We start from the raw sequence: 57254 nt of genomic DNA, 5'->3' as shown, positions 1-57254 counted from the left end.
TCTTAAAGGTGTATGTGACGACTACAACTGGGCAGATGCAATCAGCCAACTACGTCAAGGTCGTGTTGTGATCTTCTCTGCTGGTACTGGTAACCCATTCTTTACTACAGACTCTGCTGCATGTTTACGCGGTATCGAAATCGAAGCTGACGTAGTTCTAAAAGCAACAAAAGTAGATGGTGTATTTACTGCTGACCCAGTAGCAAACCCAGACGCAGAGTTGTATGATACGTTGTCTTACAACACCATTCTTGAAAAAGAATTGAAAGTAATGGACTTGGCCGCATTTACGCTAGCACGTGACCACAAAATGCCAATCCGTGTATTTAACATGAATAAGCCAGGCGCACTACGTCGCGTGGTTATGGGTGAAACTGAAGGTACATTAATCAGCGACGCTGACTAATTTTTCGGGCTTACTGAAGTATAATGCTTCGGTAAGCTTATCCTTATCACTCCAAATAAAAAGCTTTCTTGAAGAAAGAACATAATCAAGGTGAAATTGTGATTAACGAAATCAAAAAAGACGCTCAAGAGCGCATGGTAAAAAGTGTTGATGCACTAAAAAACAGCCTACAAAAAATCCGTACAGGCCGTGCTCACCCGAGCCTACTTTCTGGTCTTACTGTTGAGTACTACGGTGCACCAACACCTTTGACTCAAGTAGCTAACGTTATTGCTGAAGACGCACGTACACTAGCAATTACAGTGTTTGATAAAACACTGACTCCTCTTGTTGAAAAAGCAATCATGACTTCTGACCTAGGCTTAAACCCTATGTCTGCAGGTACGGTTATTCGCGTTCCACTTCCACCGCTTACGGAAGAACGTCGTAAAGACCTAGTTAAAATCGTTCGTGGCGAGGCTGAAGGTGGCCGTGTTGCTATTCGTAACATCCGTCGTGACGCGAATGGCGATCTAAAAGCACTTCTTAAAGACAAAGAAATTTCAGAAGACGAAGATCGTAAAGCACAAGACGAAATTCAAAAGCTAACTGACGCTGCGGTTAAGAACGTAGACGAAGTTCTAGCAGTTAAAGAAAAAGAGTTGATGGAAGTTTAATTTTCCATATTCTTTTCTTTCAGGAAAAACGCTGTACTCACGGTGCAGCGTTTTTTTATGCTATTCTGTTCGACTATTAGAATTTGATTCACTCTTTTATGCATAATTCTCAAGCGTTCACAGACTCTCTTCCTAAACACATTGCTATCATTATGGATGGTAATGGTCGCTGGGCAAAAGCTCAGGGTAAGCCTCGTGTCTTTGGTCATAAAAATGGCGTTCAAGCTGTTCGAAAAACCATATCTTCAGCAGCCAGACTTGGCATTAAAGCCGTAACTCTTTTTGCTTTTAGTAGTGAAAATTGGCGTCGTCCTGAAGAAGAAGTGGGTCTCTTGATGGAACTGTTTATTTCAGTGCTATCGAGTGAAGTAAAAAAGCTTCATAAAAATAATCTACAACTTCGTGTTATTGGTGATAAAAGTCGTTTTAATGAGCGACTACAAAAGAAAATAGAAGAAGCGGAAGCTTTGACTAGCACCAATACGGGTATGGTTATTAATATTGCGGCTAACTACGGCGGTAAGTGGGATATCCAGCAAGCGATGACTTCGATTGCTCAACAGGTTAAGTCTGGCGATATTAATGTAGAAGACATTGATGAAGCTATGATTACACAACACCTGACGATGGCAGATATTCCAGAAGTCGATCTACTTATCCGCACCAGTGGCGAGTGCCGCATTAGTAACTTTATGCTTTGGCAATTAGCTTACGCCGAAATGTATTTCACTGAACAATTCTGGCCAGACTTTAATGAAGACAGCTTAGTAGAAGCTGTGACTTGGTTTGTAAACCGCGAGCGTCGTTTTGGATGCACCGGTGAGCAAATTAAAGCTCTGATGGACAGTTAATAAGGATTTTTTTGGTTTGAAACAACGAATTATTACGGCGTTGATTTTAGCTCCCCTAGTTATTCTAGGTATTTTCGAGTTATCACTTCCCACGTTTATTCTTTCACTAGCAGTAATCTCGCTATTGGGTCTTTGGGAGTGGACTCAGTTTGTTGAAAGCAAATCACGTTATTTAGCGTTGATTCCAACAGTTGTGGTAAGTGCTGCAAGTTTTGCTTTTATACCTTTTGATGCATTTAGCCTTAATAACTTATCGGGTGCTCACTACGCCATTCTAACGATTGGTTCAATTTGGTGGGTAATCGCGAGTGGTATGGCAGTGACTTATCCTAAGTCTATGCCAGCATGGAAAGACTCATCCATTCTTCGTCACGCATTTGGCGTGCTGACTTTGCTACCATTCTTCTGGAGTGTGGTTATCCTGCGTGCTAACGGTATTGATGTTGATCCTTACCACGGCGCAAAATTGGTGATGTTCGTTTGCTTGCTTGTTTGGGCTGCGGACAGTGGTGCTTACTTTTCAGGAAAGAGCTTTGGCAAGCGCAAAATGGCCCCTGCGGTGAGTCCTAATAAAACGATTGAAGGTCTTATTGGTGGCATCATTACAGCAGTGATCGTGGCCTGGATCTTTGCTGACTTGTTTGATATCCAATTCACAAGCCCTCTCCACATGATTGTTATTACTCTTGTGACCGTCGTTATTTCTGTTCTTGGTGATCTTGTTGAAAGCATGTTTAAACGTGTTTCTGGGGTGAAAGACAGCAGTAATCTGATTCCTGGTCATGGTGGTATACTTGATAGAATAGATAGCTTAACGGCTGCGTTCCCTGTCTTTGCTCTGCTTTATTTAGCATTCTAATAAAAAAGGGCAGTGATTCTGCCCTTTATTACATTTCTACGGTCATATGTGATGCGAAATCTAACTATCCTTGGCGCTACCGGCTCAATTGGTGCAAGTACACTAAAAGTCGTTGAACAAAACCCAGAACTCTATTCGGTTGTAGCAATGGCTGCAGGCTCGAATGTTGAAAAGATGCTGGCGTTAGTTGAAAAGTGGCAACCAAGCTATGTTGCTATGGCTTGCCCTGATGCAGCATCTAAGCTGACTGAAGTGTTGTCTACAAATCACCCAAACATCAAAGTTCTTTCTGGTTCTGAAGGCATGTGTCAGGTCGCTTCTCTAGATGAAGTGGACACGGTAATGGCTGCTATTGTGGGTGCGGCAGGTTTGCTTCCTACGATGTCTGCGGTTAAGGCTGGTAAGCGCATCTTGCTGGCTAACAAAGAAGCGTTGGTGATGTCTGGCCAGTTGTTTATCGACGCCGTAGAGAAGTACGGCGCTGAACTGCTTCCTGTCGACAGCGAGCATAATGCTATCTTTCAGTGTTTACCTCAGAATGTGCAAACCAAACTAGGCCGTTGTGACCTTGAAGAAAATGGTATCAACCATATTCTTTTGACTGGTTCGGGTGGCCCTTTTCGCTATACGGATGTTGCAGAGTTAGATTCGGTCACACCTGAGAGAGCGATTGCACACCCTAACTGGTCAATGGGCCCTAAGATCTCTGTTGATTCAGCTACGATGATGAATAAAGGCTTAGAGTACATTGAGGCGAAATGGCTATTTAATGCCTCTCAAGAGCAACTCAAAGTTATTATTCACCCTCAGTCTGTGATTCATTCTATGGTTCAGTACAAAGATGGCTCAGTATTGGCTCAAATGGGTGAACCTGATATGGCGACGCCAATTGCTTTGACCATGTCTTATCCTGATCGTACTGAAGCGGGTGTTAAGCCTCTGGATTTCACCAAAGTGGGCGAGCTTACCTTCTTAGAGCCCGATTTAACTCGTTACCCATGTTTGAGATTAGCCATTGAGGCGTGCTATTTGGGGCAGCATGCAACAACAGCAATTAATGCGGCAAACGAAATTGCAGTCGATGCTTTCTTGAACAATCAAGTGAAGTTTACCGATATTGCTATCATTAACGAGCATGTTATGAACAAAGTATGTGAACAACATAACTCTGAAGGCTTAGATAGCTTGGAAAGCCTTCTCGAGCTCGATAATATGTCTCGTCAAATAGCCATTCAATTTATAAAAGAGCAGCTAGCATGAGTGGAATTCTGTGGAACTTCGCATCCTTTATTGTAGCGCTTGGTATTCTGGTCGCTGTTCATGAATTTGGACACTTCTGGGTTGCTCGTCGCTGCGGTGTGAAAGTAGAAAAATTCTCGATTGGTTTTGGTAAATCGATCTGGAGTAAAGTTGGCCGCGATGGAACGGAATATAGCTTGTCAGTCATTCCATTGGGTGGCTACGTTAAGATGCTTGATGGTCGTGTTGATGACCTTTCTGAAGACGAACAGCAATACGCTTTTGATAAGAAACCGTTGTGGAAACGAACAGCGATTGTGGGTGCAGGTCCAGCATTCAACTTTATCTTTGCCGTGTTCGCATATTGGCTGGTATTTTTGATTGGCGTGCCTGCGGTTAAACCGGTGATCGGTGAGGTCACCCCGCAATCTATTGTTGCACGAGCCGGAATTGAAACTGGAATGGAACTTAAATCTATTTCAGGAATCAAAACCGCAGATTGGGAATCAGTAAACTTGGGTTTGATATCACATATTGGTGATGAGTCCATGACTGTAACGGTTTCTTCTCAAGACGACATCGGCTTTGAACAACAGATAACATTGGATATTTCTGACTGGTCGTTCAACTCAGAAACTGAGTCAGCAATGACAACGCTTGGTTTTAGACCCTATTCTCCAGAGATATCGACAGTGCTCGCTCAAGTTATTGATGACGGTGCTGCCTATTCTGCAGGGCTAGAATCTGGCGATAAAATTGTCGAAATTAATGGTCAGCCTATTGAACAGTGGAAGTCGGTTGTTGAATTAATCCGTTCACACCCAATGATGCCCTTGGACCTTGTCGTATTACGAAATGGTGTTGAGCGGTCATTGGTTATGACGCCCAATAGTCGCGAATTTTCTGATGGTTCTACAATCGGCTATGCGGGTATTGCTCCCGAAGTCGCAGAATGGCCAGAAGATTATCGCTTTGAGTTACAATTTGGTGTAATTGAGTCTGTAGGAAAAGCATTTAATAAAACAGGTCAAATCATAGGTTTGACACTGACAATGCTTAAGAAGCTTATCGTTGGTGATGTTGGCTTAAATAACTTGAGTGGCCCAATTTCAATTGCTAAAGGCGCAGGGGCAACCGCCGATTACGGTTTAGTTTACTTCTTAGGTTTTTTAGCTCTGATTAGTGTTAACTTGGGTATTATTAATTTAGTTCCGCTGCCTATGCTTGATGGCGGACATTTGCTCTTTTTCGCTATTGAGGCCGTTACTCGTAAACCTGTACCTGAAAAAGTTCAAGAAATGGGATATAGAGTGGGAGGCGCAATCCTCTTCTCTTTGATGGCTCTGGCAATATTTAATGATTTTACTCGTCTGTGAATGGTTTCTCACAGGCATTGGTAGTAGCAAGGAATAATTAGAATAAGTATGGCGATTAAGCAAATTCTGTTCGCAAGTCTATTGGCCACTAGTGTGGCTGCGAACGGAGCACAAAACTTTGTAGTTCAAGATATCAAGATCGAAGGTTTACAGCGTGTTGCACTTGGTGCAGCTCTACTGAAAATGCCAGTACGTATTGGCGATGAAGTGGATGACGGCGATGTGTCTGAGATCATTCGTGCACTGTATGCTTCAGGCAACTTTGAGGACGTTAAAGTTCTTCGCGATGATGATGTTTTAGTTGTTCAAGTCAAAGAACGACCGACCATCGCAAGTATCTCATTCTCAGGTAACAAGGCGATCAAAGAAGAACAACTTCAGCAGAACCTAGATGCATCTGGTGTTCGTGAAGGTGAAGCCCTTGACCGTACTACACTGAGTAACATTGAGAAGGGCCTTGAAGATTTCTACTACAGTGTTGGTAAATACAACGCGACAGTAAAAGCTGTAGTGACGCCTCTGCCTCGTAACCGTTCTGACCTTAAGTTTGTATTTACTGAGGGCGTGTCCGCTAAGATTCAGCAAATTAACTTTATCGGTAACGAAGTTTTCTCTGACGCTGATCTACTTAGTCGTTTCAACTTGAACGTTGATGTTGCATGGTGGAATTTCCTTGCGGATGAAAAATACCAGAAGCAAGTACTGGCTGGTGATATCGAAGCGTTGAAATCTTACTACCTTGACCGTGGTTACCTTAAATTTAAGGTGGATTCGACTCAGGTTGCGATCTCTCCTGATAAGAAAGGTGTTTACATCACGCTAGGCCTAGATGAAGGCGAAGCTTATACCGTTAAAGATGTCTCTTTCCGTGGTGAGCTTATCGGCCGCGAGGCTGACTTCGAAGCGTTAGTGCCATTCGAAGATGGCGATACATATAACGGTTCTTCTGTAACGTCTTTAGAAGAGGGCGTGAAACGAATTCTAGGCGAATCTGGCTATGCGTACCCACAAGTTCGTACGATTCCTGAATTTGACGATGAGACCAAAGAAGTGTCGTTGGTTATCAATGTAGAAGCGGGCAGCCGTATCTACGTTCGTGATATTCGATTCACGGGTAACAACTCAACGAAAGATGAAGTACTGCGTCGTGAAATGCGTCAAATGGAAGGCAGCTGGCTGAACTCCAAGTCGATTGATACAGGTAAGAACCGTCTTAACCGTTTAGGCTTTTTTGAAACGGTCGATGTGCAAACGGTACGTGTTCCTGGCAGTGAAGACCAAGTGGATCTGGTTTACAACGTTAAGGAAGCGAACTCGGGTAGCGTCAACTTCGGTGTTGGCTACGGTACTGAATCGGGTGTCAGCTTCCAGGTTGGTTTACAGCAAGATAACTTTGCAGGTTCTGGTAACCGTGTTGGCGTAAGCGCCATGATGAACGATTACCAAAAGAATGTGAGCTTAGACTACCGCGACCCATACTGGAACCTTGATGGCGTGAGTATGGGAGGGAAAATCTTCTACAACGAATTTGAAGCCTCTGAAGCGGGTATTGTCGATTATACCAACCAAAGTTATGGTACGAGCTTAACATGGGGTTTCCCTATGGATGAGCTGAACCGTCTCGAGTTTGGTTTTGGTTATACGCACAACAAAATCGGTAACGTTCCTACCTATATTCAAGTTGAACAGTTTGCGAGAAGTATTGACCAATACGGTGATGAGCATATCTTAACCGATGACTTCGATATCAATATCTCTTGGACGCGCAACAACCTTAACCGTGGCTTCTTCCCTACTGAAGGTAACCACCAACGTGCTTTCGCGAAAATAACCGTACCAGGCTCGGATGCGAAATACTTCAAAGCGCAATACGATGTAAAACATTACATTCCGTTGACTAAAAAGCATGAGTTCACACTATTGATGCGTGGTCGATTAGGCTATGGTAACGGTTATGGTCAAACGGATGGTAATGATAACTTGTTCCCATTCTACGAAAACTACTACGCGGGTGGTTTTACAACACTACGTGGTTTTGGTTCGAACTCAGCTGGTCCAAAAGCTGTTTACGGAAATAGCACGGGCAACAACCCGACGTACAATTCTGCAACCGATGATTCGGTTGGTGGTAATGCGGTTGCTTTGGCTAGCGTAGAGTTAATCGTACCAACACCGTTTGCTTCTGATGAAGCGCGCAGTCAGATTCGAACTAGCGTGTTCTTCGATATGGCAAGTGTATGGGATACCGAATTCGTAGACCGTGGCGTACCTAATAGCGGTCAACAGTACTACTACGATTACTCTGACCCAACAAATTACCGTTCATCTTATGGTGCCGCTCTTCAGTGGATGTCACCGATGGGACCATTGGTTTTCTCTCTAGCGAAACCAATTAAAATCTACGAAGGCGATGACGAAGAATTCTTCACATTCACCATTGGTAGAACTTTCTAATCTTTAAAGGACAATATTTTGAAAAATATGATTAAAGCAGCAGGTTTAGGCCTTGTAGTTCTTAGCTCTTCTTTCTTTGCAACAGCGGCTGAAGCTGCGCAAAAAGTGGGCTATGTAAATACTGCACAAGTATTCCAGGCTCTACCTCAGCGTGAAGTTGTTCTTCAAAAAATGCAGGAAGAGTTCAAAGATAAAGCTGCTGAGCTTCAAAGTATCCAAGCTGAAGCTAAGACTAAGATTGAAAAGCTTAAGCGTGATGGTGAGCTATTAGGGCCTGATGAAGTAGAGAAACTTCGTATTGAAGTCGGCCAACTAGACAGCAAATACAAAATCAAAGCTCAAGCATTAGAAAAAGCAAGCCAACGTCGTGAAGCACAAGAGAAGCAGAAGCTATTCAAAGTAATTCAAGATGCTGTAACTAAAGTTGCAGAGAAAGAAGGCTACGACATGATCGTTGATATTCAAGCTCTGCAGTACGGTAAGCCAGAATACAACATCTCTGAAAAAGTAATTAAATCACTGAAATAAGTTTTATGAAGAATCTGACCTTAGCCGAATTGGCAACGATTACCGGTGGAGAGCTACACGGAGACGGTGCAGTTACCGTTTCAGCAGTCGCTCCTATGGATAAAGCGCAAGAAGGAAATATTACGTTCCTTTCGAACGTGAAGTACAGCAAGCACCTTGGCGACTGTAAAGCATCCGCTATTATGGTTAAAGAGAGCGAGCGTGAACTGTGTAAGACCAACGTTATTGTGGTCAGCGACCCTTATGTTGCTTTTGCTAAGGTTGCTCAAGCGCTTGATACCACGCCAGCGCCAGCTGCTGGTATTGCTGATTCTGCTTCAATTTTAGGCGACGCGACCATTGGACAAAATGTGTCTATTGGTGCCAATGCTGTGATTGAAACTGGCGTAGTGCTTGGTGATGACGTCGTTATCGGTGCTGGTTGCTTTATTGGTCAAAATGCAAAAATTGGCGCAGGTACTAAGCTTTGGGCTAACGTAAGTGTTTACCATGAAGTGGTGATTGGCGAAGCATGTTTGATTCAATCTAGTACAGTGATTGGATCCGATGGTTTTGGTTATGCGAATGAGAAAGGCGAGTGGGTTAAGATCCCGCAAGTCGGTTCAGTTCGTGTTGGTAACCGCGTAGAAATCGGCGCGTGTACTACCGTTGACCGTGGCGCATTAGATGACACTATTATTGAAGATAACGTTATCTTAGATAACCAACTTCAGATAGCTCATAATGTTCACATCGGATATGGTTCTGCTATTGCAGGTGGTACTATCATTGCCGGCAGCACAACGATAGGTAAGTACTGTATTATTGGTGGCGGTTGTGTGATTAATGGTCATATAGAAATCGTTGACGGCGTTACAATCACCGGTATGGGGATGGTAATGCGCAGTATCACCGAAAAAGGCATGTACTCTTCAGGTATTCCTTTACAGCCAAATAAAGATTGGCGTAAAACAGCAACGCGAGTTCATCGTATTGATGAAATGAACAAGCGTTTGAAAACCGTTGAAAAACTTATCGAGAACAGCGCGGAATCATAATTCCAGCATTTCTAATAAAAGGCTCGCGTACAGCGAGTCTTTTTCGTTTATAATCCTTCTCATTAAATAAAGAATATACATAGGAATACGACTTTGACTACTGAACAGACAACGATGAACATTACTGAAATTCAGGAACTATTACCTCATCGCTACCCATTCTTAATGGTTGATCGTGTGACTAGCTTTGAAAAAGAAAAGACACTGACTGCGATTAAGAATGTTTCTGTTAACGAACCTCAGTTCACAGGCCACTTCCCACAACTTCCTGTATTCCCAGGTGTGTTGATCTTAGAAGCAATGGCGCAAGCAACAGGTCTTCTAGCATTTAAATCTTTTGGTGCTCCTTCTGGTAATGAGCTTTACTACTTTGCTAGCGTAGATAAAGCGAAGTTCCGCAAGCCAGTAGTGCCAGGTGACCAATTGGTTATCGAAGTTGAGTTCTTAAAAGAACGTCGTGGCATTGCATCGTTCAACGGTGTAGCGAAAGTTGACGGCGTAGTTGTATGTTCAGCTGAACTTAAATGTGCTCGTAGAGAGTTTTAATATGATTCATGAAACAGCGAAAATTCACCCGGCAGCAGTAATCGAAGGTGATGTAACTATCGGTGCTAACGTGACGGTTGGTCCTTTCACTTACATTGCTGGTAACGTGACAATTGGTGATGACACTGAAGTGATGTCGCATGTTGTGATCAAAGGTCACACGACAATTGGTAAGCAAAACCGAATCTTCCCACACGCAGTGATTGGAGAAGAAAACCAAGATAAGAAATACGGTGGTGAAGACACGACTGTTGTGATCGGTGACCGTAATGTGATTCGTGAAGCAGTTCAGATCCACCGTGGTACAACTCAAGACAAAGCTACCACTGTGATTGGCGATGACAACTTACTTTGTGTAAATGCTCACGTAGCGCATGATGTTATTGTTGGTAACCATACTCACATTGGTAACAATGCTATTCTTGGTGGCCACGTAACCGTTGGCGATTATGCGGGTGTTATGGCGCTTTCTGCTATTCACCCATTTTGTTCTATTGGTGCTTATGCGTACATTGGCGGCTGTTCTGCGGTTGTTCAAGATGTACTGCCGTACGTGCTTGCACAGGGTAATCATGCCGCTCCATTCGGCCTCAACCTAGTGGGCTTGAAGCGTAACGGATTTGAGAAACCAGAAATTCGAGCATTACAGAAAGCGTACAAAGAGTTATACCGTTCAGGCAAAACACTTGAAGAAGCGAAAGCCGCTTTAGTTGAAATGGCGAAAGAGTTTGCTTCGGTAACTCCTATGTTAGAAATGCTAGAGAGCTCTGAGCGCGGTATTATTCGTTAATACTTGATGTGGTTATGTACCAATCAATATGAGTATGACAATAGTTACCTCGTTAGATTGGTATAACAAAAAGATCGCTACTCGTTAGGCGATCTTTTTTGTTTTAGGCAAGAAGGGAATTAGAAAACTATGGCACAGCAAGAAGCAGCAACCAATAGCTTGGACTTTGTTTCGAATGAACCTCTGCGTGTAGGTATCGTTGTCGGAGAACTCTCTGGTGACACGCTTGGCGAAGGCTTTATTAAAGCGATCAAATCACAATATCCGAATGCTGAATTCGTGGGTATTGGCGGACCAAAAATGAAGGCGCTTGGTTGTGAGTCTCTTTTCGAAATGGAAGAGCTTGCCGTGATGGGGCTTGTAGAAGTGCTTGGTCGTTTACCTCGCTTGCTAAAAGTGAAAGCGGAGCTAGTTAAGTACTTTACTCAAAACCCGCCAGATGTCTTCGTCGGTATCGATGCGCCAGACTTTAATCTAAGACTTGAATTAGATCTTAAGAACGCGGGCATTAAGACTGTTCATTATGTCAGCCCTTCAGTCTGGGCATGGCGTCCAAAGCGTATCTTTAAAATCGACAAAGCAACCGATTTGGTACTGGCTTTCTTACCATTCGAAAAAGTGTTTTATGATAAATATAACGTTGCTTGTGAATTCGTTGGCCACACGTTGGCTGATACCATTCCACTGGAGCCGAATAAGAAAGAGGCTCGCGATCTTTTAGGTTTAGATCAAGATAAGCCGTGGTTAGCGGTATTGCCAGGTAGCCGTGGTGGTGAAATGAGTTTGATTGCTCAACCATTTATCGAAACTTGTCAGCGCATTAAGCAAAAGTACCCTGATATCAATTTTGTTGTTGCATTGGTTAATGAACAGCGCAAGAAACAGTTTACAGAGATCTGGCAATCGACGGCACCTGAACTTGAATTTACCTTGGTAGAAGATACGGCTACCAATGTGATTACTGCTGCTGATTCTGTTTTGTTAGCTTCTGGTACTGTTGCTCTTGAGTGTATGTTGCTGAAACGACCGATGGTCGTTGGCTACAAGGTCAACAAGCTCACTGGCTATATCGTTAAGAAATTGTCGATCACAGAATTTGTCTCGTTACCGAATATCCTAGCGGGTGAAGAAATCGTAAAAGAACACATTCTTGAGGAGTGTCACCCAGATTACCTTTTCCCATCGGTCGATAAGATGCTTTCAACTGACAACGCGCCACTTATTGAACGCTTTACTGAAATGCATCACTGGATTCGTAAAGATGCTGACAAACAGGCAGCTAACGCAGTTCTGAAATTGATCGGTCGAGAGTTTGTTGAATCATAAAGTGCTTCTTTCAAAAGCATTTGCTTAAAAGTTACAAAGAGAATTGTCATGGCAGTAAAAGAGAAAAAAGAATTTCCTCCTTTTGAGTATCCTCAAGGCTACCAGTTATTCGCTGGTGTTGATGAAGTGGGGCGTGGGCCGTTAGTTGGTGATGTAGTTACCGCCGCGGTTATCCTCGATCCGAATAACCCAATCGAAGGCTTGAACGATTCAAAAAAACTGTCTGAGAAAAAGCGCCTTGCTCTGCTTCCTGAAATTAAAGAGAAAGCCTTGGCATGGTCTGTGGGGCGTTGTTCCCCACAAGAAATTGATGAGTTGAATATCTTACAAGCGACTATGGTAGCTATGCAGCGTGCTATTGCCGGGCTGAGTGTTCAACCTGATATAGCGCTAATAGATGGAAACCGAGTCCCTGAGCTACCGATGGCCGGTCTGGCTATTGTGAAAGGGGATTTACGGGTGGCTGAAATCAGCGCAGCGTCTATCATCGCTAAAGTGGTTCGTGACCAAGAGATGGAAGAACTTGATAAGCTTCATCCAGAGTTTGGTTTTGCTAAACATAAAGGTTACCCGACAAAAGCGCATTTTGAAGCGATTGAAAAACATGGCGTAACCGAGCATTACCGCAAAAGCTTTAAGCCAGTAAAACGTATTCTTGGCATAGATTAGAGCGAATTGAATAAGCTCTATATAGATTAGAGCTTTACGTAAACTAGAGCTTAGCATCGAATAAAGTTGCTTAGTGACGCTAGAAAAAAATAGAATACACACAGTTGTAATCCTAGGCTCAAACCTAGAACTCAGGAAAAATAATGTCAGATCCAAAATTTGTTCACCTACGCGTACACAGTGACTTTTCGATGGTGGATGGCCTATCCAAGGTGCCACCATTAGTTAAAAAAGTCGCTGAAATGGGTATGCCTGCTCTAGCATTGACCGACTTTACCAACCTGTGCGGTTTGGTGAAATTCTACGGTACTGCTCATGGGTGTGGGGTTAAACCAATTATTGGTGCTGACTTCTTGATGCAGTCTCCTGATTTTGGCGATGAATTGACAAAACTCACCGTTATTGCAACGAGTAATAAAGGCTACAATAACCTAACGTTATTAATATCAAAAGCTTACCTTCGTGGCCATGTGCAGCATCAGCCTGTTATTGATAAAGAGTGGCTGATTGAACATGCGGAAGGCCTGATTCTTTTATCGGGTGCAAAAGAAGGTGAGATTGGTAAAGCGTTGCTGAAAGGCAATAGAGAGTTGGTTGCAAGCAGCGTTGAGTTTTACAAAACACATTTCGCAGACCGTTTTTATCTGGAGCTCATTCGAACTGGACGTACGGACGAAGAGTCTTATCTGCACTTTGCGCTGGAATTGGCTGAGCAAGAAGACCTGCCAGTTGTTGCGACCAACGAAGTGGTATTCATTTCTGAAGACTTGTTTGACGCTCATGAAATCCGTGTGGCGATTCACGACGGCTTTACCATGGTTGATCCACGTCGACCGAAAAACTACAGTCCACAACAGTACCTCCGTAGCGAAGAAGAGATGTGTGAGTTGTTCTCAGATATCCCTGAAGCATTAGAGAACAGTGTTGAGATCGCTAAGCGTTGTAATGTCACCGTTCGATTGGGCGAATACTTCTTGCCGAACTTCCCGACGGAAGGTTTGGCGATTGAAGACTTCTTGATCAAAAAATCAGAAGAAGGTCTTGAACGACGTTTAGCATTCCTATTTCCTGACGAAAAAGTCAGAGCTGAACGCAGGCCTGAATACGATGAGCGACTTAAAATCGAGCTAGAAGTAGTTAATAACATGGGTTTCCCAGGTTACTTCTTGATCGTAATGGAGTTCATCCAGTGGTCAAAAGATAACGATGTACCAGTAGGCCCGGGTCGTGGTTCTGGTGCTGGTTCTTTGGTGGCTTACGCGCTTGATATCACGGATCTTGATCCACTTGAATATGACTTGCTGTTCGAACGTTTCTTGAACCCAGAACGTGTATCCATGCCCGATTTCGATATCGACTTCTGTATGGATAAGCGTGACCAAGTTATTGATCACGTGGCTGAAATGTACGGCCGTGATGCCGTTTCTCAGATCATCACCTTCGGTACTATGGCGGCAAAAGCGGTAATCCGTGACGTTGGCCGTGTATTAGGCCACCCATTTGGTTTTGTTGACCGAATTTCTAAGCTGGTTCCGCCTGATCCGGGCATGACGCTAGAGAAAGCATTCCTCGCAGAGCCTGCATTGCCTGAACTTTATGATGGTGATGAAGAAGTTCGTGAGCTGATTGATAAATGTCGAATTCTAGAAGGTTGTACGCGAAACGCAGGTAAGCACGCGGGTGGTGTTGTAATCTCACCGACCACGATTACTGACTTTGCACCTATCTATGCCGATGCGGAAGGTAACTTCCCAGTAACGCAATTCGATAAGAATGACGTAGAAACTGCTGGCTTGGTTAAGTTTGACTTCTTGGGGCTGCGTACACTGACGATCATTGACTGGGCATTAGGCCTAGTAAACCCTCGCTTAGCGAAAGAGGGGAAAGATCCGGTTCGTATCGAGTCGATTCCTCTGGATGATCAAGCGTCATTTAACCTATTACAAAATTCTGAAACCACCGCGGTATTCCAACTGGAATCGCGTGGTATGAAAGATCTGATCAAGCGTCTGCAACCCGACTGTTTTGAAGATATCATCGCATTGGTGGCCTTGTTCCGTCCTGGCCCTCTGCAATCAGGCATGGTAGATAACTTCATCGACCGTAAACACGGACGAGAGGCGGTCTCTTACCCTGATGAAACGTGGCAACACGAATCGCTTAAAGAGACACTAGAACCTACGTACGGCATCATCCTGTATCAAGAACAGGTAATGCAAATCGCTCAGATTCTTGCGGGTTATACGCTTGGTGGAGCCGATATGCTGCGTCGTGCGATGGGTAAGAAAAAGCCTGAAGAGATGGCAAAACAGCGCGGTACCTTCAAAGAAGGTGCTGAAGCCAATGGTGTTGATGGCGAACTGTCCATGAAGATCTTTGACTTGGTAGAGAAGTTTGCGGGCTACGGCTTTAACAAATCTCACTCGGCTGCATACGCACTGGTTTCTTATCAAACACTGTGGTTGAAAACACACTACCCTGCGGAATTCATGGCGGCAGTAATGACCGCGGATATGGATAACACCGAGAAGGTTATTGGCCTTGTCGATGAGTGTTTCCGTATGAAGCTCAAGCTCCTTCCACCTGACATCAACTCGGGCCTATACCGCTTTAATGTGGATGAAGATGGCGCAATTGTTTATGGCATCGGTGCGATTAAAGGGGTGGGTGAAGGCCCAATTGAAGCCATCATCGAAGCGCGTAACAAAGGTGGTTACTTTAAAGACTTATTCGACTTCTGTGCACGTCTTGATCTGAAGAAGGTCAACAAACGTGTTATCGAAAAGTTGATTCTATCCGGAGCCTTAGATAGATTAGGTCCTCACCGAGCGGCGATGATGGCATCTTTGAAAGATGCGGTTAAGGCAGCAAGCCAACATCACCATGCTGAGTCGTTCGGTCAATCTGATATGTTTGGTGTGTTGACCGACGCTCCGGAAGAGGTTGAACACAAGTATACCCAAGTGCCTAAATGGCCTGAAAAGGTTTGGCTAGAAGGTGAACGCGAAACGCTTGGTTTGTATTTAACGGGTCACCCGGTGAATGCTTACATTAAAGAACTTGCGAAATACACCAGCTGTCGTTTGAAAGATGCGACGCCGACTCGTCGTGACCAATCCTTAACGATTGCAGGTTTGGTCATTGCGGCTAGGGTCATGACCACGAAGCGCGGTACTCGAATCGGTTTGATGACTCTTGATGACCGATCGGGTCGGATGGAAGTGATGTTGTTCTCTGATGCGCTCGATCGCTACGCAGAATTGCTCGAAAAAGACAAAATTGTGGTTGTTTCTGGACAGGTCAGCTTTGATGATTTCAATGGTGGGCTTAAAATGTCCGCGCGCGAGGTCATGGACTTAGGAAGCGCCCGTGAGAAATATGCTCGTGGGGTGTCGATATCTATCGAGCAATCCCAAATTAACGGTCAATTTTTTGAACGCTTTGGTCAAATCTTAGAACCTTATAGAGCCGGAACGGTCCCAGTCAATGTATACTACCAACGTGCCGACGCTAGAGCGCGGTTAACATTGGGCACAGAATGGCGTGTGACGCCAAGTGATACATTACTAGACGAATTAAAACAGCTGCTTGGAAATAGCCAAGTAGAACTCGAATTTAACTAAAATTTAGCTCCGTAACTGCGGAGCTGAATCAACAAGGATTCATAGATGAGCCTGAACTTTCTAGAATTTGAAAAGCCTATCGCTGAACTTGAAGCAAAAATCGAAGCGCTACGTGACGTTTCGCGTCACGGTGGTGACACAGCGGTAGATCTAGACAAAGAAATTGAACAACTAGAGAAAAAAAGCTTAGAGCTTAAACAGAAAATCTTTAGTGACTTAGGTGCATGGCAGGTAGCTCAACTTGCTCGTCACCCTCAACGTCCTTACACCAAAGATTACCTGGAGCATGCCTTCACAGAGTTTGAAGAGATGGCGGGCGATCGCGCTTACGCTGACGACAAAGCAATAGTGGGTGGTATGGCTCGTCTAAATGGTCGTCCTGTTATGGTTATTGGTCACCAGAAAGGTCGTGAGACTAAAGAGAAAGTGATCCGTAACTTTGGTATGCCAAAGCCAGAAGGTTACCGTAAGGCACTTCGCCTAATGGAAACGGCTGAGCGTTTCAATATGCCAATCATTACTTTCATCGACACAGCGGGTGCATACCCAGGTGTTGGTGCAGAAGAGCGTGGTCAATCTGAAGCTATCGCTAAGAACCTAAAAGTGATGGCCGGCCTTTCAGTTCCAGTTATCTGTAACGTTGTAGGTGAAGGCGGTTCTGGTGGTGCACTAGCGATTGGTGTTGGTGATTACGTGAACATGCTTCAGTACTCTACATACTCAGTAATCTCTCCAGAAGGTTGTGCTTCAATCTTATGGCGTGATTCAGATAAAGCACCACAAGCTGCTGAAGCGATGGGCCTAGTAGCTCCTCGCCTTAAAGAGCTTGAGCTTATCGATGAAATCATCCCTGAGCCTCTAGGTGGCGCGCACCGCGATCCAATACAGACAGCTCAGAACATGAAAGACATGTTAGTTAAGCAGTTAGAAGAGCTAGAGCAATTTGACAACGAAGCACTTCTAGAGCGTCGTTACCAGCGTCTAATGAGCTACGGTTACTGCTGATAAGGGACCTTAGCAAGGTATAAGACCTGCTTTCCGTAACAAGTTGATGAAAGGGTTGGACTCAGTGCCAACCCTTTTTTATTATTAAAACATTCTCCTTTCTCATTAGTACACACGGCTCACTTAACCCCATGACTCACTTAATCGAAACTTTTACCTCTGCATTTCAACAAAGCGATCTCAAACCTCGTCGGTTAGTCGTTGCTTTCAGTGGTGGTGTCGATTCTCGAGTGTTATTGGAATTGGCCGCGAAATACGCTAAGTCCCATCACATTGAGTGCTGTGCGGTGCACGTTCATCACGGTCTCAGTAAGAATGCTGATCTTTGGGCTGAGCAATGCCAAACATGGTGTGATGCGTCGTCGGTTCCTTTAGCCATCGAGCGAGTATCTCTAGATATTAACAGCGGAGAAAGTGTTGAAAAGCTGGCTCGAGATGCTCGTTATGATTCGCTTCAGAAGCACCTTAGTTTTGGTGATGTTCTAATTACAGGCCAACATATTGATGACCAACTTGAAACTTTCTTGCTGGCATTAAAACGTGGCAGTGGTCCGAAAGGACTCTCTTCAATGGCGAAAGTGATGTCGTTTGGCGAAGCGTTTATTGTGAGACCTCTGCTGTCTGTGACTCGATTAGACATCGAAGCGTCGGCTCACGATATGGGGTTAACTTGGGTCGAAGATGAGAGTAATCAGGATCTGCGCTTTGATCGAAATTTCATTCGTCATCAAGTCACTCCGACGTTGACAGAGCGCTGGCCTAGCTTTCGAGAATCGGTCTGTCGCAGTGCTCAATTATGTGCAGAACAAGAGTCGCTACTCGACGAACTGCTTGAGTCTCACTTACAACAAGCTTTGGGAGGCTGTAACAGTAAGAGCCAGAGCTTAAGCATTGATTCGTTATCTCAGCATTCTGATTTGTTACGAGCACGTTTGATCAGAATGTGGCTCAGCCATTGCAATCAACCGATGCCAAGCCAAAAGCAGCTAAAACTTATTTGGGATGAAGTGGCTTGTGCTCAGGCAGATGCCAATCCTAAGCTGGTGTTGAATGATGTTGAGATTAGGCGCTTTAATAATCAGCTCTATTTGGTACAAGACACCAAAGATTTGTCGAGCTGGAAAAGTGAAATCTTGATTGATGAGAATTTATTATTGCCTGATGGTTTAGGTGAGATCCATTTAAAAGCGGTGTCGAGTGGTAGTGCATCTCATAACCGAGATGTACAACGTTTTTCCCTTACTAAAGCCAACGGAACCTTACGAGTGATCTTTAACCCTGAAGGAGTGTCGGCTCACCCAGTTGGTCGTGGTCATAGTCGAAAACTCAAGAAGCTTTTTCAGGAATACCAAGTACCCAGCTGGTTAAGACGTAGAACGCCGATATTAATGGATGGCGATCGAGTGATCGCTGTTTTAGGCCTATTCGTAGATAAAAACTACGAAGGTCAAGATTGTGAAGCGCTTTGGAGCAAGTAGAAAAAGTTTGTGTCACAATTCACCGTCACTTTAATAAAAATAATTAATGGAATATGCAATGAAGAAAATTACACTAGGATTAGTTCTTGGATTTGGACTATTGAGTGGTAACGCTCTGGCGGGTGATGTTGCTGCGGGTCAAGCTAAAGCGGCAATCTGTGCGGCTTGTCATGGCGCAGACGGTATCGCAATGATCCCAGGATATCCAAATCTTAAAGGCCAAAACGAGCAATACATCGCTTCATCAATTAAGGCATATAAGAACGGCCAGCGCACCGGCGGTTTGGCGGCTGTAATGCAGGCTCAGGCTTCAATGCTGAGTGATGAAGATATTGCTAATCTAGCTGCTTACTACTCAAGCCTTAAGTAAAATCTTCTTAAAGCGCTGATTAAACAAGATGATAAATTTCGAGCCAGAGCTTTAATGCTCTGGCTTTTTTCATTGAATGTTTACTATAGCTAACCGATAATGAGCTATTCGCACAGTTTAAGGGATGAACATGAAAAAGATTGAAGCCATTATCAAGCCATTCAAACTTGATGATGTACGTGAAGCACTTGCAGAAGTGGGTATTACGGGTATGACAGTATCTGAAGTTAAAGGCTTTGGACGTCAAAAAGGTCATACTGAGCTATACCGTGGCGCAGAGTACATGGTCGATTTTTTACCTAAAGTGAAATTGGAAATTGTTGTGACCGACGAAGTGGCTGACCAATGTGTTGATACCATTATCGAAACGGCTCAAACAGGTAAAATTGGTGACGGTAAGATCTTCATTACTGAAGTTGAACGTGTGGTACGTATTCGTACTGGCGAAGAAGACGAAGACGCCGTATAAAAAAACTATTACCTTAAAAGGAGCGTTTATCGCTCCTTTTTCATTTCTGGTAGGGTGCTGTATGTTTAAGAAAACCATCATTGTTATCACGCTATTGATAACGCTTGCTGTTGTTAGCTTTCATATTATCTTCGTGATCCCGAATAAACCCAATTTGATCACTTCTTCTCAAAATACTAGCAACGATATCTACAGCTGCTACCAAAACTCAGCCCCGAAAGCGATTGATGTGTCTGATGGCCTAGACATTACCGTGTGGAATATCTATAAGCAAAACCGAAATAATTGGCAAAGTGAGTTAAATCAGCTGTCAGCCGGTAGCGATTTAGTTTTGCTGCAAGAAGCGAGTATGACAGAAGGGCTTCGCCAATGGGTAACGAGTGGTCAATGGGGAAGTACTCGAGTGAATGCATTTGAAGCTTTTGAACAAAGTGCAGGCGTACTCAACCTAGCGACGCATCTACCGATTGAAGCTTGTGCTTATACTCATGAAGAACCTTGGCTTCAATTACCTAAATCTGCACTTTGGTCTCGCTATCTGCTAAGTAATGGCGAAGAACTGGCTGTGATTAATATCCATGCGGTGAACTTTACCTTTGGTACGGAAGATTATGAGGCTCAGCTCAAGAGCTTAACCGACAATCTCCAAAAGTATCGTGGGCCTGTTATTTTTGCTGGGGATTTTAACAGTTGGAGTGAAGCTCGCTTTGCTGTATTGAAAGATGCGTTGGAACAGGTAGGTTTGACGGAAGTTGCTTTTGAACCAGATAACCGTACACAGTTTATGACAGGGTTGGTGCTCGATCATGTGTTCTATCGAGGGTTAGAAGTAGACAAAGCAAAGGCGCCCATTACGGACGCCTCTGATCATAACCCTATGCGAGTGACCTTTAAGGCTAAATAGAAGAAGCTATCTAGCCTATTAGCCTATTAGCCTATTAGCCTATTAGTCATTGGATCTTAGCTATTCACCATTCACACTGTGGTTACTTTGGGTAATAAGCAGGGGAATAAATAGGCTAGTGAATTTTCGCTAGCCTTGTTTTTATCTATTCAGCTTAAAAGATTAAAATGTAGAGAGCCCAGATTAGGTAATAGCCAACCCATGGCAAACCAGAGATGACCAGTGCCTGACCACGCTCAAACTCCGTCCAAGTTAATACTGCTGCATAACCCAATACAATGTACCAAGGCAACAAGAGTGGTAATGAGCTGGCAAATTGCGACCAATCATTGGTTAGTGGCAACTTGATTAAGCCGTTTAAGCTGTTCAAGTCGGCCGCGTAGCTCATCACATGCCCGTGCTTGAGTATCAGGCTTGCGTAGCTTGCTACATCGCCTAGAACGGCAGGGAATATCACTACCGATGCGGCTGCAAACCATCGCCAAAAGCTATGTTGGTGTTGGCTTGGCTTTGTTGCTAAGTTAAACCAAAATGCCAACAGAATGATGGTTAACGTACGGCCGAATACATCACTGATGATTTCACTCGCGAGTAGAGTATTACTGTCAAGTAACGCCAATTGGTCAGGGTTTGTTTGAGCCAGTTGCTGTGACAACTCAGCGCTTAACCATGCAAAATCTACATTCGAAAAATAGGCTCCCCAAAATAAGAATGGGCTGAGCATTAATACGACGTAGGGTTGCCATCCCCAAGCACTTCGTTGATAAAGCGCTAAGAAACACGCTGTTGGTGAACGGAATATATCCAACAGCATGACGAGTGGGTTACTTGACGGGTTCATACACTTACCTTAGTTACATCAACATACAGCTTCAGTTTTTGTCCTGGCTGTAGGTATTTCTTGTTCTGCAAAGCGTTCCATTTTACAACATCTGCGCTTTTTACTTTGAACTTTGATGCAATACCGCTGACTGTGTCACCTGATCTTACGTTATAAAAGACAGTTCGGATGATGGCACCGTCTGAACTATTCTTCCAAATGACCAGTTCTTGACCAATTCTAAGAGTATCACGTGGTCCCATGCCATTCCACTTAGCCAGTGATTGGTGAGATACCTTATTTGCGCGCGCAATCGTCCATAGGCTATCACCACTTTTTACGGTATGGCTAAGCTTATATTGACCACGACTCTTTGACTGTGTGCTTGCTAGGCGATTTGAAGCGCTTAGTGCGTATGTCTTATCGTCTTTGGTTGATGTTGGAATAAATAGGTGCTGACCAACACGAATATTATTGTTGCTCAAACCGTTTGCAGAGCGGATCACTTTGCTGGTGGTGTTGTATTTACTCGCCAGTACGCTGATGCTATCGCCAGATTGCACTTTATAGCGCACCAACTTCATGCCTTTGCCTTTATTGGCTGCCACTTCTTTGTTGAACTTCTCAACAGAGCTTAGAGGAAGCAATAATTGTTGGTGTTTCTCTGGTGCCGTTGCCCACTGGTTATAAGCCGGGTTGTAGCCTTGCAGCTCTTTGACAGGAATGTCGGCGTAGCTTGCGGCAATGGCTAAATCAAGTTGTTCATTTGGGTTAACCAGAGTCAGTACTGCCTTGTTCGGGATCGTAGGGATATCGATGCCATACTTTTCTTGGTTGGCAATCACGTCGGCCAGTGCAAGTAGCTTAGGTACATAGCTGCTGGTCTCTTTTGGTAAGTCTAGAGAGAAGAAGTCGATTGGCTTACCCAGCTTCTTGTTCTTACGGATTGCGCTGTTCACACGACCACCGCCACTGTTGTAGGCAGCGATTGCGTGTTGCCAGTTCCCATCAAAACGTTTGTTCAGGTCGGTTAAGAAATCCAATGCAGCGTCGGTTGAAGCGGCTACGTCACGGCGGCCATCGTACCAGAAGTTTTGTTCTAGTCCGTAAGCTTTGCCAGTACCCGAAATGAACTGCCATAGTCCAGCAGCGCTACCATGAGAATAAGCAAATGCATCAAACGAGCTTTCAACGACGGGCAACAGGGCCAGCTCTAAAGGCAAGTCTCTTTCTTCAATCTTAGTTGTGATCAAGTAAAGGAAAGGTTCAGCGCGTTTTGATACAGTTTTTAGATGACCAGGGTGCTTGAGGTACCAAGTGCGGTAGTAGTCGACTTTCTTTTGGTCCGGCACTTCCATTTCAAGTTGCATCGCAATACGTTTCCAAACATCTTGCTGTGTTTGTGGAGTAACGACGGGTGTTTCAACTTTTGGTTGTTCTTGGATCGCTCCCGATGAAACGTTCGCTTGAGAAACTTCTTTAGTAGGGGAGGTGTTGGTTTGCTCGGAAGCTTGGTCTGGATTCTCTGACTGAGTTAATTGGCAACCAGAAAGTAGTAGTACCAAAGCCCAGCTGTACTTAACTCGCATGTTACAGCCTTTTTAATAAACGGCCGATGATAATACTTGCCACTCCCTATGAGTGACAAGCCTGTATTTGTTAAAATTCGTTCTTCCACGCACGTAAAGCGGTAAAAACCGATAAAGGATCGGTCTGCTCAGTACGATTAGATACTGATTTCACTACACTTGGTTCTGTGTAGCGTAAGAAGGGGTTAACAAACTTTTCTTGTCTTAAATTTGTGGGGATGGTCGACTTATTTTGGGCTCGAAGCCGATTCACTTGGTCGCGGTATTGTTGCAAATGTTGGTTGTCAGGCTCAACAGCCAGTGCAAAAGCGATATTGGCTGCCGTGTATTCATGAGCACAGTAAACCTCGGTTTCTTGTGGGAGTGCTGTGATCTTGTTCAATGCATCAAACATCTGCTGTGGTGTGCCTTCCATGATTCGCCCACAACCAGCTGAAAACAGTACATCGCCACAAAACAGTTTGGCATCACCCACATAACCAATGTGCCCAGCGGTGTGCCCACTGAGCCCTAGCACGAGGAATACTTCGCCAAACAGCTCTAATTGGTCACCGTCATCAACGGGATGCGTTAAGGTCGGGATAGGTTCATTTTTGGGGCCAACGACATCCACGCCAGGGAATTGTCTTACCAGCTCTGGCACGCCACCAATGTGATCGTGGTGGTGGTGCGTAATCAAGATTGCATCTAAAGTTAGCTCATGGTGTGCTAAGTACTCTAATACTGGAGCTGCATCACCAGGGTCGACGACAGCACAACGGCGATCGCTATTTTGAATCAGCCAGATGTAATTGTCGTTAAATGCAGGTATGCTTTTGATATGTAACATTATTGGTTCTCCAGTCACTTTTAGTGAGACAGAATAAGTGAGACAGATTATTGATGAAGCCAGCACGTAGCAGAAAGAAGTTTGAGCGTCCTTATACTTGGGCACAATTGCACAATGGGGACTGGTTGAGAGAATCTATTCAAACTCGACTTGATGAGTGGTGCCCAAAACTATTTGGTTACCATATGCTCAAACTTGGTGGCCTCAGCAGTGAGATTTCTAGCTGCACATGCAACATTCAACATCAAGTAAACCTAGATATCCAGAACCCATTACATAATGTGATAGCAGATGGTTATAATTTACCCTTTTTAGAGAAAAGCTTTGATGTTGTGGTGCTGAGTCATCAGTTAGATTATAGCAACGACCCACACCGGCTATTGAGGGAAGTCGACCGAGTAATGATGGACGATGGCTATATTATTATCACCGGCTTTAACCCTTTTAGTGTGACTGGGCTTGCCAGTTTGATGCCTTGGCGAAAGAACAGCTTGCCATGGAGTGGACGTATGTACACGCCAAACCGAATTAAAGATTGGCTAGGCGTACTTAATTATGAAGTGATTCATTGTGACACCTACGCGTTGTTCCCGATGAGTAAATACCAAGCGATGTGGACGTGGTTGGAGAACAGCTTAGGCAGCTGTGCATCGTTCGCTGGTAGCCAATACTTTATTGTTGCTCGTAAACGTACTTATCCACTTAAGCCTATCAAGCCACATTGGCACCTTAAGCGACGCTTCTCTCCTGTAGGAGCCAGTTTTAGAACCAATACGCGTCGCACCTTGGACTCCGCTAAAACTTCGTATCCGTTAAAAGCAGAAAAAGCCGACTCATAGTCGGCTTTCCATTGCTATATCTGTTTTAGATACTGACATTTCCTTTAAGAAAATGATCAGCTTGGCTGATAGCCCGTATCTTCTTGGGTCGGGTTTTCAGCTGCACTTCGAGCTAAATCATCACACATTTCATTTTCTCGGTGCCCCGCGTGCCCCTTAACCCAGCGCCAATCAACGCTATGGCGCGCCGTCTCTTTGTCGAGTCTTTGCCACAGGTCTGCGTTTTTAACGGGCTTTTTATCGGCTGTTTTCCAATCGCGCTTTTTCCAGTTGTGAATCCACTGGGTGATACCTTGACGCACGTATTGGCTATCTGTGGTCAGAATGACAGAGCAAGGCTCTTTGAGGGCTTGGAGAGCCACAACAGCGGCGAGCATTTCCATGCGGTTATTGGTGGTTAAGGTGAAACCTTCGGCTAACGTCTTCTCTACTTTTTTGTAGCGAAGTACAATGCCGTAGCCGCCAGGACCTGGGTTGCCTAAACAAGAACCATCAGTGAAAATTTCAACTTGTTTCGTCATGATTTGATACTATTACCTCAAGCACATTATCGGCATAGTCTGACACAGTTATCCTTATGAATACCAGTAGCACTCCAGAACAAAGCACGAACGAAAAAAACAGTTCGAATGAAAACAAACGCATCGTTGTACTCGATACCGAAACCACCGGTATGAATACAGAGGGTGGCCCCCACTATATGGGACATCGCATCGTTGAAATTGGTGCAGTAGAGATCATCAACCGTAGGCTGACTGGGCGTCACTTTCACGTCTATATCAAGCCCGATCGTGCGATTCAAGAAGAGGCAATTGGCGTTCACGGTATTACCGATGAATTCTTGATTGATAAACCAGAATACCAAGACATACATAAAGAGTTTCTCGACTTTATTAAAGGTGCGGAGCTGGTGGCTCATAACGCGCCCTTCGATACGGGCTTTATGGACTATGAGTTTGAGAAACTTAACCCTGCTATAGGTAAAACGGATGACTACTGCAAAGTTACCGATACCTTGGCGATGGCGAAGAAGATATTCCCAGGGAAAAGAAACAATCTAGATATCTTATGTGACCGTTATGGTATTGATAACTCACACCGTACTCTTCACGGCGCATTGCTCGATGCGGAGATTCTAGCTGACGTCTACTTATTGATGACAGGTGGGCAAACTTCGCTGCAATTTAACGCTGGCCAACAAGAAGGCGAAGGCGAAAGCATACGAAGAGCAGAAAGTGGTCGAAAATCCCTAAAGGTTTTGCGAGCTACGGCCGATGAAGTAGAAGCGCATCAAAGTCGTTTAGACCTCGTCGAGAAAAGCGGAAGCTGCCTCTGGCGTCAGTAGGGAGAAAGTATGTTAAGGGCATTGGCTACCGGTTGTTTATTGCTGTTGAGCTTTGGCTTACACGCAGCAACAGAATCTGTAATGAGTTTATTGGATAATCGCTTTCGAGTTGATCCCAGTATCGAGCAAGTTACTTTTGTGATCTATCGAGCCGATAATTCTAAACCCGTCGTCTTGGTTCGTCCTGATGGCAAGAAGTATCACGCTTTGCGTCATGCTGATAATGTCCGTTGGTACCAAGAATCGTCAATGGATATTATCTCTATCGACAATCCGATGCCGGGTCCTTGGCAAGCGGTAGGTAAAGTCTCACCTAAAAATAATATCAAACTTTTATCTCATCTGGTTTTAGACGCCAATGAATTTCCAGACAAATTGTACCAAACTGAACACATTAAATTTACCGCTCGTTTGACATCCGATGGCAAGCCGCTTGTGCTGCGTGATTTTCTTGACCGTGTGAAGCTTAAAGTAACATTCACTAAGTTCGTCGAAAACGAAGAGTCCTTAGTGAGAGAAGCGCGGCCAATTCCGGTTGTCATGGGGGAATTTGCCGATGATGGCGTTGATCTTGACGAAAAAGCTGGAGATGGTGTGTTCACCGTGTCGTTACCAATGGACATTGAGCCTGGTAAATATCGAGCTCGAATTACTTCTGGTAATGGTGTGTTCCTGCGAGCACAAGAGCAAGAAGTCTTGGTCTACCCAACGCCAATCACAACCACCTTCATTCAGTCTCGCAAAGAAGGTTTATCTCATACTGTAGTGGCTTCTGGCGAGCCAGGTATGATTGCACCGAGCTCGTTAGCAGCTCACGTTGAGTATAAAGCCCCTGATGGGTATGTGATGTATAAGCAAGGCCAAGCCGAAGCTGATGCGATGAAAGTGTCTTTAACGTTGCCTTATAATGATGATTTGGGAATTTACACTTGGTCGGGGATGGTTTATGCCACCGATGCGTCAAGCCAGCGTCCACTGATCTTCCCGATTACCGAGCAGTCGTACAGCGTTGTTCAAGAGATAGACCTAGCAGAATCTCGACGTCTTCAAGAGGAAGCTCTTGCTGAGCAGAAACGTATTGCTGAAAAATTAATGATTCTTCAAAAAAGAGAAGATGACAGGCAGCGCAGCATAATGATTATAGCGGTAGGTAATGTGGCTGCGATTTTATTGGGCTTACTGATTTGGTTTGTAATACGTAAAATCACAGCGAAGAAGAGAGCGTTACCCGAGATGCAGCTCAAGGCACCTAAGTAACTAGTCTGCATTCCTAGAGTTGTCTTGAGGTTGTTGTCTTGAGTGAGTAAACCTCGGGACAACAAACCTCGAGAGACTAAATTTAGATAGAGCAAGCCTCGAGATAGTAAGCATTAAAATTTGTGACAATGAAGTGATGAATAAAAAAACGGGACTCATAGGAGTCCCGTTTTTGTTTCTGTCTCTGACCTTAAGCGACGTTATCAATCGATTGTTCTGGGTACTGAGTCTTTGCTGCAAGCTCCTCTGGTGAGAAGTCATCAACGTTAATTGTGTACAGTCTATGTTCCTCAGCGCTAATCAGAAGATTTGCTTCTTCTTGCGTTAAGATACCTTTCTCAAGTCCCAGCTGAGCGACAAGGTCGAGTCGTAAGAAAGCACGTTTTTGATGTGTTTCTTTACAAACCTTATCGAACAGAGGTTCAGCTTGAAGAATCACTTCTAGCGCTTTTTCAATCTTGCCTACAGGGTTGTATTCCGTTGCTTCCAAGTATTGGCCACGGCCGATACGAGAGCGTGTTTCACTTGGTGTTTGTAGGATTTGCGCGACTTGGCTATCCAACTTGTCGTTTGGTGCACGACGGATACGGCCAAATGGCATTAACACAACGCGAAGTAGTTGACCAATCACAGGGTTAGGGAAGTTCGCCAAGAACTCATCAATCGCGACTTCAGTTTGACGCAAGCTGTCTTGCATACCCCAATGGACTAATGGGAGATCTTCAGCATGGCTACCTTCGCTTTCAAAGCGCTTAAGTGTTGCTGAACCTAGGTAGAGTTGACTCAGGATATCCCCCAGTCTTGCTGATAGGCGCTCTCTGCGTTTCAGTGAACCGCCTAATACAGCCATTGAAATGTCAGACAGTAGCGCTAGGTTAGCACTGTAGCGGTTCAGCTGTTGGTAGTAACGCTGTGTCTGCTTATCCGTTTTATTGGATGGTGTTGGAGCGTCTGAACCACGACCGTCGGTTAAACCAAACCACAAGCTGCGGACTAGGTTACTCATAGTAAAGCTAACGTGTCCTGCTAATGCTGAATCAAACTTATCAAGTGCATCGCTGCTTTCCGAATAAGCCGCTTCCATTTCGTTCAGAACATAAGGGTGGCAGCGAATCGCGCCTTGACCATAGATGATCATTGAACGAGTCAGGATGTTTGCGCCTTCAACCGTAATCGCAATTGGTGAGCCTTGGTAACCACGAGCGAGGAAGTTCGATGGGCCTAAGCAAATGCCTTTACCGCCGACGATATCCATCGCATCGATGATGCTGCGTTGGCCACGGTGAGTACAGTGGTACTTCACGATTGCTGAGATAACCGAAGGCTTTTCACCAAGATCGATACCCGCAACCGTTAGGTTGCTTGCTGCATCCATTACATAAGCATTACCAGCTAGACGTGCCAGTGGCTCTTCAACCCCTTCCATGCGACCAATGGGTTGTTTGAATTGACGACGAATACGAGCGTAAGCACCAGTTGCTAATGCTGCAGATTTAATACCACCGGTTGAGTTTGAAGGCAGTGTGATACCACGACCAACCGACAGGCATTCAACCAACATACGCCAGCCTTGTCCTGCCATTTTTTGGCCGCCGATGATGAAATCGATAGGCACGAAGATGTCATCACCTTGAGTCGGACCATTTTGGAAAGGCACGTTGAGTGGGAAGTGGCGGTTACCAATCTCTACGCCTTTTAAATCGGTAGGGATAAGGGCACAGGTGATGCCAAGATCTTGTTTGTCACCAAGCAGACCTTCTGGGTCTCTCAGTTTAAAGGCTAAGCCTAAAACGGTCGCGACAGGCGCTAGAGTGATGTAACGTTTGTTCCAAGTTAGGCGCATGCCCAATACTTCTTCACCTTGCCATTCACCCTTACATACCACACCATAATCTGGGATAGAGCCTGCGTCTGAGCCTGCTTCTGGACTGGTCAGTGCGAAACAAGGGATCTCTTTACCTTCAGCTAGGCGTGGCAGGTAATGGTTTCTTTGATCTTCTGTGCCGTAGTGCTGCAATAGCTCACCAGGACCTAGTGAGTTAGGTACGCCAACCGTCGATGATAATACGCTCGAAACACCCGTTAGCTTCTGTAGAACTAACGACTGAGCGTAAGCTGAGAATTCTAAACCGCCGTATTTTTTCTTGATGATCATGGCGAAGAATTTATGGTCTTTTAGGTACTGCCAAACTTCTGGTGGTAAATCAGCAAGCTCATGTGTTACTTGGTAATCATTGACCATTTCACACACTGTATTGACTGGGCCATCTAAAAACGCTTGTTCCGCCTCAGAAAGTTTCGGATCCGCAATGTTTTGAAGCTTCTTCCACTCAGGCTTGCCTTTGAACAGCTCTGCTTCCCACCATACTGTGCCTGCTTCCAATGCCTCTTTTTCCGTCTGAGACATTGCTGGTAGAACCTTCTTAAACAAAGAAAGTGCTTTTTGGCTAATGAGGGTCTGGCGAATTGCTGGTACAGCAAAGATTGCAATGGCCAATAGATAACAAAGCCAGCCAGTGACTGCCACGCTGCCAAACAGGGTTAATGCGACCATTGCGCCAGTTAACACAATTAACGCACGGACCAGACTAACTCTATGGTAAAGACAGACGCCTAAGATGGCTGACATGCCGAGTAGGGAGAGCAATATGTTCATGATCGATTTCCTTTTCAGAGATCACTTATTGTTATTAAGTTTAGGTAAGAGGTCTAACCAGTCAAGTGTAAACAAAATATTAAATATTTGTAAAACTCCAAAGTGAATAAAAAGTGATCTCAATAGAGTTAAAGTTCTAATTGTGAGAGGTTGGTGGTGAATATTTGGACGGATCGGCAATGAGAGGTTAATAAAGGTGGCAATCTTTGGGCTTAAGTGTCGACACTATTTCATGTTTGTGGGTAAACTCAGTTATAAAGAGGGGAAAACCCTCAATTCTCATTTCACGCACTTTAAGTTGCGTCAAAAAACATAAGAGATAAGCCAAATGTACCAAGACCTAATCAAAAGTGAATTGAACGAAGCTGCTGACGTTCTGAACAAGTTCTTGAGTGATGACCATAACATTGCTCAAATTGAAGCTGCTGCAAAAATGATTGCAGATTCATTCAAGCAAGAAGGCAAAGTGCTTTCTTGTGGTAACGGTGGTTCACACTGTGATGCAATGCATTTCGCGGAAGAGCTAACAGGCCGATACCGTGAAAATCGTCCAGGTTTTGCTGGTATTGCGATTTCAGATCCGAGTCACCTGTCTTGCGTGAGTAACGACTTTGGTTACGACCACGTATTTTCTCGTTATGTAGAAGCCGTGGGTCGTAAAGGCGATGTGTTGTTTGGTTTGTCGACTTCAGGTAACTCTGGCAACATCCTAAAAGCGATTGAAGCTGCTCAAGCTAAAGGGATGAAAACCATTGCGCTGACCGGTAAAGATGGCGGTAAAATGGCAGGTTGTGCTGATATCGAAATCCGAGTCCCACACTTTGGCTACGCTGATCGCATCCAAGAGATTCACATTAAGATCATCCACATTGTGATTCAGCTTGTTGAAAAAGAAATGGAATAATAGTTTTACAGACATTTGGAGCCTAGGTTTGTGGCTCCATTGGTTTAAATAGGGAGTAGATTAAACCATGTGTGAATTGCTCGGTATGAGCGCGAATGTGCCTACTGATATTTGTTTTAGCTTTACTGGCCTTATGCAGCGTGGAGGCAACACTGGTCCACATCGTGATGGCTGGGGTATTACTTTCTATGAGGGGAAGGGTTTTCGTACATTTAAAGACCCTAATCCTAGTTGTGAATCAAAGATCGCTGAGCTGGTTCAAAACTACCCAATTAAGAGCCAAGCTGTTGTCAGTCATATCCGTCAAGCTAACCGCGGTGGCGTTAATCTAGAAAATACTCACCCTTTCACTCGTGAGCTTTGGGGACGATACTGGACCTTTGCTCACAATGGTCAACTAACGGATTATGATGATCTGATTAGTGGTCGATTCAGACCTGTCGGTGAGACGGACAGCGAACTCTCTTTCTGCTGGTTGTTGAAACAACTTGAAGACCGTTTTCCTGAACCTCCTCAAGATATGGAAGGTATGTTTCGCTTTGTCGCTGAGTGCTGTGACCAGTTACGAGAGAAAGGTGTTTTCAATATGTTGCTCAGTGACGGTGAGTACGTGATGAACTACTGTACGAACCATTTATACTGGATAACAAGACGAGCTCCTTTTGGTAACGCGAGCCTGATTGATGAAGATGTTGAGATTAACTTCCAAGAAGAGACCACGCCTAATGATGTGGTAACCGTCGTCGCAACTCAGCCTCTAACAGACAATGAAGAGTGGTTTAGAATGAAGCCGGGTGAATACGCGCTGTTTCATTTTGGAGAGTTAATTGGCAACAACCACCAAGCGTTGGAAGATGTCGCTTATGCTCCGAAGAAGGTGGCAAGCCAAGCGCCTACTGAACCATTGAGCTAATCTAGTCGATACTATTATTTGTCCTGATTAAAAAAGGCCGCTTACTGTACTAATAAGTCAGTGAGCGGCCTTTTTGTTTTCTGTTTTTTAAGGCTTATTCTTCCGTGATTTACTCTGGGAGAACAACCTTATTAATTACTCTTCTGCGTAACCGTGTGTACCTAATGTTTCACCGTCTAAGACAGCCCTCCCGTTTACCATCGATAAACGATCTTCAGCAAACCATTTACAAACCATCGGGTAAATACAGTGCTCTTGAGTCAGTACTCGGCTTGCTAACATGTCAGCATCATCATCTTCAAATACCGGCACCTTGGCTTGCAAGATTACAGGGCCACCATCAAGTTCTTCGGTAACAAAGTGGACGCTTGTACCGTGCTCTTTGTCTTGTGCATCAATGGCACGCTGGTGGGTGTGTAGGCCCGGGTATTTAGGTAACAGGGAAGGGTGGATGTTGACCATTTTACCGGCATAGTGACGAACAAATTCTGAACTCAAGATACGCATGTATCCCGCAAGTACGATTAAATCGGGTTGGTAAGCATCGATCTGAATCATCAATTCATGATCGAACTCTTCACGTGAACCATAGTTTTTTGGGTTCACAGAATGTGCGTCAACACCTGCTGATTTTGCTCTCTCTAGACCAAAAGCCTCTGCTTTGTTTGAGAAGACAGCTTTAACTGAAGCATCAATCATATTGCTATCACAGGCGTCCAAAATTGCTTGCAAGTTACTTCCGCTTCCTGAAACTAAAACGACGATGTTTTTCTTAGAGTGACTGTTATTCATAGAATGGCTGTTTTTCATAGAGTGGGTCATGCGATTGATTAACTGAACTGTTTACAATGTACCTACATAAACTAAGGTTTTCTGTGGGCCAAATAGCAAAATGAGGACCATAAGGTCCTCATTGATTAACTAAGTAAGTGAGCGTATCACTTATTTGATTTCAACTTGCTCTTCGCCAGCTTCAGCGTTTGCGATCTCACCGATAACCCAAGCGTTTTCGCCTTCGGCTTTCAGCAGTTCAACCGCAGCGTCTGCTTGATCTTTAGGTAGAGCAACAACTAGGCCTACACCACAGTTGAAAGTGCGGTACATTTCAAATGTCTCCACGTTACCTTTCTCTTGTAGCCAGTTGAAGATAGCAGGCCATTCCCAGCTCTTGCCATCAATCACTGCTTTAGTACCTTCAGGAAGTACGCGTGGGATGTTTTCCCAGAAACCACCACCTGTGATGTGCGAGATAGCATGAATGTCATGCTCTGCAATCATCTTAAGTGCCGATTTGATGTAAATCTTAGTCGGTTCTAGTAGGTGTTCACCGATAGTGCGACCTTCTAGCTCTTCACTCTTATCAGCACCAGAAACTTCTAGAACTTTACGAATCAAAGAGTAACCATTTGAGTGTGGACCACTTGAGCCAACAGCGATAAGTGCGTCGCCTGCAGCTACTTTAGTACCGTCGATGATGTCAGCTTTTTCTACAACACCAACACAGAAGCCGGCTACATCGTAGTCGTCGCCTTCGTACATACCTGGCATTTCAGCAGTTTCACCGCCGATGAGTGCACAACCTGCTTGAACACAGCCTTCAGCAATACCAGAAACAACATCTGCTGCTGTATCTACATCTAGCTTACCTGTTGCGTAGTAGTCTAGGAAGAATAGCGGCTCACCACCTTGAACGATTAAGTCGTTCACACACATTGCCACTAGGTCGATACCAATGGTGTCGTGTTTTTTCAGATCCAAAGCAAGGCGAAGTTTAGTACCAACACCATCAGTACCTGAAACAAGTACCGGCTCTTTGTATTTCGTTGGAAGTTCACATAGGGCGCCAAAGCCACCAATACCGCCCATTACTTCAGGGCGACGAGTGCGTTTAACAGCACCTTTAATACGGTCTACTAGTGCATTACCTGCGTCGATATCAACACCAGCGTCTTTGTAGCTTAGAGAAGAAGTATTACCACTCACGGGATAGTCCTCGAACTTAAGTTGGATGTGAAAACGGCGCTATTCTAACAGGGCTTGATTACGAAGAGCAAACGTTTGCGCGGTTTTTTTTATTAGAATAAAGATTCTGAAATAACCCCACAGTTCGTGTATAATCTACAGGTTTGTTTAAATATTGCCGGAGTTGGAAATGAAAGTTGTTGAAGTGAAACACCCGCTAGTAAAACATAAAATTGGCCTGATGCGTGAAGGTGACATTAGTACTAAGCGTTTTCGTGAGCTAGCGACAGAAGTGGGTAGCCTTCTAACATACGAAGCGACATCAGACTTTGAAACTGAACGTGTAACTATTGATGGTTGGAACGGCCCAGTAGAAGTTGACCAAATTAAAGGTAAAAAGGTAACAGTAGTGCCAATCCTACGTGCAGGTCTAGGCATGATGGATGGTGTTTTAGAGCATATGCCAAGTGCTCGAATCAGTGTCGTGGGTATCTACCGTGACGAAGAAACATTAGAGCCTGTACCATACTTCAACAAGCTAGCATCTAACATTGATGAGCGTATTGCTCTAGTGGTTGATCCAATGTTAGCAACTGGCGGTTCTATGATTGCAACTCTTGACCTTCTAAAAGAGCAAGGCTGTAAAGTATTTAAAGTACTGGTACTTGTTGCTGCCCCTGAAGGTATCGCTGCACTAGAAAAAGCGCACCCAGATGTTGAGCTTTACACTGCTGCAATCGATGAGAAGCTAAACGACAAGGGCTACATTGTTCCTGGTCTTGGCGATGCTGGTGATAAGATCTTCGGTACTAAGTAATTCGGTTTCAGCTTAAGTTACGCTAAACCGTTTCTTAACTCGCTGAATTAGCCGTATTAATAAAAAGGGAGAGCATTCGATGCTCTCCCTTTTTTGATCTTGCTAGCTTGTGATGCTCTTAATTGAGGATCACAAGCCTCTACAGTTTGTTGACTTGCAGTTAGTCGATTTGGGCTTTGTCTACTACGGTGTTGTCGCCTAGCTCTTCAGGAAGGACTAGGTTCAGTAGAATAGCAACGATACCGCATAAGCTTACGCCTTGCAGGCTAAAGTCGCCGATGCCAAATGCCATGCCGCCAATACCGAAGACCAAAGTAATGCCGACAATCACAAGGTTGCGTGATTTGTGTAGGTCAACTTTGTTCTGAATTAGAGTATTCAAGCCTACCGTTGCGATTGAACCAAACAGTAGAATCATGATGCCGCCCATCACAGGAACTGGGATTGTTTGTAATAGAGCGCCTAGCTTACCTACTAATGCTAGAACAATCGCTGTTACTGCAGCCCAAGTCATGATCACTGGGTTGAATGCTTTGGTCAGCATTACAGCCCCCGTTACTTCACTGTAGGTTGTATTTGGTGGAGCGCCCAACATAGAAGCTGCAATCGTTGCCACGCCGTCACCAGTTATTGTGCGGTGTAAACCTGGCTTTTTAAGGTAGTCTTTACCGGTTACATTCGAAATAGCAAGCATGTCGCCTACGTGTTCAACAGCAGGTGCAATTGCTACAAATACCATAAAGAAGATAGCGTTGATGTTGAACTCTGGCGCTGTGAAGTTAGGTAGAGCTAACCAAGCGGCCTGAGCGACAGGGGTAAAATCAACGACACCGTATACTAAGCTCGTTACATAACCAGCCACAATACCGCCGAAGATCGGCAGCAGCTTAAGAAAGCCTTTCGAGAAAACACTGATGACAATCGTTACCAGTAATGAGATAGAAGAAATCCATAACGCTGCGTCTGCATCGATAAGCTGAACCGCACCATCGCCTGTTTTACCTAGCGCCATGTTTACCGCAACAGGAGCAAGACCTAAGCCGATCACCATGATTACAGGGCCAACTACGACTGGGGGAAGCAGTTTGTGGATAAAGGCTACACCACGTACCTTAATTAAGGCACCCATTAATACATACACAACACCTGCCGCCATAAGGCCGCCCATAGTTGCACCTACACCCCAAGTTTGAATGCCAAACATGATAGGTGCGATGAATGCAAAAGAAGACGCAAGGAAAATAGGTACTGAACGGCGTGTAATAAGTTGGAATAAAAGGGTACCGATACCTGCACCAAAGAGCGCTACGTTGGGATCAAGGCCTGTCAGCAGGGGCACCAGTACAAGTGCACCAAAAGCGACAAATAGCATTTGCGCACCTTGCAGAGCATTTTTCATGTTATGTCCTTAAAAATGGTCGTTATATGAAAAGCGAAAAATAAAATTCGCGGGATTCTATCACTTGGCAATCGGTTGCTATGTCAGATAGATCAAATTTATTTATATTAGTTATGTTTATCTCTATCAAAATAAGAAAAATTCAGTTTACAAGTGAACGATTTATCATGGTCAGGTGATATTTTATGGTTATTAAACACAGTGGGGGCTAACGACCTTGCCCCTCAATCCATAGTTGCTTATCATCAAGGCACAAGCTTTGAATATTAGGATCAATATGCGCTACATAGCATTGTTGTTGATGGGACTATTAGCCTCTCCGAGTTATGCCTTAACTCAAGTAGATATCTTTAGTGCTGAAGTTGCGATTAACGCTGAAGACAAACAACCAGAACAAGTGGCAAGAAATACTGGCATGGAGCAGGTATTGATACGTGCTACTGGCCAAACTGATGTCGCGTCGAATGAGACGATTCAAAAGGCGATGCGTAAGAGTGCGCAGTACATGTCTCAAATGAGTTTTGGCGAAAGCAATGACCAATCAACATTGCGTATGCGTTTTAACGGTGCTCAAATTCGTTCACTACTGACTCAAGCGCAATTACCGTACTGGCCTGATACTCGCTCAAATATTCTTGTTTGGCTGGTAGAAGAGAGTAACTACGACAAGAACATTGTCTGGGAACACTCCAACTCACTGTTAGCTGTAGGCTTACAAGCCAATGCAAAAGAGCGCGGTTTGCCTTTGATGTTTCCTGTTGGTGATTTTGATGATGTTACGGGAGTGGCCACCTCGGATTTGTGGGGCAGCTTTGTCACACCGATTAGCAACGCGAGTCAACGTTACCCTGTTGATGCTGTTTTGGTGATTAAGGCACAGTCTTCTGGATTACGCTGGACTTTGTATGATCAAAAACCAAACCAACTGACGAGCGCGCCAACATCGCCTGTGAGTGGTTCGGTATCGGGCAACAGCGCGACGACTTCTAAGAAGCTTGTTGACCAAATCAGTAACTACTACGCGAGTAAGAGTGCAGTAACGGTGGCGAGTGAATCTTCGGAATCAATCTTAACGCAGTTTATCAGCCTGAATAACGCGCAAGACTTCTTCCAATTGGAGAATGCACTGAAGCGTCTAAACTCGGTGGCAAGCTTAGATATTCTACAAATTCAAAACAATGAAGTGACGTTCCGAATTCATTTGTTATCGACCCAACAAGAGTTTGAACAAGAAGTTGAAAGCATTCGCCAAGTCGCGAAGGTTGAAGAGTCTTATATCGAACCTGAAGTGAGCCCAGAATTTGAAGCGCAAGATAACATTATGTCTGTAGGCGATGACTCTGCTGTTGTTACTGATGCGATGGGCAATGAAACTACCCCAAGCGTTCAAGTGATGAAAGGCAGTGAGTTATCTACAGGTGCTGAGCTAACAAATACAACTGAGGTGACGCTAGGTGAATCTGATGAGGAAGCGCTACCAGTCACAGCGCCAGTGCACGCTAAGCCAAGCTTAGTATACGAATGGGTTCGCTCGTAATCGTCTACCGACATGACAGATTGATATGAAATCACGAAAAAAGCCCTGCAAGAGAAATCTCGCAGGGCTTTTTGTTTATCTGTTGTCATGTCAGATCTAGAGCATCGAACCAATATTATTGTTCGAACTTAGCTTTCTCTTTCTTTTCTACTTCGGAAAGGCGCTTCAACTTGATGCCTAACTCTTTGGCTCTAAAACGGGTAAATAATATATTGCCTGCGAAGCCTAGAGTCGTCAAAAGCAGTTCTACAGCGGCTAACAAGCGCTCTCCACCGTCTACATACATAATAGTTAACGCGTGTAGGAAGTAGAGCATTAAGACGAAATTCGCCCAAGCATGCGTATAAGGCTTGCCCGATAATATTCCCGGTAATGGTAGTAACAGCGGTATAGCCCAAGCAATCGCCAGTGTTACATTACTGAGGTGAGGGTGCGGTGAAAGTGTCATCTGCCAAGCAACCACCCAGAATAAAAGCGACAAATTGCCCGTTAAAGCAAGGTAGCGAAATAGCTTGGTTTTGGGAGACATCGGTCTCTCTGACATATACATCATTGAGGCATTCCCTTCTGGTTAATAGCGATGCGCGCTACGCGTTTGCCTAGGTTTTTCGCCAACTCAATTTCTTCTTTGCTTAATGAAGCGCTCTCTCCAGTGCTGCTTGCACCGTAAGGTGTGCCACCGGTTTGAGTGGTGTGCAGCGCAGGTTCTGAATAGGGGATGCCCACGACTAACATGCCATGATGAAGTAGAGGCAGCATCATGCTTTGCTGTGTCGTCTCTTGACCACCATGTAGTGATGAAGAGGAAGTAAATACACAAGCTGGTTTATCGATGAGATCGCCATTAATCCATAACGATGTTGTGCTATCCCAAAAGTGCTTCATTGGCCCAGCCATATTGCCAAACCATACTGGGCTGCCGAGTGCTAAACCATCGCAAGAACGGAGATCTTGTAAGGTCGCAATAGGATCTGTTGGTTGATAGCGCGAATCCGGCTGCTCTTCTACCGTATACACGTTGTTCACCGTTCTTAGCATGGCTTCGCAGTTCGGGATGGATTCCACCCCTCGAGCGATTTGCCTTGCTAGCGCTTGGGTGTTGCCGTGTCGACTATAGTAGAGAACAAGAATGTTGATGCTCATATTGGATTACAGAATCTCTAGTACTTGTTCTGGTGGACGACCAATTTTTGCTTTGTTGTTCGCGACAACCACTGGACGTTCAAACAGTTTTGGATTCGTTGCCATTGCAGCGAAAAGATCTTCATCAGTCACTGATGCGTCACCAAGGTTCGCTTCTTTGTAATCCGCTTCTTTGGTACGCATCATGTCGCGAACACTCTCAAAACCAAGCTGAGTGAAAAGCACTTTCAGCTGTTCAACAGTCAAAGGCGCATCTAGGTATTTGATCACCTCTGGTTGTACGCCGTTTGCTTCAAGCAGTTCGAGAGTTTGACGGCTCTTTGAGCAGCGTGGGTTATGATAAATCACGACAGACATGGTTCTTCCTCATTATTATTTTTGATTTAATAGTCCAGCCGAAGCCAACTGAGTGGCTTCTTATTGTGTAACGTTGAGCTTTCTTTGTATTTTGGCAACGAGCTTCGCTACCAGTCATTATACTTATTGCAACGATAAGAAGCGTTCGCGCTGTATCATTAGTTGATCAATTCGAGCGTCATAACGTGCTTGTTTTAGGCTGCCTAGTTCTGCGATTTGGCTCGCCTGCGTGTAGTACTGAATCGCTTTGTTCCAGTTGGCTTGCAGTGCCAAGATCTCTGCCCTAGCAGACAGTTCTTCATCGCTGTTACCAAGGTTTGTATTTGCCTTTGAAAGCAGGTACCACCCATTGGTGTCGTTCGGGTTATCGTGCGTGTAACGTTGCAACACGCGAACGGCTTCCTGTAGGTCTTCATTTTCGATCAGTGCATTGGCGTAGTTTATGGTTAGAACTGAGTTGTTTGGTTGACGCTCAAGTGCTGACTTAAGTTCTTTAATCGCAATCTCAGGCTTTTTCTGTTCAATGTGCAGATCTGAAATAGCATCCAGATAGAACAAGTTGGTTGGGTCGCTATTCATCAGCTTGGTCAGAATTGGTTCTGCTTTATCTAATTTTTTTGAATCTAGGTAAACCAGTGCTTGCCCATACTCTAATGATGGAACCAAGGCTTTGGGGGCTTTCTTCAGCTTTCGCTCAAACCAATCAAGAGCTGCATCATTATTAATCCCTGCATAGCGCGCAACAATCCGGGCTCTTGCTAAATGGTAATCCAGTGACGGAGCCAGTTTTAGTGGGGTATAGCTGCGAGCACGGGCGCGTGAATCTGTGATTCGGTCTTCAGGCAATGGGTGAGTTAATAGCATTGGTGGCGGTGTGCTTGCATAGCGGTATTCATCAGCTAAGCGGCCAAAGAAACGTGGCATCGCGTTTACATCGAACCCTGCTTTTGCCAGCGTGTTGATGCCAAAGCGGTCGGCTTCTTTTTCATTACTTCGGGTGTAGTTTATTTGGCTTTGCATGTTACCAGCAGTTGTTGCAGTGATAGCTGCGATACCGGCTTCTGGTGCTGCAATCGCTAATAATACAGAAGCGGCCAGTGCTGCGATGGTTGCAGGAGAGCGGCGAGCTTGATCTTCCATACTACGTGCTAAGTGACGCTGGGTAACGTGCGCGATTTCGTGCGCCAATACGGAAGCGAGTTCACTTTCAGACTGTGCATGCAAGAACAAACCTGAGTGCAAAGCAACATAACCACCAAAAAAAGCAAAAGCGTTGATGTTTCGGTCACGGATCATAAAGAACTGAAAAGGTGTCTTTACATCATTTGCGTTCGCGACAAGGCGATGGCCAAGCGTGTCAATGTATTGGTTTAGAACCGGGTCGTTTACGATAGGCTGGCTGCTTCTGATGATGCGCATGTAGGCATCACCATAGATAAGTTCTTGGTCGATAGTGAGTGTGCCGCCTGCCGCGGTGCCGATATCGGGTAGCTCCAAACCATTGGTATTTGCCAACGTTGGAGTGCTTAATGTAGCTGCGATGCATAAGCAAGCAATTGAGCGAGCGCGTTTAAACATATTAGTCAGTAATACTCCGTTTCTTCTGACAGTAAGACAAGTGCAATGCAAATTGGTTCTCTATCTGATGTAACCTTTACCAAGTGCGTGCGCTATCATGAAGGAAGATGAATGAATGATGGCGCGTTTTCAAAAACAGATTACAATACGACCCTTATAATAAGCATCGAGCTAAAGAATGACACCTAATATTCTAGATTTACGCCAAGAGCGCTGTCCAATGGCACTATTATTAGCCAAGCGTCACAGTGTAAAGTTAGAAGTAGGGCAATCATTGTCAATTTATGTCTCTGATAACAGCTCGATGAAAGATATTGTTACTTTTTTGTCAAAGCAAGCCTATGACGTCATCGTAGAGGTTTGCTCTAATTACTATCATCTCCTCGTCACTAAAAAGGAATTGCAGTCAAATGCTTGAAATGGTCAATCGTTGGTATAAACGACGTTTCTCTGATCCCCATGCTGTCAGCTTGGTTGCCATCATTCTCTTCGGCTTTATTACGATCTACTTCTTTGGTCACCTCATTGCCCCACTTTTGGTGGCTATTGTTTTGGCTTATCTGCTTGAGTGGCCGGTTACTCAACTTCAAAGACTCGGTGTTCCAAGAACCCCATCAGTGATGTTGGTGATTTTAATGTTCTTTAGCGTGATGTTACTTGCGCTGTTTGGTCTAGTACCAACGATTTGGGAACAGGTAGGTAACCTTATCAATGATATTCCAAGCATGTATGGTGGCTTACAGAAGTTCATCGCAACCATCCCTGAGCGTTACCCTGAACTAGCAAACCTGCAGATCGTTGAATCGATTGTGTCTAATGCGAAAAACAAAGCATTAGGCTTTGGCGAAAGCGTTGTGAAGGGCTCTTTAGCTTCTCTTGTTAGTTTGGCGACGCTTGCGGTTTACCTGATTCTTGTACCGCTGCTGATTTTCTTCCTTTTGAAAGACAAAGAAGAGATGATCAGTATGGCTAGTGGTGTTCTGCCTAAGAACCGTCGTCTAGCGACCAAGGTTTGGGTAGAGATGAACCAACAAATCTCAAATTACATTCGCGGTAAGGTGCTTGAGATTTTGATCGTCGGTGGTGTCAGCTACGTAACCTTTGCGATTCTGGATTTACGTTATTCAGCACTGCTGGCTGTCGCGGTCGGCTTCTCGGTATTGATTCCTTATATCGGCGCGGCGGCTGTGACCGTTCCAGTCGCGATTGTTGGCCTGTTCCAGTGGGGCTTAGAACCTCAGTTTTATTGGTTGCTTCTCGCTTACGGTATTATCCAAGCGTTAGATGGTAACGTGCTCGTTCCTGTTCTGTTCTCTGAAGCAGTGAACCTACACCCAGTAGCGATTATTGTAGCGGTGTTGGTGTTTGGCGGACTGTGGGGGTTCTGGGGAGTGTTCTTTGCGATCCCTCTAGCCACGCTAGTGAAAGCGGTTTGGAATGCCCTACCGAGTCACGCTCTCGATGATGACCCTGAACACCAATCGTAATTGAACGCGCTATCAATTTGAATGCGCTATCAATTTTAATAAGTACAAAAAGGCCGAATATCCATGATATTCGGCCTTTTGGCATTTGGCTTAGTAGTGAGTAGTGTATTTAGATTCGCTAGGTGCGAATTTAGAGAATCAACTCACTAAAATCAACATTAAGCTTCTGGATTGAAGTAGTCTAGAACCACTTCGTGGTGAGTCTTTGTTTTGAACTTGTTGAAGACGTGTTCAATCTGACCTTCTTCATCAATTAGAAAGCTAATACGGTGCAGACCGTCGTACACTTTACCCATAAATTTCTTCTCGCCCCAAACACCAAACTGTTCAGCAACACTGTGGTCTTCATCAGATAGAAGTGTGAAGTTCAGAGATTTCTTCGCAACGAAATTTGGTAGGCGTTTAACTGGGTCAACACTCACACCTAAAACAACCACATTCAGATCATCAAGCTGTGCTTTGATATCACGCAGGCCTTCTGCTTGCACAATACAACCTGGAGTCATTGCTTTAGGGTAAAAATAGAAAAGGACTTTTTTACCTTTGAAGTCACCAAGAGATACGATATTGCCATCTTGATCTGGAAGAGAAAAAGCAGGTGCTGGAACACCAGCCGTTAGCGTATTCATGATATTTCCTTTTTAAAAACTGTTTTTGATAAAGTTGAGCGAGCCTTGTACGGATAGGCTCTGGCACAGCGCGTCGAATTCTTCTTGTAGCTGCATCAAATTACATTCTGATTGCACAGAAGCGGTAATAGAGATATGGAATTGGTCGTTGTCGAGCTGAACCTTAGACTTATTGATGGTTCGCGCACTTAACGAATCGAGGCCGATGTTTCGGTCTGCGAAGAACTGGGTAAACTGCTCAGTAAGGCCGATTTTATCGTCTGACTCAACGAACACCTCTACTGTGTAAGAGTTCTCAATAACATCATGAGTTGAGGTTCGCTTCATAATCGTAATCAAGTCGTGCTCTTGTCCAAGCAAGGGCAGGGTGGTTTCAACGCGGGTGATGTTGTTTGCCTTTCCAGACAGTAGCATGATAAGCGTAAATTCTTCGCCAAATTGAGCGATACGGCTATCAATAATGTTACAGCCTGATTGGGTGACTAAATGAACCACTTGGTTGCATACACCTGGGCGATCTGTGCCCACAGCTGTGATTACTAGATGTTGAGTCATAAAATCACGTCTCTTATATTCCATTGATTCATGCATGTTAGCACAGTTAGCTAGAGGAATAAGTGTGTGCTTGGGGCTTTTATGAGGCACTTTGCTTCAAATATGTAACAAGTAATAGGAATATTTAGAGTGTTCAAAATTCAAAGAGTGGCGTGAGAGCATTGCTTACTTGTTACTGACATCGAGTGCAGAGCTATTCGCTAGATTGAGTGTAGGTTACCCAAATTCTAGGTCGAACGCCGTTATAAGTCGTTTTACCTCAAACATACGACAATATTTACTGCAGATGTTGCTGGTAAGCCACTTTAATGTCTTGTGTTTATTGATTGGCTTACAGTAACATGCAAAAAGAATAAATTAAGGGAGATAGACATGTTTTCAGGAAGTATCGTTGCGCTAGTTACACCATTTAATACAGATGGTGAAGTGGATTTCGACAGCCTTAAAAAGTTAGTTGATCACCATGTTGCAGCAGGTAGTGATGGTCTGGTTGCGGTTGGCACAACTGGTGAGTCTTCAACACTCACTATTGAAGAGCATGTCAAAGTCGTCAATAAGGTCGTTGAATTTGCTGATGGCCGTATTCCTGTTATCGCTGGTACGGGTGCAAACGCAACTCACGAATCTGTACTTTTCAGCCGTTTGCTCAATGGTTCTGGTATTGCTGGTTGCCTGAGCGTAACGCCGTACTACAACAAACCGACTCAAGAAGGTTTGTACCAACATTACAAAGCAATTGCTGAAGTCAGTGACGTTCCACAGATCCTTTACAATGTACCTGGTCGCACTGCGGTAGACTTGTTGCCAGAAACGGTTGCTCGCCTTGCCGAGATCGAAAACATCGTTGCACTTAAAGATGCGACGGGTGATCTCGAAAGAATTGCAATTCACCGTGAACTTTGTGGCGAAGACTTTATCTTACTAAGTGGTGATGACTTAACTGGTCTTGAATTTGTTAAGCGTGGTGGCGATGGTGTGATCTCTGTAACGAACAATGTTGCAGCTGCTGATATGGCGACTATGTTCAAGCTAGCGAAGGAAGGCAAGTTTGAGGAAGCTGAAGCGATCAATGAGCGTTTGATGCCTCTACATAAGAATTTGTTCGTTGAGTCTAACCCTATTCCCGTAAAATGGGCGGTTCACAAAATGGGTCTGATTGCTGAAGGTGGCTTACGTCTACCACTGACTGAACTGTCAAAACCAGCTCAACCTGTTGTTGCTCAAGCAATGACTGAAGCGTGCATTTACTAAAAACGTATAAAGCAATGCCGAAGCGAACCTTCGGCATTTAGGAGTATAAATGAAGTATTCTCACCAGCTAGTGATCGGTTCACTGGCTGTTTTCGTTCTTACAGCATGTTCTGGCAGCCCGACTCAACGTCGCCAAGCCAAAGATGATTTTGAATACTTAGAAACACCTGAGTTTTCACAATGGCAATTGCCTGAAGATGCTCAGCCTCAGTTTTACCCAAACTTTGATATCCCAAACGGTGAATTCAGTGGTGGTACCGGTCGTCAAGTGGATATTCGTCCTCCTCAACAGGTTCTTGAACTGATCCCAGGTGCTCGTACTGAGCGTCAAAATGGTGAAGTGACGTTATGGCTCCTTCGTGCTGAAGAGGCTGACCGAGTATGGCAAACGGCTGTAGATATGCTAACTCAGCGTGGCATTGGCATTCTTGAACAATCAGATAGCGATATTGAGACCGATTGGGTAACTTGGGTTTCTGAAGATGAAGAAGTCGAGATTGGTAGCCGCTATTCTCTCTCTCGTTTCCAAGCGAACAATCGCCATGGCTTCAAGATTAATCTGATTGATTGGCGTGAAGGTTCTGAAGAGAAACCAGTATCGGCAACCAATAAAGAGCGTTACAACGCGTTCTTAACGAATCTAGTGATGGCTAAATACGATGCCAACCTTCGTGCTGAAGCTGCGTTGAAAGCGCAAGAGTTGGTGAAACGCATTCCTATCTCAATGGGTTCGGACCGCAGTGGTTTCCCTGTGATCATTGCTCGTACACCATACAATGTATTGTGGCAACGTCTACCTACCTTGCTACCGACGATGGGCTTCGAACTTGAAGAGCGTAACCAGTCTCAAGGTACAGTGAAAGCTAAGTATGCCGCGCCAGATGATGAATTCTGGGAAGAGATTGGCCTACAGCCTATTGACTTAGCGCCAGGTACTTACACCTTCTTATTTGGTGATCTTGGCAACCGTACATCGATTAACGTAACGGATGCAACAGGTAAGCCTGTAGAAGAAGAGCTACTTAAGTCAATGGTACCGGTATTAGCACACGTTGCAGACCAAACCAAAGACAAGAAAGAAGCAAAATCTGAATAAGCACTGAGCAAATTTAGAAGAAAAAAAAGAGGACATACAATGTCCTCTTTTTTATGTTTGTTAGTCAGTGTTTTATGTTTGTTAGTCAGTGTTTTATGTGCGTGTTGTCAATTTATGTTGTCATTTCGCTAACAAGGGGTAACACGCGCCTGACTTGTTGGGGCTAGCGTATCAAGGACTTTACGCTAAGTGCTTTTGCTGTCAGTAGACTCATCTTTTTGAGCTTTTTCTTGGTTCTGTTTATCCAATTGATTGAGCTTGTCTAAGTCTTTTTCTGTTTTGTTACGACCTGTCAGATCCATATTAGCGGTCTGTTTGAGCGCAGCAATATTACCCACCACAACGCTAACCACGATGATGATGATAACCCAAGGGTTTGTAAGCCACTCTAACATAAGCGCTCCTAATGACTGATATTCGCCACGAAGCGCGCATAGATCTCGTCTAGCTGCTCCGCAATAATTTCATACCCTAATATTGGCTTAGATTGGAGTTGCTTGCCAAGTAAAGTGGGAGATAACTGTGATAAACACAACTCCGATACTTTTCGATGGCTGATATGCCATGGTTCGATCGCCACACCGCCGAGGTCTTGGCTGTACGGAAAGAAGAACCCAAATTGAGATGCATTGGCAAAAAGCCATTGGTAAAACGCTTGCTGGTGGCCAGTAAGGTATTCCCATGGTTCCAGTTGCAGCTGTGTGCCTTCAGGTAAGTGATTACGAGCAAAGACATCAAAGTCACAACCCCAATGGTGACGACTCGCCCCAGGCAGTGCAGACCACCTCAGTATCGCTGACAACTTTTGATGTTCACTGAGTCTTGAAGCATCAAGTGGTTGGCTTTCTGAGTCTAATATTGGTGCTTCACCAGAAAACTTACGGTTCCAAATCAGAGATTGCCTTTCATAGTCGCGAAAGCCACTGGCAATCTCCATTTTGAAACCCGCGAGTTGAGCAGCTTCAATCAAATCGTTTAGGTCATCTTTGACCTCACTGTGAACCAAGAAGGTTTTGCTGCCAATGAGGCTAGGTTCTAGATGAGAATCTGATTGTCCGGTTAGCTGCTCTGGTGTCATAACGTGTCTCTCAATAATTAGATGCTATGAATCGCTGATGAAAAAACTACTTAGCGAACAGGTTCACTAATGTTCTTTCGTACATGTCAGTTAGTTTCTCTAAATCAGCCACTTTCACGCACTCGTTAACCTTGTGAATGGTTGCATTAACAGGGCCTAGTTCTACCACTTGTCCTTTCATGCGCGCAATAAAGCGTCCGTCTGATGTACCACCTGTGGTAAGCAGTGCCGGCTTAACATCATTCACGTGACCTACTGCATCGACAATAGCATCAAGCAACGAGCCTGCGTCGGTTAAGAACGGGTCGCCATTGAATGTCCATTTTAAATCGTATTCGAAATCGTATTTGTCGAGTGTATTTGTGATTCTTTCAACGATGATATCGTTGTTTAACTCAGTGCTAAAGCGAAGGTTAAACTGAACATTAAATTCACCAGGAATCACGTTTGATGCGCCAGTGCCCGCACTTACATTTGGGATCTGGAAGCTGGTTGGTGGGAAATAATCATTACCTTTGTCCCACTCGGTCGTCGCCAATTCATTGATCGCAAGCAGAGAGCTGTGTACCGGGTTGTTCGCAAGGTGAGGGTAGGCAACGTGACCTTGTGTGCCTTTAATCGTTAGATCGCCAGTGATAGAACCACGACGGCCGTTCTTTACGACATCACCTACGTACTCAGTACTTGATGGTTCGCCAACAATACACATGTCGATGTTCTCACCACGAGCCATCAATGCTTCGACAACGCGCACTGTCCCGTTGATGAACGGGCCTTCTTCATCTGACGTGATAAGGAAACCGATTGAGCCTGTGTGATCAGGGTGCTTAGCAATGAACTGTTCTACAGCCACAACCATTGAAGCCAGAGAACCTTTCATATCTGCCGCGCCGCGACCGTGTAGGAAACCATCTACGATAGTCGGTTCAAATGGCTTAGTGTTCCACTGCTCAATTGGGCCTGCAGGTACAACATCAGTGTGACCAGCAAAAGCAAATAGGGGGGCTTCGGTACCACGGCGAGCCCAGAAGTTCGTCGTATCTTCAAATACCATCACTTCGATTTCAAAACCTAGCGCTTTTAAGCGATCAATCATCAGGTCTTGGCAGCCTGCATCTTCTGGTGTTACCGATTGACGGCTGATTAGGTCTTTTGCCAGAGCCAAAGTTGGGCTGTCTGTCATCCTTGAGTTCCTTGTTTAAATTAAACGTCTAGTCATTAATTTCAGGCGTTGAACAGGGGAAGTTCAACGCTTTGTTATCTGTTCTAATACAGCTGATTACGCAAAAATAGCAGCGTATTGATCAGCTTTGAAGCCAATATGAAGCTTGCCATCGACTTTCAAGATAGGGCGCTTGATCATTGCTGGTTGTTCAACAAGCAGAATTACGGCTTTTTCTTCCGTTAATGTGTCTTTTTGCTCTTGAGAAAATTGGCGGTAAGTCGTACCACGTTTGTTTAACACAAGCTCCCACCCAAGATCTGAACAGAAGCTTGTTACCAACTCTTCGGTGATGCCTTGTTTACGATAATCGTGAAATTCGAACTCAATACCTTCAGCTTCGAGCCATTTTTTTGCTTTTTTGATGGTGTCGCAATTCGGAATGCCAAACATAGTGATAGTCATTATTCTTCCTTTGGGTGATTTTATTTCGTTGTTATGAGTTGAATCCTATCAGGAAGCGGCAATTCAGACAAAATAGAGTGAGGAATATTTCATAGAGTGAAAAAAAACAGTAAGAAAATGTCACTATTGGAGACTTATTGATCAGCCTCAACATGTTGTCAGCAAAAAAAGAAATAATTGAGTTGCACATATATAGGAGGTGTCAATGGAGTTGAGTCCTGTTTTTGCAAGGCGGCTATATTTAGCATTGTTAGTGGAAAGCCTTGATAGGCCAAATGTGCCTAAACTCATCGAAAAAACGGGGTGGCCTCGTCGTACTATTCAAGATGTACTCAAGGCGTTACCGGGGATCGGTATTGAACTTATGTTTGTTCAAGATGGGCGACGTCATAATGATGGCTATTACCAATTATCCGACTGGGGGCCATTTGACAGTCAATGGGTTATCCAGCGTAAAGGCGATATAGCAACAAGCCTTGGATTTAGTGCATAAGCCAGCGAAAGCTGGCTTTCTTCTTTCTTCTCCTTACCGATTAGCGATAAGTCGAATTAGCGACACCGATAAGCGGTGCCCAACATGGTTACGGAAGTCGCAAAATCTTGGGGAAGTGTGAAATTTACGGTGTCCGCACCTAATCCAATAGCATTGGACTTTAGCTCATTCATTGCGCCTTGAATCAGAGTGTCGTTCGGGTAAAACAGATAACTATACCAATGGCCTTCGCTGCCGGTGACTTCCCCTTTATATTCGCACTCGTTGATATCAATCAGTCCGTGGTAATCCATTTGTACTTGGTCAGATTTGCTATGTGGGACTGTTGTCGGTGTCGTGCACCCGACTAATATGCCTGTCATAGCTAAAGCGACTAATTCCTTTTTCATACATTTATCCTGCTATTTCATCAAATAAATCGCGAAACCTACCCAGCTTGCGATCAATAGTAACCACGGCAATTTGCTGGCGTGATTTGATGTTGTTTCAACAATTGTGTCTACATTGTTCTCTTCGTCTAGATTAGTTTGTTGAGTTTGCTTCTCTTTCTTTACGCGTTTTCTTGCTTTATCGGCTTGGCGGCTGCGTTCTTTTTGCTGTTTCTTGTAAAGTGCGATGCCTTTTTCGATACCTTGAGCAATTAATTTTGTTTGTTCTTTGGTTTGAGCTGGCTTTTGCGTCGCTTTGGCTATCTTCAGTGCTTCTTGTTGAGATTCAACAGACGGTGTATTAGTTTTCTTTTTCATACTGAGTTCGACAATTAAAACGGATTAACCAATAAGATAACGCAAACCTAGTTAAGTATGAATGATTTGCGTTAAAGTGTTGGTTTGAAAACAAGTGAAAGTGAGAGTTGTGCGGTACTCCATAGAACAATACGATAAACACGGCTTTTTGAAAGCCCCAATCTTATTATGGTTAGGTTGGCTGTTTCTTGCGAAAGCTTTGGTCGTTTTCATTGTTGCGGGCGCAAGCCGAGAGTCGGGAACGGATATTCTTGAGACCATCTATCCAGACCACCAGATGTTTTATGTCGGGATTGCGTTGAGTGTCCCTAGTTTGTTATTGATGTGGTTATTTGGACTAAGATCTCCAGATAGAAAGCGCCTTAACAAAGTCGTGTCATGGGGACGTTGGGTTACCATGATGGCTATCTTGGCACAGGGCTCCCACACAATTTATCTAATCTATTCGGATAACGGATGGTTCCGTTGGTCAAATGCTATCACCCTATTATTGCTCCTCTGGTTAGCGCTTTATTTAACCAATAGCCATGCCGCTAGGGATTGCTTTAAAGTGGTTGAGCACGAAGACTGATTCTCATCAAAACATTTGTACCATTCACAATTATACTTAGAAGCTAAAACTGGAAGGAATAATCTATGCTTAATGTTTCAAATGAGCAGCCTAACGTTCAAAGTGCTATTTTGCCTGAAGCTGGGCCTTTCGCTCTTTACGTTCAACTTAAAGTGAACGCTAATACTGCTAATGTACTAGCAGAAATTCAAAAGCTTCCGACTCTAATCGACGAGCTAAACCAAACTCAACCTGATGCGAACCTAACGGCGTCGGTAGCATTCTCAAAAGCTTTTTGGGATAAGTTCGAGCACGCTGCTCCCTCTGATCTAATTGATTTTCCTGCGCTTGGTGAAGGTGATATCACAGCACCGAGCACACTGTCTGATGTTCTGATTCACTGTCATTCAAACCGACATGACCTACACTTCTTCATCCTACGTAAATTGCTATCTGAAGTAGCGGCAGACGTTGAAGTAGTAGATGAAACTTACGGTTACCGTTTCCTAGACTCACGTGACATGACTGATTTCGTTGATGGCACTGAAAACCCGAAAGACGCGCAGCGTGCTGAAGTGGCGATTGTGCCTGAAGGTGAATTCGCAGGTGGTAGCTACGTAATGGTGCAGCGTTTTGTGCATAACCTGCCAGCTTGGAATAGATTAAACGTATCGGCACAAGAGAAAGTGGTTGGCCGTACCAAGCCAGATTCGATCGAGCTAGACGATGTTCCAGCGGCGTCTCACGTTGGTCGTGTGGATATCAAAGAAGAAGGCAAGGGCCTTAAAATTGTTCGTCATAGCCTACCTTACGGCACAGCAACAGGCGATCACGGTTTACTGTTCATCGCTTACTGTAATGTTCGTCATAATTTCGATGCGATGCTAGAGAGTATGTACGGCGAAACAGATGGCAAAACAGACCAACTGCTTCGCTTTACTAAAGCCGTTACTGGCGCTTACTACTTTGCTCCTTCAGCTGAGATGTTGAGTACACTAACGATTAAGTAAGTCGTCTCAAATAGAATAAACAAAGGGAGCCTCATGGCTCCTTTTTTTTAAAGTTTTATATAAATAGGTCGATACAAGAGCAATCGTAAGTTTTATTCATCTTTTTGTAAGTGAAGGTCTATGGCTATAACTGTGAATACGAATGTTTCAGCATTAGTGGCTCAGAGGAATCTCTCTAATGCCAATAACATGCTGAACCAATCTTTGGAGCGCTTGGCTTCAGGGAGTCGTATTAATAGTGCAAAAGACGATGCTGCTGGCTTACAAATCTCTAATCGATTAGAAGCACAGATGAGCGGCATCGATGTTGCGGTTCGAAATGCTAACGACGGTATCTCCATTATGCAGACAGCAGAAGGGGCGATGAATGAAACCACCAATATCATGCAACGCATGCGAGACCTGTCACTGCAAGCGACTAATGGTTCGAATAGCCAATCAGAAAGGACGGCTATTCAAGAAGAAGTAACCGCCTTAAATGATGAGTTGAACCGAATTGCGGAAACCACGTCATTTGGTGGGAAAAAGCTCCTTAACGGCAGCTTTGGTAGCTCGTCATTTCAAATCGGTGGCAGCTCTGGTGAGGCGGTGCATATAGGTTTGAAAAACATGCGCACCGATGATATCAACATGGGCGGCTTTAGCTATGTTGCCAATGGCATGGCAAGTGACTCGTGGGAAGTTAAATCCAACCAGACAGATATGACGATGGCGTTTACCGATCGTTTTGGTCAGCCTCAAGAGATCAACATTAATGCCAAGGCGGGCGATGACATTGAAGAGCTAGCGACTTATATCAATGGTCAAACGGATCTGGTTTCGGCTTCCGTCAATGATGAAGGGCAGCTTCAGATCTATATGTCAGGCGAAGACACGGCAGGCACGATCTCTTTCTCAGGCTCGTTAGCCAGTGAGCTTTCGATGTCGGCGGGTTATTACGAGTCAGTCGATGATATTAATGTCACTGATGTTGGTGGAGCACAGCGCGCCGTGTCTATTTTGGATACAGCGATGAAGTATGTTGATAGTCACCGTTCTGAACTCGGGGCGATGCAAAACCGCTTTGACCATGCGATTAATAACCTTGAAAATGTTCATGAGAACTTGGGGGCATCAAACAGTCGAATCAAAGATACAGACTACGCCAAAGAAACCACTCAAATGCTCAAACAACAAATACTGCAGCAAGTCAGTACCACTATTTTAGCTCAAGCTAAGCAAGCGCCGAACTTAGCTTTAACGCTGCTAGGCTAATAAATTAGGTTAATTCTTATAAAGGTATTCTCGGTTAACTAAAGTCCTTTGGTTAATTAAAACACAATATTTCCCCCGGCTGACGTTTCGACAACTTTAGCCTTTTTCTCATCTTTTTTTGATAATTTCACTGCCAGTCACGCTTTCTTATCCTTTCTCGCTATTTCTTTAATTTTGTTGCTTTTTTTCTAAAGGTTTCAGCATTCACGCCGTTATTAAAAGTAACTTAGAGATAACTACTTGGTTTTCCGAGACGTCGGAAGCCGCTATACCGGAAAATCAATTGGAGAAATCACCATGGCAGTGAATGTAAATACCAACGTATCAGCAATGACAGCACAACGTTACCTAAACAGTGCAAACAGCGCTCAACAAACATCAATGGAACGCCTATCTTCAGGCTCTAAAATCAACAGCGCAAAAGATGACGCTGCTGGCCTACAAATCTCGAACCGTTTGAACGTTCAGAGCCGCGGTCTTGATGTTGCTGTACGTAACGCGAACGATGGTATCTCTATCGCTCAAACAGCAGAAGGTGCGATGAATGAAACATCAAACATTCTACAACGTATGCGTGATTTGTCTTTGCAATCAACAAACGGTTCAAATACCAAATCTGACCGTGTAGCAATCCAAGAAGAAGTAACGGCGCTTAATGATGAACTAAATCGTATCGCTGAAACCACATCTTTTGGTGGCAACAAGCTGCTTAACGGTACTCACGGTACTAAGTCATTCCAAATTGGTGCAGACAATGGTGAGGCAGTAATGCTTCAACTGAAAGACATGCGTTCTGATAACGACCAAATGGGCGGCAGCAGCTACCAATTTACAGAAGCTAAAGGTAAAGATTGGGGCGTGAAAGCTGGCGCGAATGACTTAACCATGTCATTAAAAGACAGCTTCGGTGACCAACGAGAAATCAACATCTCTGCTAAAGCTGGCGATGACATTGAAGAGCTAGCGACTTACATTAACGGTCAACAAGACCTAGTAAAAGCATCAATTGATGAAGAAGGTAAACTGCAAATCTTCGCTGGCAACAATAAAGTTGATGGAGAAATTGCATTTTCTGGTGCTTTATCAGATGAATTAGGCATGCAAGCAGGTGCGAAACCTGAGGACCCAAAAACTCTAGAGGGTAAGCAAGTAACGGTTGATACTATCGACGTAACGTCTGTTGGTGGCGCTCAAGAATCTGTTGCTGTTATCGATGCGGCACTTAAATATGTAGATAGCCACCGTTCTGAGCTTGGTGCATTCCAAAACCGTTTTGACCACGCAATTAACAACTTAGATAACATCAACGAGAACGTTAATGCATCTAAGAGCCGTATCAAAGATACCGATTTCGCGAAAGAAACGACTAACATGACTAAGTCTCAAATTCTTTCACAAGCTTCAAGCTCGATTCTTGCACAAGCGAAGCAAGCTCCGAACTCGGCACTTAGCCTACTAGGTTAATCGGTTGAAAAGCCACGTTGACTTTAAGCGTTGTTGATCACAAGCGTCAACGTTAGGCTTCCACAAATTAGCTCGTGGTGAGAGATGAGCGCTAAACAGACCCAGCTTCGGCTGGGTTTTTTATTGCCTGTTATTTAGCGAAGGTATATTTGGAAAAGTGCAGTGCTGGTAAGCAGACGCAAAAGAGAGATTCCCTATCACGCTCGTTCCTCACTGTAGGGAATGACGACTATAGGCGGTATTGATCAATTGTTTACCTGAATCGAAGTCTTTAGTCGTCATCTCAGAATCGAGTAGAACGAGATATCAGAGATCTCTGTTTGTTAAAATTCACAAGTGTAATTTGATGTATAGGCGAAATGCCTTGAATAGCGCTTAACAACGTTTAGTAAAAAACTAGGTCGGATAGCAGGGGATAAACGGTCAGTGTAGTTGTCATTGGTTGAGGGAACTAGGAGAAGGGTTTCGGTGTGATAGTCAGTACTGCCTATCTGAGGTATTGAACAAATATAGCAGGCACAAAAAACGCTACCCTTAGGTAGCGTTTTAATTAAAGCAGATAAGTAATCGGGATTACTTAGTTACTTTAAGAACTGGAGTTTCGCCAACAGTTACAGAACCAGAAAGCTTGTTCAGCTCCTTGATTTCGTCCATGTTAGAGATAACAACTGGAGTAAGCGTAGATTTTGCTTTCTCTTCTAGAAGCGCAAGGTCGAAAGTGATGATTGTGTCACCAGCTTTAACAGATTGACCTTCTTCAGCTACACGAGTGAAGCCTTCGCCTTTAAGTTCAACAGTATCGATACCGAAGTGAACGAAAAGCTCAATACCGTCGTCAGACTCGATAGAGAATGCGTGGTTTGTTTCGAAGATTTTACCGATAGTACCGTTAACTGGAGCTACCATTTTATCGCCAGCTGGTTTGATAGCAATGCCATCACCAACGATTTTTTCAGCGAAAACTACATCTGGCACGTCTTCGATGTTTACGATTTCACCAGAAAGAGGTGCGATGATTTCGATTGCACCAGCATCAGCGCTGTCATCAGATACAAGCTTTTTCAGTTTGTCAAACAGACCCATTGTGTCATGCTCCTAACGTTTAGTTTTATTCTGTAGAATATACTATACCAATCTAACAAATTAGACGACTATTTTTAGCCGTCTAACTTCATTAAGCTCTTGGTGATTACTGAGTTTTCTCAGCGATGAACTTTTCTACACAAGCTTCAATTTCTGCAGCTGTAGGTAGAGATAGTGCTTCGTCAGCCATAGCTTTAACTTCAGCGAAGTTAGAGTTACGGATTACTTTCTTAACTTTAGGGATAGAGATACCGCTCATAGAGAACTCATCTAGACCCATACCAAGAAGAAGTAGAGTTGCACGCTCATCACCTGCTAGTTCGCCACACATACCTGTCCATTTACCTTCTTTGTGAGAAGCATCGATTACTTGCTTGATAACAAGAAGAACCGCTGGAGATAGTGGGTTGTATAGGTGAGAAATCATTTCGTTACCACGGTCTACCGCAAGAGTATATTGCGTTAGGTCGTTAGTACCGATAGAGAAGAAAGATACTTCTTTCGCTAGGTGGTGTGCGATTGCAGCTGCTGCTGGAGTCTCAACCATTACGCCGATTTCGATTTCTTCATCGAAAGCTAGGCCTTCAGCGCGAAGTTCAACTTTGTACTCTTCGATTGCTTTTTTCAGTTCACGGATCTCTTCAACAGAAATGATCATTGGGAACATGATGCGTAGTTTACCGTGTGCAGATGCACGTAGGATACCACGTAGTTGGTCACGTAGAATTTCACGACGATCCAAGCTGATACGTACTGCACGCCAGCCTAGGAAAGGGTTCATTTCTTGTGGAAGGTCCATGTATGGTAGGTCTTTATCGCCACCGATATCCATAGTACGGATAATCACTGACTCGCCTTCCATTGCTTCCGCTACTTCTTTGTAAGCAACGTATTGCTCTTCTTCAGTAGGAAGTGCAGTACGGTCCATGAATAGGAATTCAGTACGGTACAGACCAACGCCTTCACCGCCGTTACGCAGAATACCGTCACAGTCTTTTACTGTACCGATGTTGCCACAAACTTCTACACGGTGACCGTCTAGAGTTTCAGCATGTAAGTCTTTTAGTTTTGCTAGTTCAACTGCTTCTGCTTCGAAATCAGATTTGATTTTCTTAGCTTCTGCTAATTCAGCGTCAGAAGGGTTGATGATGATCTTGTTGTTCATCGCGTCTAGCACAAGCATGTCGCCGTTTTTAACTTGCTTAGTGATATCGTTAGTACCAACGATAGCTGGAAGCTCAAGTGAACGTGCCATGATTGAAGTATGAGATGTACGACCGCCGATGTCACAAGCAAAACCAAGAACGTAGTCTAGGTTGATTTGTGCCGTTTCAGATGGCGTTAAATCGTAAGCAACTAGGATAACTTCTTCATTGATATCTGCTAGAGATACAATGTTGATGCCTAGTGCATTTTTAACGAAGCGAGTACCGATATCACGGATATCAGTCGCACGTTCTTTTAGGTACTCATCATCAAGCGACTCAAGTGCAACAGCTTGCTCTTCGATCACTGTGTAGATCGCGTTGTCTGCGTGCATTTTGTCTTTCTTGATGAGTGCTAAAATCTCTTCTTCTAGCTCTTCATCTTCAAGCAGCATGATGTGGCCTTCAAAGATTGCTTCTTTTTCTTCGCCAAAAGTTTCAAGTGCTTTTTGCTTTACAACTTCAAGTTGTTGAGAAGATTTGTTACGAGCGTCAAAAAAACGCTGAACTTCTGCTTCAACTTGATCGTCTGAGATAGATTGAGTGTTTAGGACAATTTCATCTTCTTGAAGTAGTAGTGCTTTACCGAAAGCAATACCAGGAGATGCTAGGATGCCTGAAATCATAGCCTTACCTTAGTTGTTCAACTGTAAACGGGAGAATGTGTGACTTTAAGTCGTCGACTAATGTCGCGCTTATTGCTATCTATTTCGAATTGCTATCTATTTCGAATTGCTATCTATTTCGAACAAAGCCACTTTGCTGTGCAAAATGGCTTTGAAAGAAGGAGACCGTATTAGTGTAGTTGATCCATAAGAGCAACTAGGTGGTCTACAGCTTGCTGAGCTTGAGGGCCTTCAGCTGAAATAGTAACGTTAGTACCTTTTACTAGGCCTAAAGTTTGTAGTTTGAACAGGCTTTTCGCGCTAGCGCTTTTGCCGTTAGAAGTCACTGTGATGTCAGCGTCGAAAGATTTTGCTTCTTTAACAAACTGTGCAGCTGGACGAGTGTGAAGACCGTTTTCTGCTGTGATTTCTACTTGCTTCTCGTACATTTTATATACCCCAATTAATTTATTTTTTGTAAGTTTGTAACCAGATTTAGCTTAACTGCTTTAGCTCAAATGCGCTAGAGGCTAGTACGCCATGTTCGTGTTAGAACTTAGACTGGTTATAAATTTTTATCCAGCCATGGT

Annotated in this window: 58 protein-coding genes (1 of these 58 running past the window's edge); 35 read left to right on the top strand and 23 right to left on the bottom strand. The window is 44.3% G+C overall.

Annotation, left to right across the window (positions count from 1 at the left end; translation table 11 throughout):
* The 19 genes from pyrH to MED222_RS09235 all read left to right on the top strand — a co-directional run.
* Window positions 1–406: the 3' portion of a UMP kinase gene (gene pyrH / locus MED222_RS09140; RefSeq protein ID WP_009847418.1), read on the top strand. The gene continues 326 nt to the left of window position 1, outside the view; the window shows 406 of its 732 coding nt (coding positions 327–732); the start codon falls outside the window, past its left edge; its stop codon occupies window positions 404–406.
* Between the two features lie 98 nt (window positions 407–504).
* Complete coding sequence (gene frr, locus MED222_RS09145; RefSeq protein ID WP_009847417.1) at window positions 505–1062, top strand: ribosome recycling factor; 558 nt, start codon at window positions 505–507, stop codon at window positions 1060–1062.
* Window positions 1063–1160: 98 nt separating this feature from the next.
* On the top strand, window positions 1161–1913 hold the full coding sequence (locus MED222_RS09155; RefSeq protein WP_009847415.1) for an isoprenyl transferase: 753 nt from the start codon (window positions 1161–1163) through the stop codon (window positions 1911–1913).
* Window positions 1914–1929: 16 nt separating this feature from the next.
* On the top strand, window positions 1930–2772 hold the full coding sequence (locus tag MED222_RS09160; RefSeq protein ID WP_009847414.1) for a phosphatidate cytidylyltransferase: 843 nt from the start codon (window positions 1930–1932) through the stop codon (window positions 2770–2772).
* Window positions 2773–2823: 51 nt separating this feature from the next.
* Window positions 2824–4032 (top strand): 1-deoxy-D-xylulose-5-phosphate reductoisomerase, encoded by a 1209-nt coding sequence (gene ispC / locus MED222_RS09165; protein ID WP_009847413.1) that lies wholly within the window; start codon window positions 2824–2826, stop codon window positions 4030–4032.
* Window positions 4029–5387 carry a sigma E protease regulator RseP gene (rseP, locus tag MED222_RS09170; protein WP_009847412.1) on the top strand — a complete coding sequence of 453 codons (1359 nt, stop codon included), beginning with the start codon at window positions 4029–4031 and terminating at the stop codon, window positions 5385–5387. Before ispC ends, rseP begins: the two co-directional genes overlap by 4 nt.
* Window positions 5388–5435: 48 nt before the next feature.
* On the top strand, window positions 5436–7841 hold the full coding sequence (gene bamA, locus MED222_RS09175; protein WP_009847411.1) for an outer membrane protein assembly factor BamA: 2406 nt from the start codon (window positions 5436–5438) through the stop codon (window positions 7839–7841).
* 27 nt (window positions 7842–7868) lie between these two features.
* Window positions 7869–8369 (top strand): OmpH family outer membrane protein, encoded by a 501-nt coding sequence (locus MED222_RS09180; RefSeq protein ID WP_009847410.1) that lies wholly within the window; start codon window positions 7869–7871, stop codon window positions 8367–8369.
* Between the two features lie 5 nt (window positions 8370–8374).
* A complete protein-coding gene (lpxD, locus tag MED222_RS09185; RefSeq protein WP_009847409.1) occupies window positions 8375–9406 on the top strand; it encodes a UDP-3-O-(3-hydroxymyristoyl)glucosamine N-acyltransferase in 1032 nt (343 codons plus the stop codon).
* A gap of 93 nt (window positions 9407–9499) precedes the next feature.
* Window positions 9500–9952, top strand: coding sequence for a 3-hydroxyacyl-ACP dehydratase FabZ (gene fabZ / locus MED222_RS09190; protein WP_009847408.1), 453 nt, complete (start codon window positions 9500–9502; stop codon window positions 9950–9952).
* Between the two features lies 1 nt (window position 9953).
* Window positions 9954–10742, top strand: coding sequence for an acyl-ACP--UDP-N-acetylglucosamine O-acyltransferase (gene lpxA, locus MED222_RS09195; protein WP_009847407.1), 789 nt, complete (start codon window positions 9954–9956; stop codon window positions 10740–10742).
* A 129-nt stretch (window positions 10743–10871) separates the two neighbouring features.
* Entirely contained in the window at window positions 10872–12068 is a 1197-nt protein-coding gene (gene lpxB, locus MED222_RS09200) for a lipid-A-disaccharide synthase (RefSeq protein WP_009847406.1), read from the top strand.
* Between the two features lie 48 nt (window positions 12069–12116).
* Complete coding sequence (rnhB, locus tag MED222_RS09205) at window positions 12117–12737, top strand: ribonuclease HII (protein WP_009847405.1); 621 nt, start codon at window positions 12117–12119, stop codon at window positions 12735–12737.
* A gap of 143 nt (window positions 12738–12880) precedes the next feature.
* Window positions 12881–16360, top strand: a complete 3480-nt coding sequence (dnaE, locus tag MED222_RS09210; RefSeq protein WP_009847404.1) for a DNA polymerase III subunit alpha — start codon at window positions 12881–12883, stop codon at window positions 16358–16360.
* Between the two features lie 45 nt (window positions 16361–16405).
* Window positions 16406–17365, top strand: coding sequence for an acetyl-CoA carboxylase carboxyl transferase subunit alpha (gene accA, locus MED222_RS09215; RefSeq protein ID WP_009847403.1), 960 nt, complete (start codon window positions 16406–16408; stop codon window positions 17363–17365).
* A gap of 131 nt (window positions 17366–17496) precedes the next feature.
* Window positions 17497–18843: a tRNA lysidine(34) synthetase TilS gene (gene tilS, locus MED222_RS09220; RefSeq protein ID WP_009847402.1), complete on the top strand. Its 1347-nt coding sequence runs from the start codon at window positions 17497–17499 to the stop codon at window positions 18841–18843.
* A gap of 46 nt (window positions 18844–18889) precedes the next feature.
* Window positions 18890–19213 (top strand): c-type cytochrome, encoded by a 324-nt coding sequence (locus MED222_RS09225; RefSeq protein WP_012604592.1) that lies wholly within the window; start codon window positions 18890–18892, stop codon window positions 19211–19213.
* Window positions 19214–19343: 130 nt separating this feature from the next.
* A complete protein-coding gene (glnB, locus tag MED222_RS09230) occupies window positions 19344–19682 on the top strand; it encodes a nitrogen regulatory protein P-II (protein WP_017063373.1) in 339 nt (112 codons plus the stop codon).
* A gap of 61 nt (window positions 19683–19743) precedes the next feature.
* Window positions 19744–20586, top strand: coding sequence for an endonuclease/exonuclease/phosphatase family protein (locus MED222_RS09235; RefSeq protein WP_009847399.1), 843 nt, complete (start codon window positions 19744–19746; stop codon window positions 20584–20586).
* Window positions 20587–20740: 154 nt separating this feature from the next.
* Here the strand turns inward: MED222_RS09235 and MED222_RS09240 are convergent, their stop codons facing one another.
* The 3 genes from MED222_RS09240 to gloB all read right to left on the bottom strand — a co-directional run bounded on the left by MED222_RS09240 (window position 20741) and on the right by gloB (window position 23824).
* Window positions 20741–21427 (bottom strand): YIP1 family protein, encoded by a 687-nt coding sequence (locus MED222_RS09240; protein WP_009847398.1) that lies wholly within the window; start codon window positions 21425–21427, stop codon window positions 20741–20743.
* Window positions 21424–22995: a LysM peptidoglycan-binding domain-containing protein gene (locus tag MED222_RS09245; protein WP_009847397.1), complete on the bottom strand. Its 1572-nt coding sequence runs from the start codon at window positions 22993–22995 to the stop codon at window positions 21424–21426. Before MED222_RS09245 ends, MED222_RS09240 begins: the two co-directional genes overlap by 4 nt.
* A 70-nt stretch (window positions 22996–23065) precedes the next feature.
* A complete protein-coding gene (gloB, locus tag MED222_RS09250) occupies window positions 23066–23824 on the bottom strand; it encodes a hydroxyacylglutathione hydrolase (protein WP_009847396.1) in 759 nt (252 codons plus the stop codon).
* 53 nt (window positions 23825–23877) lie between these two features.
* Here gloB and MED222_RS09255 point away from each other — a divergent pair, with 53 nt between their 5' ends.
* Window positions 23878–24663, top strand: a complete 786-nt coding sequence (locus tag MED222_RS09255) for a class I SAM-dependent methyltransferase (protein WP_009847395.1) — start codon at window positions 23878–23880, stop codon at window positions 24661–24663.
* A 56-nt stretch (window positions 24664–24719) separates the two neighbouring features.
* On the opposite strand, the gene rnhA is transcribed toward MED222_RS09255, so the two are convergent.
* Window positions 24720–25184 (bottom strand): ribonuclease HI, encoded by a 465-nt coding sequence (gene rnhA, locus MED222_RS09260; protein WP_009847394.1) that lies wholly within the window; start codon window positions 25182–25184, stop codon window positions 24720–24722.
* A 56-nt stretch (window positions 25185–25240) separates the two neighbouring features.
* On the opposite strand from rnhA, the gene dnaQ reads away from it, so the two are divergent.
* Together dnaQ and MED222_RS09270 are read left to right on the top strand one after the other, a co-directional pair.
* Window positions 25241–26008, top strand: coding sequence for a DNA polymerase III subunit epsilon (dnaQ, locus tag MED222_RS09265; protein WP_009847393.1), 768 nt, complete (start codon window positions 25241–25243; stop codon window positions 26006–26008).
* A 9-nt stretch (window positions 26009–26017) separates the two neighbouring features.
* Window positions 26018–27265 carry a TIGR03503 family protein gene (locus MED222_RS09270; protein WP_009847392.1) on the top strand — a complete coding sequence of 416 codons (1248 nt, stop codon included), beginning with the start codon at window positions 26018–26020 and terminating at the stop codon, window positions 27263–27265.
* Window positions 27266–27455: 190 nt separating this feature from the next.
* Here MED222_RS09270 and fadE read toward each other — a convergent pair whose 3' ends face one another.
* Window positions 27456–29921 (bottom strand): acyl-CoA dehydrogenase FadE, encoded by a 2466-nt coding sequence (fadE, locus tag MED222_RS09275; RefSeq protein ID WP_009847391.1) that lies wholly within the window; start codon window positions 29919–29921, stop codon window positions 27456–27458.
* Window positions 29922–30249: 328 nt separating this feature from the next.
* On the opposite strand from fadE, the gene lpcA reads away from it, so the two are divergent.
* Together lpcA and MED222_RS09285 are read left to right on the top strand one after the other, a co-directional pair.
* Complete coding sequence (gene lpcA, locus MED222_RS09280; RefSeq protein WP_009847390.1) at window positions 30250–30825, top strand: D-sedoheptulose 7-phosphate isomerase; 576 nt, start codon at window positions 30250–30252, stop codon at window positions 30823–30825.
* Between the two features lie 67 nt (window positions 30826–30892).
* Window positions 30893–31738, top strand: coding sequence for a class II glutamine amidotransferase (locus MED222_RS09285; protein ID WP_009847389.1), 846 nt, complete (start codon window positions 30893–30895; stop codon window positions 31736–31738).
* A 135-nt stretch (window positions 31739–31873) separates the two neighbouring features.
* On the opposite strand, the gene purN is transcribed toward MED222_RS09285, so the two are convergent.
* Together purN and purM are read right to left on the bottom strand one after the other, a co-directional pair.
* Window positions 31874–32560, bottom strand: a complete 687-nt coding sequence (purN, locus tag MED222_RS09290; protein ID WP_086027545.1) for a phosphoribosylglycinamide formyltransferase — start codon at window positions 32558–32560, stop codon at window positions 31874–31876.
* Window positions 32561–32680: 120 nt separating this feature from the next.
* Window positions 32681–33721: a phosphoribosylformylglycinamidine cyclo-ligase gene (gene purM, locus MED222_RS09295; RefSeq protein WP_008222945.1), complete on the bottom strand. Its 1041-nt coding sequence runs from the start codon at window positions 33719–33721 to the stop codon at window positions 32681–32683.
* Between the two features lie 169 nt (window positions 33722–33890).
* Between purM and upp the strand changes: the two genes are divergently transcribed.
* Window positions 33891–34517 carry a uracil phosphoribosyltransferase gene (upp, locus tag MED222_RS09300; protein ID WP_009847387.1) on the top strand — a complete coding sequence of 209 codons (627 nt, stop codon included), beginning with the start codon at window positions 33891–33893 and terminating at the stop codon, window positions 34515–34517.
* A 160-nt stretch (window positions 34518–34677) separates the two neighbouring features.
* Here upp and MED222_RS09305 read toward each other — a convergent pair whose 3' ends face one another.
* Window positions 34678–35916 carry a uracil-xanthine permease family protein gene (locus MED222_RS09305; protein WP_004734317.1) on the bottom strand — a complete coding sequence of 413 codons (1239 nt, stop codon included), beginning with the start codon at window positions 35914–35916 and terminating at the stop codon, window positions 34678–34680.
* A gap of 277 nt (window positions 35917–36193) precedes the next feature.
* On the opposite strand from MED222_RS09305, the gene MED222_RS09310 reads away from it, so the two are divergent.
* On the top strand, window positions 36194–37453 hold the full coding sequence (locus MED222_RS09310; protein ID WP_009847386.1) for a DUF2066 domain-containing protein: 1260 nt from the start codon (window positions 36194–36196) through the stop codon (window positions 37451–37453).
* A gap of 115 nt (window positions 37454–37568) precedes the next feature.
* Here the strand turns inward: MED222_RS09310 and MED222_RS09315 are convergent, their stop codons facing one another.
* The 4 genes from MED222_RS09315 to MED222_RS09330 all read right to left on the bottom strand — a co-directional run bounded on the left by MED222_RS09315 (window position 37569) and on the right by MED222_RS09330 (window position 40531).
* A complete protein-coding gene (locus MED222_RS09315) occupies window positions 37569–38006 on the bottom strand; it encodes a DUF2069 domain-containing protein (protein ID WP_009847385.1) in 438 nt (145 codons plus the stop codon).
* Window positions 38003–38596 (bottom strand): NAD(P)H:quinone oxidoreductase, encoded by a 594-nt coding sequence (wrbA, locus tag MED222_RS09320; protein ID WP_009847384.1) that lies wholly within the window; start codon window positions 38594–38596, stop codon window positions 38003–38005. The genes MED222_RS09315 and wrbA overlap by 4 nt, the downstream gene beginning before the upstream one ends.
* A gap of 6 nt (window positions 38597–38602) precedes the next feature.
* Window positions 38603–38953 carry an arsenate reductase (glutaredoxin) gene (gene arsC, locus MED222_RS09325; RefSeq protein ID WP_009847383.1) on the bottom strand — a complete coding sequence of 117 codons (351 nt, stop codon included), beginning with the start codon at window positions 38951–38953 and terminating at the stop codon, window positions 38603–38605.
* A gap of 123 nt (window positions 38954–39076) precedes the next feature.
* Window positions 39077–40531: a beta-barrel assembly-enhancing protease gene (locus tag MED222_RS09330; protein ID WP_009847382.1), complete on the bottom strand. Its 1455-nt coding sequence runs from the start codon at window positions 40529–40531 to the stop codon at window positions 39077–39079.
* A 178-nt stretch (window positions 40532–40709) separates the two neighbouring features.
* Between MED222_RS09330 and MED222_RS09335 the strand changes: the two genes are divergently transcribed.
* A complete protein-coding gene (locus MED222_RS09335; protein ID WP_009847381.1) occupies window positions 40710–40949 on the top strand; it encodes a sulfurtransferase TusA family protein in 240 nt (79 codons plus the stop codon).
* Entirely contained in the window at window positions 40942–42018 is a 1077-nt protein-coding gene (locus tag MED222_RS09340) for an AI-2E family transporter (protein WP_009847379.1), read from the top strand. The genes MED222_RS09335 and MED222_RS09340 overlap by 8 nt, the downstream gene beginning before the upstream one ends.
* Window positions 42019–42176: 158 nt before the next feature.
* Here MED222_RS09340 and bcp read toward each other — a convergent pair whose 3' ends face one another.
* A complete protein-coding gene (gene bcp / locus MED222_RS09345) occupies window positions 42177–42647 on the bottom strand; it encodes a thioredoxin-dependent thiol peroxidase (RefSeq protein WP_009847378.1) in 471 nt (156 codons plus the stop codon).
* 12 nt (window positions 42648–42659) lie between these two features.
* On the bottom strand, window positions 42660–43202 hold the full coding sequence (locus tag MED222_RS09350; RefSeq protein WP_009847377.1) for a glycine cleavage system protein R: 543 nt from the start codon (window positions 43200–43202) through the stop codon (window positions 42660–42662).
* A 372-nt stretch (window positions 43203–43574) separates the two neighbouring features.
* Between MED222_RS09350 and dapA the strand changes: the two genes are divergently transcribed.
* Entirely contained in the window at window positions 43575–44453 is an 879-nt protein-coding gene (gene dapA / locus MED222_RS09355; RefSeq protein WP_009847376.1) for a 4-hydroxy-tetrahydrodipicolinate synthase, read from the top strand.
* Window positions 44454–44502: 49 nt separating this feature from the next.
* Window positions 44503–45549, top strand: coding sequence for an outer membrane protein assembly factor BamC (bamC, locus tag MED222_RS09360; RefSeq protein WP_009847375.1), 1047 nt, complete (start codon window positions 44503–44505; stop codon window positions 45547–45549).
* A gap of 185 nt (window positions 45550–45734) precedes the next feature.
* Here bamC and MED222_RS09365 read toward each other — a convergent pair whose 3' ends face one another.
* From MED222_RS09365 to MED222_RS09380, 4 genes are all read right to left on the bottom strand, one after another.
* On the bottom strand, window positions 45735–45944 hold the full coding sequence (locus MED222_RS09365; protein WP_009847374.1) for a DUF2897 family protein: 210 nt from the start codon (window positions 45942–45944) through the stop codon (window positions 45735–45737).
* Between the two features lie 8 nt (window positions 45945–45952).
* Entirely contained in the window at window positions 45953–46627 is a 675-nt protein-coding gene (locus tag MED222_RS09370) for a M15 family metallopeptidase (protein WP_009847373.1), read from the bottom strand.
* A gap of 46 nt (window positions 46628–46673) precedes the next feature.
* On the bottom strand, window positions 46674–47810 hold the full coding sequence (gene dapE / locus MED222_RS09375) for a succinyl-diaminopimelate desuccinylase (protein ID WP_009847372.1): 1137 nt from the start codon (window positions 47808–47810) through the stop codon (window positions 46674–46676).
* A gap of 96 nt (window positions 47811–47906) precedes the next feature.
* On the bottom strand, window positions 47907–48254 hold the full coding sequence (locus MED222_RS09380; RefSeq protein ID WP_009847371.1) for an ArsC family reductase: 348 nt from the start codon (window positions 48252–48254) through the stop codon (window positions 47907–47909).
* A gap of 205 nt (window positions 48255–48459) precedes the next feature.
* On the opposite strand from MED222_RS09380, the gene MED222_RS09385 reads away from it, so the two are divergent.
* Window positions 48460–48747: a winged helix-turn-helix domain-containing protein gene (locus MED222_RS09385; RefSeq protein WP_004734273.1), complete on the top strand. Its 288-nt coding sequence runs from the start codon at window positions 48460–48462 to the stop codon at window positions 48745–48747.
* A gap of 56 nt (window positions 48748–48803) precedes the next feature.
* Here MED222_RS09385 and MED222_RS09390 read toward each other — a convergent pair whose 3' ends face one another.
* Window positions 48804–49136 carry a DUF4156 domain-containing protein gene (locus MED222_RS09390; protein WP_009847370.1) on the bottom strand — a complete coding sequence of 111 codons (333 nt, stop codon included), beginning with the start codon at window positions 49134–49136 and terminating at the stop codon, window positions 48804–48806.
* Between the two features lie 12 nt (window positions 49137–49148).
* On the bottom strand, window positions 49149–49493 hold the full coding sequence (locus MED222_RS09395) for a DUF2956 domain-containing protein (protein ID WP_009847369.1): 345 nt from the start codon (window positions 49491–49493) through the stop codon (window positions 49149–49151).
* 109 nt (window positions 49494–49602) lie between these two features.
* On the opposite strand from MED222_RS09395, the gene MED222_RS09400 reads away from it, so the two are divergent.
* The 4 genes from MED222_RS09400 (at window position 49603) to MED222_RS09415 (ending at window position 53771) form a co-directional block, all read left to right on the top strand.
* Window positions 49603–50064, top strand: coding sequence for a DUF2919 domain-containing protein (locus tag MED222_RS09400; protein ID WP_009847368.1), 462 nt, complete (start codon window positions 49603–49605; stop codon window positions 50062–50064).
* A 65-nt stretch (window positions 50065–50129) separates the two neighbouring features.
* Complete coding sequence (locus MED222_RS09405) at window positions 50130–51053, top strand: Dyp-type peroxidase (RefSeq protein WP_009847367.1); 924 nt, start codon at window positions 50130–50132, stop codon at window positions 51051–51053.
* Between the two features lie 120 nt (window positions 51054–51173).
* Entirely contained in the window at window positions 51174–52307 is a 1134-nt protein-coding gene (locus MED222_RS09410; protein WP_032555262.1) for a flagellin, read from the top strand.
* A 297-nt stretch (window positions 52308–52604) separates the two neighbouring features.
* Entirely contained in the window at window positions 52605–53771 is a 1167-nt protein-coding gene (locus MED222_RS09415) for a flagellin (protein WP_009847365.1), read from the top strand.
* A gap of 573 nt (window positions 53772–54344) precedes the next feature.
* Here MED222_RS09415 and crr read toward each other — a convergent pair.
* The 3 genes from crr to MED222_RS09430 form a co-directional block, all read right to left on the bottom strand.
* Window positions 54345–54854, bottom strand: a complete 510-nt coding sequence (gene crr / locus MED222_RS09420; RefSeq protein ID WP_009847364.1) for a PTS glucose transporter subunit IIA — start codon at window positions 54852–54854, stop codon at window positions 54345–54347.
* Between the two features lie 106 nt (window positions 54855–54960).
* Window positions 54961–56685 (bottom strand): phosphoenolpyruvate-protein phosphotransferase PtsI, encoded by a 1725-nt coding sequence (gene ptsI / locus MED222_RS09425; protein WP_009847363.1) that lies wholly within the window; start codon window positions 56683–56685, stop codon window positions 54961–54963.
* Window positions 56686–56855: 170 nt separating this feature from the next.
* The gene (locus MED222_RS09430; protein ID WP_004734263.1) at window positions 56856–57113 is read right to left on the bottom strand and encodes an HPr family phosphocarrier protein; all 258 of its coding nucleotides are present in this window, start codon (window positions 57111–57113) and stop codon (window positions 56856–56858) included.
* Window positions 57114–57254: the final 141 nt, after the last annotated feature.

The sequence above is a fragment of the Vibrio sp. MED222 genome, assembly GCF_000153005.1.
GTDB classification, from domain to species: domain Bacteria; phylum Pseudomonadota; class Gammaproteobacteria; order Enterobacterales; family Vibrionaceae; genus Vibrio; species Vibrio tasmaniensis_A.
This window is presented reverse-complemented; position numbering and strand designations above follow the sequence as displayed.

Excerpts from the sequence above, each read along its gene's own strand:
- ispC (WP_009847413.1), top strand. The coding sequence starts at position 2,824 with ATGCGAAATCTAACTATCCTTGGCGCTACCGGCTCAATTGGTGCAAGT.
- lpxB (WP_009847406.1), top strand. The coding sequence starts at position 10,872 with ATGGCACAGCAAGAAGCAGCAACCAATAGCTTGGACTTTGTTTCGAAT.
- dnaE (WP_009847404.1), top strand. The coding sequence starts at position 12,881 with ATGTCAGATCCAAAATTTGTTCACCTACGCGTACACAGTGACTTTTCG.
- MED222_RS09405 (WP_009847367.1), top strand. The coding sequence starts at position 50,130 with ATGCTTAATGTTTCAAATGAGCAGCCTAACGTTCAAAGTGCTATTTTG.
- gloB (WP_009847396.1), bottom strand. The coding sequence starts at position 23,824 with ATGTTACATATCAAAAGCATACCTGCATTTAACGACAATTACATCTGG.
- MED222_RS09225 (WP_012604592.1), top strand. The coding sequence starts at position 18,890 with ATGGAATATGCAATGAAGAAAATTACACTAGGATTAGTTCTTGGATTT.
- rseP (WP_009847412.1), top strand. The coding sequence starts at position 4,029 with ATGAGTGGAATTCTGTGGAACTTCGCATCCTTTATTGTAGCGCTTGGT.
- lpcA (WP_009847390.1), top strand. The coding sequence starts at position 30,250 with ATGTACCAAGACCTAATCAAAAGTGAATTGAACGAAGCTGCTGACGTT.
- MED222_RS09245 (WP_009847397.1), bottom strand. The coding sequence starts at position 22,995 with ATGCGAGTTAAGTACAGCTGGGCTTTGGTACTACTACTTTCTGGTTGC.
- arsC (WP_009847383.1), bottom strand. The coding sequence starts at position 38,953 with ATGTCTGTCGTGATTTATCATAACCCACGCTGCTCAAAGAGCCGTCAA.
- MED222_RS09365 (WP_009847374.1), bottom strand. The coding sequence starts at position 45,944 with ATGTTAGAGTGGCTTACAAACCCTTGGGTTATCATCATCATCGTGGTT.
- fadE (WP_009847391.1), bottom strand. The coding sequence starts at position 29,921 with ATGAACATATTGCTCTCCCTACTCGGCATGTCAGCCATCTTAGGCGTC.
- bcp (WP_009847378.1), bottom strand. The coding sequence starts at position 42,647 with ATGAATACGCTAACGGCTGGTGTTCCAGCACCTGCTTTTTCTCTTCCA.
- rnhA (WP_009847394.1), bottom strand. The coding sequence starts at position 25,184 with ATGACGAAACAAGTTGAAATTTTCACTGATGGTTCTTGTTTAGGCAAC.
- MED222_RS09240 (WP_009847398.1), bottom strand. The coding sequence starts at position 21,427 with ATGAACCCGTCAAGTAACCCACTCGTCATGCTGTTGGATATATTCCGT.
- upp (WP_009847387.1), top strand. The coding sequence starts at position 33,891 with ATGAAAGTTGTTGAAGTGAAACACCCGCTAGTAAAACATAAAATTGGC.
- MED222_RS09385 (WP_004734273.1), top strand. The coding sequence starts at position 48,460 with ATGGAGTTGAGTCCTGTTTTTGCAAGGCGGCTATATTTAGCATTGTTA.
- MED222_RS09370 (WP_009847373.1), bottom strand. The coding sequence starts at position 46,627 with ATGACACCAGAGCAGCTAACCGGACAATCAGATTCTCATCTAGAACCT.
- MED222_RS09315 (WP_009847385.1), bottom strand. The coding sequence starts at position 38,006 with ATGATGTATATGTCAGAGAGACCGATGTCTCCCAAAACCAAGCTATTT.
- ptsI (WP_009847363.1), bottom strand. The coding sequence starts at position 56,685 with ATGATTTCAGGCATCCTAGCATCTCCTGGTATTGCTTTCGGTAAAGCA.
- purN (WP_086027545.1), bottom strand. The coding sequence starts at position 32,560 with ATGACCCACTCTATGAAAAACAGCCATTCTATGAATAACAGTCACTCT.
- rnhB (WP_009847405.1), top strand. The coding sequence starts at position 12,117 with ATGGCAGTAAAAGAGAAAAAAGAATTTCCTCCTTTTGAGTATCCTCAA.
- MED222_RS09350 (WP_009847377.1), bottom strand. The coding sequence starts at position 43,202 with ATGACTCAACATCTAGTAATCACAGCTGTGGGCACAGATCGCCCAGGT.
- MED222_RS09340 (WP_009847379.1), top strand. The coding sequence starts at position 40,942 with ATGCTTGAAATGGTCAATCGTTGGTATAAACGACGTTTCTCTGATCCC.
- MED222_RS09235 (WP_009847399.1), top strand. The coding sequence starts at position 19,744 with ATGTTTAAGAAAACCATCATTGTTATCACGCTATTGATAACGCTTGCT.
- MED222_RS09310 (WP_009847386.1), top strand. The coding sequence starts at position 36,194 with ATGCGCTACATAGCATTGTTGTTGATGGGACTATTAGCCTCTCCGAGT.
- MED222_RS09380 (WP_009847371.1), bottom strand. The coding sequence starts at position 48,254 with ATGACTATCACTATGTTTGGCATTCCGAATTGCGACACCATCAAAAAA.
- MED222_RS09395 (WP_009847369.1), bottom strand. The coding sequence starts at position 49,493 with ATGAAAAAGAAAACTAATACACCGTCTGTTGAATCTCAACAAGAAGCA.
- MED222_RS09430 (WP_004734263.1), bottom strand. The coding sequence starts at position 57,113 with ATGTACGAGAAGCAAGTAGAAATCACAGCAGAAAACGGTCTTCACACT.
- dapA (WP_009847376.1), top strand. The coding sequence starts at position 43,575 with ATGTTTTCAGGAAGTATCGTTGCGCTAGTTACACCATTTAATACAGAT.
- MED222_RS09155 (WP_009847415.1), top strand. The coding sequence starts at position 1,161 with ATGCATAATTCTCAAGCGTTCACAGACTCTCTTCCTAAACACATTGCT.
- MED222_RS09180 (WP_009847410.1), top strand. The coding sequence starts at position 7,869 with ATGATTAAAGCAGCAGGTTTAGGCCTTGTAGTTCTTAGCTCTTCTTTC.
- tilS (WP_009847402.1), top strand. The coding sequence starts at position 17,497 with ATGACTCACTTAATCGAAACTTTTACCTCTGCATTTCAACAAAGCGAT.
- MED222_RS09335 (WP_009847381.1), top strand. The coding sequence starts at position 40,710 with ATGACACCTAATATTCTAGATTTACGCCAAGAGCGCTGTCCAATGGCA.
- bamC (WP_009847375.1), top strand. The coding sequence starts at position 44,503 with ATGAAGTATTCTCACCAGCTAGTGATCGGTTCACTGGCTGTTTTCGTT.
- MED222_RS09255 (WP_009847395.1), top strand. The coding sequence starts at position 23,878 with ATGAAGCCAGCACGTAGCAGAAAGAAGTTTGAGCGTCCTTATACTTGG.
- accA (WP_009847403.1), top strand. The coding sequence starts at position 16,406 with ATGAGCCTGAACTTTCTAGAATTTGAAAAGCCTATCGCTGAACTTGAA.
- lpxD (WP_009847409.1), top strand. The coding sequence starts at position 8,375 with ATGAAGAATCTGACCTTAGCCGAATTGGCAACGATTACCGGTGGAGAG.
- MED222_RS09415 (WP_009847365.1), top strand. The coding sequence starts at position 52,605 with ATGGCAGTGAATGTAAATACCAACGTATCAGCAATGACAGCACAACGT.
- dnaQ (WP_009847393.1), top strand. The coding sequence starts at position 25,241 with ATGAATACCAGTAGCACTCCAGAACAAAGCACGAACGAAAAAAACAGT.
- MED222_RS09270 (WP_009847392.1), top strand. The coding sequence starts at position 26,018 with ATGTTAAGGGCATTGGCTACCGGTTGTTTATTGCTGTTGAGCTTTGGC.
- crr (WP_009847364.1), bottom strand. The coding sequence starts at position 54,854 with ATGGGTCTGTTTGACAAACTGAAAAAGCTTGTATCTGATGACAGCGCT.
- glnB (WP_017063373.1), top strand. The coding sequence starts at position 19,344 with ATGAAAAAGATTGAAGCCATTATCAAGCCATTCAAACTTGATGATGTA.
- MED222_RS09410 (WP_032555262.1), top strand. The coding sequence starts at position 51,174 with ATGGCTATAACTGTGAATACGAATGTTTCAGCATTAGTGGCTCAGAGG.
- bamA (WP_009847411.1), top strand. The coding sequence starts at position 5,436 with ATGGCGATTAAGCAAATTCTGTTCGCAAGTCTATTGGCCACTAGTGTG.
- MED222_RS09330 (WP_009847382.1), bottom strand. The coding sequence starts at position 40,531 with ATGTTTAAACGCGCTCGCTCAATTGCTTGCTTATGCATCGCAGCTACA.
- dapE (WP_009847372.1), bottom strand. The coding sequence starts at position 47,810 with ATGACAGACAGCCCAACTTTGGCTCTGGCAAAAGACCTAATCAGCCGT.
- wrbA (WP_009847384.1), bottom strand. The coding sequence starts at position 38,596 with ATGAGCATCAACATTCTTGTTCTCTACTATAGTCGACACGGCAACACC.
- MED222_RS09390 (WP_009847370.1), bottom strand. The coding sequence starts at position 49,136 with ATGAAAAAGGAATTAGTCGCTTTAGCTATGACAGGCATATTAGTCGGG.
- MED222_RS09285 (WP_009847389.1), top strand. The coding sequence starts at position 30,893 with ATGTGTGAATTGCTCGGTATGAGCGCGAATGTGCCTACTGATATTTGT.
- MED222_RS09305 (WP_004734317.1), bottom strand. The coding sequence starts at position 35,916 with ATGAAAAATGCTCTGCAAGGTGCGCAAATGCTATTTGTCGCTTTTGGT.
- lpxA (WP_009847407.1), top strand. The coding sequence starts at position 9,954 with ATGATTCATGAAACAGCGAAAATTCACCCGGCAGCAGTAATCGAAGGT.